General features: G+C 65.5%; 54 protein-coding genes, 1 pseudogene and 2 riboswitches (1 of these 57 cut by a window edge). Of the genes and pseudogenes, 32 read left to right on the forward strand and 23 right to left on the reverse strand.

Annotation, left to right across the window (positions count from 1 at the left end):
- The 5 genes from CR157_RS23145 to CR157_RS21210 form a co-directional block, all read right to left on the reverse strand.
- A partial coding sequence (locus tag CR157_RS23145; protein WP_258364265.1) for an NAD-binding protein occupies window positions 1–162 on the reverse strand: 162 nt, incomplete at its 3' end.
- A gap of 60 nt (window positions 163–222) precedes the next feature.
- The gene (locus CR157_RS21195; RefSeq protein WP_219999985.1) at window positions 223–936 is read right to left on the reverse strand and encodes a response regulator transcription factor; all 714 of its coding nucleotides are present in this window, start codon (window positions 934–936) and stop codon (window positions 223–225) included.
- Window positions 926–2953, reverse strand: coding sequence for an ATP-binding protein (locus CR157_RS23150; RefSeq protein WP_110285509.1), 2028 nt, complete (start codon window positions 2951–2953; stop codon window positions 926–928). The genes CR157_RS21195 and CR157_RS23150 overlap by 11 nt, the downstream gene beginning before the upstream one ends.
- A 37-nt stretch (window positions 2954–2990) precedes the next feature.
- Complete coding sequence (gene trkI / locus CR157_RS21205; RefSeq protein WP_110285510.1) at window positions 2991–4472, reverse strand: Trk system potassium transporter TrkI; 1482 nt, start codon at window positions 4470–4472, stop codon at window positions 2991–2993.
- 213 nt (window positions 4473–4685) lie between these two features.
- The gene (locus CR157_RS21210) at window positions 4686–5015 is read right to left on the reverse strand and encodes a hypothetical protein (protein WP_110285511.1); all 330 of its coding nucleotides are present in this window, start codon (window positions 5013–5015) and stop codon (window positions 4686–4688) included.
- 284 nt (window positions 5016–5299) lie between these two features.
- On the opposite strand from CR157_RS21210, the gene CR157_RS21215 reads away from it, so the two are divergent.
- Window positions 5300–5701: a hypothetical protein gene (locus CR157_RS21215; protein ID WP_181422138.1), complete on the forward strand. Its 402-nt coding sequence runs from the start codon at window positions 5300–5302 to the stop codon at window positions 5699–5701.
- Window positions 5702–5713: 12 nt separating this feature from the next.
- Here the strand turns inward: CR157_RS21215 and CR157_RS21220 are convergent, their stop codons facing one another.
- Window positions 5714–7339 carry a putative bifunctional diguanylate cyclase/phosphodiesterase gene (locus tag CR157_RS21220; RefSeq protein WP_181422139.1) on the reverse strand — a complete coding sequence of 542 codons (1626 nt, stop codon included), beginning with the start codon at window positions 7337–7339 and terminating at the stop codon, window positions 5714–5716.
- Window positions 7340–7624: 285 nt separating this feature from the next.
- Between CR157_RS21220 and CR157_RS23155 the strand changes: the two genes are divergently transcribed.
- The 8 genes from CR157_RS23155 to CR157_RS21260 all read left to right on the forward strand — a co-directional run bounded on the left by CR157_RS23155 (window position 7625) and on the right by CR157_RS21260 (window position 14404).
- Window positions 7625–7753: a hypothetical protein gene (locus CR157_RS23155; RefSeq protein ID WP_258364255.1), complete on the forward strand. Its 129-nt coding sequence runs from the start codon at window positions 7625–7627 to the stop codon at window positions 7751–7753.
- A 25-nt stretch (window positions 7754–7778) separates the two neighbouring features.
- Entirely contained in the window at window positions 7779–8537 is a 759-nt protein-coding gene (locus CR157_RS21230) for a Mut7-C RNAse domain-containing protein (protein WP_110285513.1), read from the forward strand.
- 219 nt (window positions 8538–8756) lie between these two features.
- Window positions 8757–9707, forward strand: a complete 951-nt coding sequence (gene thpD, locus CR157_RS21235) for an ectoine hydroxylase (protein ID WP_110285514.1) — start codon at window positions 8757–8759, stop codon at window positions 9705–9707.
- A complete protein-coding gene (locus tag CR157_RS21240; RefSeq protein ID WP_110285515.1) occupies window positions 9707–9937 on the forward strand; it encodes a hypothetical protein in 231 nt (76 codons plus the stop codon). Before thpD ends, CR157_RS21240 begins: the two co-directional genes overlap by 1 nt.
- A 49-nt stretch (window positions 9938–9986) precedes the next feature.
- Window positions 9987–10454: a (2Fe-2S)-binding protein gene (locus tag CR157_RS21245; protein ID WP_110285516.1), complete on the forward strand. Its 468-nt coding sequence runs from the start codon at window positions 9987–9989 to the stop codon at window positions 10452–10454.
- Window positions 10451–12775, forward strand: a complete 2325-nt coding sequence (locus tag CR157_RS21250; RefSeq protein WP_110285517.1) for a molybdopterin cofactor-binding domain-containing protein — start codon at window positions 10451–10453, stop codon at window positions 12773–12775. The genes CR157_RS21245 and CR157_RS21250 overlap by 4 nt, the downstream gene beginning before the upstream one ends.
- 2 nt (window positions 12776–12777) lie before the next feature.
- Entirely contained in the window at window positions 12778–13758 is a 981-nt protein-coding gene (locus CR157_RS21255; RefSeq protein WP_110285518.1) for an XdhC family protein, read from the forward strand.
- A gap of 22 nt (window positions 13759–13780) precedes the next feature.
- On the forward strand, window positions 13781–14404 hold the full coding sequence (locus CR157_RS21260) for a nucleotidyltransferase family protein (protein WP_258364256.1): 624 nt from the start codon (window positions 13781–13783) through the stop codon (window positions 14402–14404).
- A gap of 20 nt (window positions 14405–14424) precedes the next feature.
- Here the strand turns inward: CR157_RS21260 and CR157_RS21265 are convergent, their stop codons facing one another.
- The 5 genes from CR157_RS21265 to CR157_RS21285 form a co-directional block, all read right to left on the reverse strand.
- Window positions 14425–15198 (reverse strand): enoyl-CoA hydratase-related protein, encoded by a 774-nt coding sequence (locus CR157_RS21265; protein WP_110285520.1) that lies wholly within the window; start codon window positions 15196–15198, stop codon window positions 14425–14427.
- Between the two features lie 321 nt (window positions 15199–15519).
- Complete coding sequence (locus tag CR157_RS21270) at window positions 15520–16368, reverse strand: 3-hydroxybutyryl-CoA dehydrogenase (protein WP_110285521.1); 849 nt, start codon at window positions 16366–16368, stop codon at window positions 15520–15522.
- A gap of 127 nt (window positions 16369–16495) precedes the next feature.
- Entirely contained in the window at window positions 16496–18310 is a 1815-nt protein-coding gene (locus CR157_RS21275; protein ID WP_110285522.1) for an acyl-CoA dehydrogenase, read from the reverse strand.
- Window positions 18311–18701: 391 nt separating this feature from the next.
- Window positions 18702–20105: an MFS transporter gene (locus CR157_RS21280; protein ID WP_110285523.1), complete on the reverse strand. Its 1404-nt coding sequence runs from the start codon at window positions 20103–20105 to the stop codon at window positions 18702–18704.
- Between the two features lie 220 nt (window positions 20106–20325).
- Window positions 20326–20964, reverse strand: coding sequence for a class I SAM-dependent methyltransferase (locus CR157_RS21285; protein WP_110285524.1), 639 nt, complete (start codon window positions 20962–20964; stop codon window positions 20326–20328).
- 40 nt (window positions 20965–21004) lie between these two features.
- Between CR157_RS21285 and CR157_RS21290 the strand changes: the two genes are divergently transcribed.
- The 3 genes from CR157_RS21290 (at window position 21005) to CR157_RS21300 (ending at window position 22796) form a co-directional block, all read left to right on the forward strand.
- Complete coding sequence (locus CR157_RS21290) at window positions 21005–21397, forward strand: VOC family protein (RefSeq protein ID WP_110285525.1); 393 nt, start codon at window positions 21005–21007, stop codon at window positions 21395–21397.
- 74 nt (window positions 21398–21471) lie between these two features.
- Complete coding sequence (locus CR157_RS21295; protein ID WP_110285526.1) at window positions 21472–21864, forward strand: DUF4870 family protein; 393 nt, start codon at window positions 21472–21474, stop codon at window positions 21862–21864.
- A 2-nt stretch (window positions 21865–21866) separates the two neighbouring features.
- Window positions 21867–22796, forward strand: coding sequence for a lysophospholipid acyltransferase family protein (locus CR157_RS21300; protein ID WP_110285527.1), 930 nt, complete (start codon window positions 21867–21869; stop codon window positions 22794–22796).
- Between the two features lie 111 nt (window positions 22797–22907).
- Here CR157_RS21300 and CR157_RS21305 read toward each other — a convergent pair whose 3' ends face one another.
- Window positions 22908–23843, reverse strand: coding sequence for a LysR substrate-binding domain-containing protein (locus CR157_RS21305; RefSeq protein WP_258364257.1), 936 nt, complete (start codon window positions 23841–23843; stop codon window positions 22908–22910).
- A gap of 236 nt (window positions 23844–24079) precedes the next feature.
- Between CR157_RS21305 and CR157_RS21310 the strand changes: the two genes are divergently transcribed.
- The 8 genes from CR157_RS21310 to CR157_RS21345 all read left to right on the forward strand — a co-directional run bounded on the left by CR157_RS21310 (window position 24080) and on the right by CR157_RS21345 (window position 33487).
- A complete protein-coding gene (locus CR157_RS21310; RefSeq protein WP_258364258.1) occupies window positions 24080–25108 on the forward strand; it encodes a GlxA family transcriptional regulator in 1029 nt (342 codons plus the stop codon).
- A 205-nt stretch (window positions 25109–25313) separates the two neighbouring features.
- Window positions 25314–26204, forward strand: a complete 891-nt coding sequence (dapA, locus tag CR157_RS21315; RefSeq protein WP_110285529.1) for a 4-hydroxy-tetrahydrodipicolinate synthase — start codon at window positions 25314–25316, stop codon at window positions 26202–26204.
- Window positions 26205–26228: 24 nt separating this feature from the next.
- A complete protein-coding gene (locus CR157_RS21320; RefSeq protein WP_110285530.1) occupies window positions 26229–27557 on the forward strand; it encodes an NAD(P)/FAD-dependent oxidoreductase in 1329 nt (442 codons plus the stop codon).
- Window positions 27558–27582: 25 nt separating this feature from the next.
- The gene (locus CR157_RS21325) at window positions 27583–29088 is read left to right on the forward strand and encodes an aldehyde dehydrogenase (protein WP_110285531.1); all 1506 of its coding nucleotides are present in this window, start codon (window positions 27583–27585) and stop codon (window positions 29086–29088) included.
- Window positions 29089–29356: 268 nt separating this feature from the next.
- Entirely contained in the window at window positions 29357–30385 is a 1029-nt protein-coding gene (dctP, locus tag CR157_RS21330) for a TRAP transporter substrate-binding protein DctP (RefSeq protein WP_258364259.1), read from the forward strand.
- 228 nt (window positions 30386–30613) lie between these two features.
- A complete protein-coding gene (locus CR157_RS21335; protein ID WP_181422140.1) occupies window positions 30614–31117 on the forward strand; it encodes a TRAP transporter small permease in 504 nt (167 codons plus the stop codon).
- A 45-nt stretch (window positions 31118–31162) separates the two neighbouring features.
- Entirely contained in the window at window positions 31163–32461 is a 1299-nt protein-coding gene (locus tag CR157_RS21340; protein WP_110285533.1) for a TRAP transporter large permease, read from the forward strand.
- Between the two features lie 30 nt (window positions 32462–32491).
- On the forward strand, window positions 32492–33487 hold the full coding sequence (locus CR157_RS21345; protein WP_110285534.1) for an Ldh family oxidoreductase: 996 nt from the start codon (window positions 32492–32494) through the stop codon (window positions 33485–33487).
- 41 nt (window positions 33488–33528) lie between these two features.
- Here the strand turns inward: CR157_RS21345 and CR157_RS21350 are convergent, their stop codons facing one another.
- Window positions 33529–34602 (reverse strand): proline racemase family protein, encoded by a 1074-nt coding sequence (locus tag CR157_RS21350; protein WP_258364260.1) that lies wholly within the window; start codon window positions 34600–34602, stop codon window positions 33529–33531.
- Entirely contained in the window at window positions 34602–36653 is a 2052-nt protein-coding gene (locus tag CR157_RS21355) for an NADH:flavin oxidoreductase (RefSeq protein ID WP_110285535.1), read from the reverse strand. The genes CR157_RS21350 and CR157_RS21355 overlap by 1 nt, the downstream gene beginning before the upstream one ends.
- A 164-nt stretch (window positions 36654–36817) precedes the next feature.
- Here CR157_RS21355 and CR157_RS21360 point away from each other — a divergent pair, with 164 nt between their 5' ends.
- From CR157_RS21360 to CR157_RS21370, 3 genes are read left to right on the forward strand one after another with little or no spacing between them, the layout of a single operon-like run.
- Entirely contained in the window at window positions 36818–37612 is a 795-nt protein-coding gene (locus CR157_RS21360) for a pyrroline-5-carboxylate reductase family protein (RefSeq protein ID WP_181422141.1), read from the forward strand.
- A gap of 33 nt (window positions 37613–37645) precedes the next feature.
- Window positions 37646–38395, forward strand: coding sequence for an electron transfer flavoprotein subunit beta/FixA family protein (locus CR157_RS21365; RefSeq protein ID WP_110285537.1), 750 nt, complete (start codon window positions 37646–37648; stop codon window positions 38393–38395).
- 14 nt (window positions 38396–38409) lie between these two features.
- Complete coding sequence (locus CR157_RS21370) at window positions 38410–39354, forward strand: electron transfer flavoprotein subunit alpha/FixB family protein (RefSeq protein ID WP_110285538.1); 945 nt, start codon at window positions 38410–38412, stop codon at window positions 39352–39354.
- Window positions 39355–39372: 18 nt separating this feature from the next.
- On the opposite strand, the gene CR157_RS21375 is transcribed toward CR157_RS21370, so the two are convergent.
- On the reverse strand, window positions 39373–40014 hold the full coding sequence (locus tag CR157_RS21375; protein ID WP_110285539.1) for a TetR/AcrR family transcriptional regulator: 642 nt from the start codon (window positions 40012–40014) through the stop codon (window positions 39373–39375).
- 388 nt (window positions 40015–40402) lie between these two features.
- Here CR157_RS21375 and CR157_RS21380 point away from each other — a divergent pair, with 388 nt between their 5' ends.
- Window positions 40403–41230 (forward strand): creatininase family protein, encoded by an 828-nt coding sequence (locus tag CR157_RS21380; protein WP_110285540.1) that lies wholly within the window; start codon window positions 40403–40405, stop codon window positions 41228–41230.
- 17 nt (window positions 41231–41247) lie between these two features.
- Here the strand turns inward: CR157_RS21380 and CR157_RS21385 are convergent, their stop codons facing one another.
- Both CR157_RS21385 and CR157_RS23160 read right to left on the reverse strand, forming a co-directional pair.
- Window positions 41248–42342 carry a glycosyltransferase family 4 protein gene (locus CR157_RS21385; RefSeq protein WP_110285563.1) on the reverse strand — a complete coding sequence of 365 codons (1095 nt, stop codon included), beginning with the start codon at window positions 42340–42342 and terminating at the stop codon, window positions 41248–41250.
- A gap of 14 nt (window positions 42343–42356) precedes the next feature.
- Window positions 42357–42542, reverse strand: coding sequence for a 6-carboxytetrahydropterin synthase (locus CR157_RS23160; protein WP_258364261.1), 186 nt, complete (start codon window positions 42540–42542; stop codon window positions 42357–42359).
- Window positions 42543–43086: 544 nt separating this feature from the next.
- Between CR157_RS23160 and CR157_RS21395 the strand changes: the two genes are divergently transcribed.
- The 4 genes from CR157_RS21395 to thiC all read left to right on the forward strand — a co-directional run bounded on the left by CR157_RS21395 (window position 43087) and on the right by thiC (window position 47779).
- A complete protein-coding gene (locus CR157_RS21395) occupies window positions 43087–44208 on the forward strand; it encodes a porin (protein WP_181422142.1) in 1122 nt (373 codons plus the stop codon).
- Window positions 44209–44218: 10 nt separating this feature from the next.
- Window positions 44219–44545: a hypothetical protein gene (locus CR157_RS21400; protein ID WP_146218746.1), complete on the forward strand. Its 327-nt coding sequence runs from the start codon at window positions 44219–44221 to the stop codon at window positions 44543–44545.
- A 137-nt stretch (window positions 44546–44682) separates the two neighbouring features.
- A riboswitch (TPP riboswitch) is annotated at window positions 44683–44810 on the forward strand.
- Window positions 44811–44887: 77 nt separating this feature from the next.
- On the forward strand, window positions 44888–45556 hold the full coding sequence (tenA, locus tag CR157_RS21405; protein WP_110285543.1) for a thiaminase II: 669 nt from the start codon (window positions 44888–44890) through the stop codon (window positions 45554–45556).
- Window positions 45557–45651: 95 nt separating this feature from the next.
- Window positions 45652–45801: riboswitch (TPP riboswitch) on the forward strand.
- Window positions 45802–45889: 88 nt separating this feature from the next.
- Window positions 45890–47779 (forward strand): phosphomethylpyrimidine synthase ThiC, encoded by a 1890-nt coding sequence (gene thiC, locus CR157_RS21410; RefSeq protein ID WP_110285544.1) that lies wholly within the window; start codon window positions 45890–45892, stop codon window positions 47777–47779.
- Between the two features lie 88 nt (window positions 47780–47867).
- Here thiC and CR157_RS21415 read toward each other — a convergent pair whose 3' ends face one another.
- Window positions 47868–48368 carry a porin family protein gene (locus CR157_RS21415; RefSeq protein ID WP_110285545.1) on the reverse strand — a complete coding sequence of 167 codons (501 nt, stop codon included), beginning with the start codon at window positions 48366–48368 and terminating at the stop codon, window positions 47868–47870.
- A gap of 187 nt (window positions 48369–48555) precedes the next feature.
- Between CR157_RS21415 and CR157_RS21420 the strand changes: the two are divergent.
- The 4 genes and pseudogenes from CR157_RS21420 to pta all read left to right on the forward strand — a co-directional run.
- Window positions 48556–48701, forward strand: a pseudogene (locus tag CR157_RS21420) (phosphate acyltransferase); the annotation flags it as partial.
- 77 nt (window positions 48702–48778) lie between these two features.
- Window positions 48779–49381 carry a class I SAM-dependent methyltransferase gene (locus CR157_RS21425; protein ID WP_110285546.1) on the forward strand — a complete coding sequence of 201 codons (603 nt, stop codon included), beginning with the start codon at window positions 48779–48781 and terminating at the stop codon, window positions 49379–49381.
- 200 nt (window positions 49382–49581) lie between these two features.
- Window positions 49582–50772, forward strand: coding sequence for an acetate/propionate family kinase (locus CR157_RS21430; protein WP_110285547.1), 1191 nt, complete (start codon window positions 49582–49584; stop codon window positions 50770–50772).
- Entirely contained in the window at window positions 50769–53003 is a 2235-nt protein-coding gene (pta, locus tag CR157_RS21435) for a phosphate acetyltransferase (RefSeq protein WP_110285548.1), read from the forward strand. The genes CR157_RS21430 and pta overlap by 4 nt, the downstream gene beginning before the upstream one ends.
- On the opposite strand, the gene CR157_RS21440 is transcribed toward pta, so the two are convergent.
- The 5 genes from CR157_RS21440 to CR157_RS21460 all read right to left on the reverse strand — a co-directional run.
- Window positions 52974–53798 carry a thiazole synthase gene (locus tag CR157_RS21440; protein ID WP_306766797.1) on the reverse strand — a complete coding sequence of 275 codons (825 nt, stop codon included), beginning with the start codon at window positions 53796–53798 and terminating at the stop codon, window positions 52974–52976. The two genes, pta and CR157_RS21440, sit on opposite strands and share 30 nt — an antisense overlap.
- Window positions 53798–53998, reverse strand: a complete 201-nt coding sequence (gene thiS, locus CR157_RS21445) for a sulfur carrier protein ThiS (protein ID WP_110285549.1) — start codon at window positions 53996–53998, stop codon at window positions 53798–53800. Before thiS ends, CR157_RS21440 begins: the two co-directional genes overlap by 1 nt.
- Window positions 53998–55050 carry a YeiH family protein gene (locus CR157_RS21450; protein ID WP_258364263.1) on the reverse strand — a complete coding sequence of 351 codons (1053 nt, stop codon included), beginning with the start codon at window positions 55048–55050 and terminating at the stop codon, window positions 53998–54000. The genes thiS and CR157_RS21450 overlap by 1 nt, the downstream gene beginning before the upstream one ends.
- A 129-nt stretch (window positions 55051–55179) precedes the next feature.
- On the reverse strand, window positions 55180–55668 hold the full coding sequence (locus CR157_RS21455; protein WP_110285550.1) for a universal stress protein: 489 nt from the start codon (window positions 55666–55668) through the stop codon (window positions 55180–55182).
- A 73-nt stretch (window positions 55669–55741) separates the two neighbouring features.
- Window positions 55742–56020: the 3' portion of a TRAP transporter large permease gene (locus tag CR157_RS21460; protein ID WP_110285566.1), read on the reverse strand. The gene runs 1062 nt beyond the window's last position; 279 of the gene's 1341 nt are visible here — the last part of the coding sequence; its start codon lies off the right edge, out of view; it ends in the stop codon at window positions 55742–55744.

Below are 56020 nucleotides of genomic sequence, written 5' to 3' on the forward strand. Positions count from 1 at the left end.
ATAGGAGCCCCGCCCCACCACGGTGCGGATGTCGAGCCGGGTATGCAGCTCGCGCAGCCGCTCGCCGTCGGTGTCCACCACCGTGATGTCGTTCTCCTCGCGGGCCAGGTGTTCGGCCAGGGTGCCGCCGACCTGGCCGGCGCCGAGAATGATGATCTTCATATCGCCGACTCCATGAAGGGTTCGTCTCGCGTCGAGTGTGAATGCCCGCCCGGCCGGTCGTCACCCGGGCGGGTCGGGCTCCGCCAGCAGGCGATAGCCGATCCCCGCCTCGGTCTGCAGCAGGTACGGCGCCTGGGGGTCGTCGCCGAGCTTGTGGCGCAGCTTGCTGACCACGATGCGCAGGTAGTGGGTGTCGTGGGCATGGGTCGGCCCCCACACCTCGCGCAGCAACTGGGTCTGGGTCACGACACGCCCGGCGTGCCTCACCAGGCGCTCCAGCACGGCATACTCCTTCGGTGTCAGGTGCACCGGCTCGTCGTCGAGGCTGACCCGCCGGGCGTCGAGATCGATGACCAGGCCGGCGCGGCGATAGCGCAATGCCGCCGGGTCATCACGGGCTCCCCCGTGGTGGCGCAGCAGCGAGCGCACCCGCGCCAGCAGCTCCTGGATGCCGAACGGCTTGGTGACATAGTCGTTGGCGCCGGTGTCCAGGGCTCGTACCTTCTCGGCCTCGTGCCCGCGCACCGAGACCACGATCACCGGGACCGAGCTGCGGGAGCGCAGCGAATCCAGCACCGCCTGGCCGTCCATGTCGGGGAGCCCCAGGTCCAGCAGCACCAGGTCGGGCGCCTCGTCCAGGCCACGCGACACCCCTTCGGCACCGGTCGCGGCCTCGAGCACCTCGAACCCCTGGGAGACCAGGCTGATACGCAGGAAGCGGCGAATCTGCGGCTCGTCGTCGACGATCAGCACCCGTCGGCGCTCAGTCATCATCGGGGTCCCCCTCTTCGTCTGCCGGCAGGGGCAGGTGCATCACGATACTGGTGCCGATGCCGCCGGGGCCGGGTTTCGCATCGATGCCGCCCCCATGGGCGCCGAGCATGCCACGGCAGATGGCCAGGCCGAGGCCGGTGCCGTAGCGGCTGCGATCGCCCTCGCCGCCGGTGAAGAACATGTCGAATACCGCCTCGCGGAGCTCGGGGGCGATGCCCGGGCCCTGGTCCGTCACCCTGATCTCGAGTTGCCGCTCCGCGGCGTCGAGTCGGGCGTGGATGCCGACCCTGCCGCCCGGTGGCGAGAAGCGCACGGCATTGTCGATCACGTTGACCAGGGCCTGTTCGATCAAGGCGGGGTGCACGTGCAGCAGCGGCAGCTCCTCGGGCCAGTCACGCTCGACCTCCACGCCCTCCAGGGAGGGCTCCAGCCGCCGCAAGGCGGCCGCCACCAGGTCATCCAGCGAGATCCAGTCGCGCTCGATCTTGAGGCTGCCGTGCCCCAGGCGCGTCATGTCCAGCAGGTTCTGGATGTAGCGGTTGAGTCGCTCGCTCTCGCTCAGGATGCCTTCGAGCAGCTCGCGCCGGTCCTGCAGGCTCAGCTGCGGCTCGAGTTCACGCAGCGAGCTGGCCGAGCCGATGATCGACGCCAACGGCGTGCGCAGATCGTGGGAGACCGAGGACAGCAGGGCCGAACGCAGCCGCTCGTTCTCCTCGGAGAGGCGCGCCGCGCCCAGCTCGCCGACCAGGCGGGTACGCTCCAGGGCCATGGTCAGTTGGCTGGACAGCGCCTCGATCAGCGCCTCCTGGTCGGGCCCCGGAGGCGTCTCGCGTACCGCCAGCTTCAGGCCCACGATGCCCAGCACTCGCCCCTGCTCCACCAGGGGCAACAGCCGCCATTGCTGTTCGGGCAGGTTCTCGGTGCCGATGCCACTGGGCTGGCGATGCTGCCAGCTCCAGCCCGCCGCCGTCAGCGCCCCCGCGTCCAGGGTCATGCCGGGCGGGGCCGCGTGGCGGATCGTCAGGTCGGCGCCCTCCTCATCCCGGTCGAGCAGCACCACCGGAACGCCCAGCCAGCGCTCCAGCGACGTGACACCGATATCGCCCACCTGGTCCCGGTCGGTGGCAGCCGACAAGGCGCGGGCATAGGTCAGCAGCCGGTGGGTCTGCTCCCGGCTGGAGCGCAGCGCCAGCAACCGGCGTCGCCCGCTGCCGGCGAGTTGGCCGACCACCACCGCCACCAGCAGGAAGAAGACCACGGTGAGCAGCTGCCCGTGCTCGACGATGGCCAGGGAGAAGCGCGGCTGGGTGAAGAAGAAGTTGAAGGCCAGGAAGCCGAGCGCGGCACTGAGCATCGCCGCCCGCGTGCCGGCCAGGGTGGCACTGACCAGCACCGCGGCGAGGAACACCAGCGACAGGTTGGCCAGCTCCAGCCAGGAGTCCAGCACCCCGGCCACGGTCACGGCGCCCAAGGTGCTGAGCAGCGCCATCGCCGGCTCACGCAAGCGCAGGGGCTGCCAGGTACGTCGAGGCTGGAACCGCGGGCGCCGCCGGGCCTCCGCCGCCACCACCAGGTCGAAGGTCCCGCCCTGGCGCAACAACTGCTCGGCGAGGGTACGGCGCCAGACACGCCAGCCAGAGGGGCGGGAACAGCCCACCAGCAGGGTGGCAATGCGATGCTCGCGGGCATAGTCGAGTAGCTCCGCGGCCCTGTCCTGCCCCTGGAGCACACGGGTCTCGCCGCCCAGCCGGTGCGCCATGGCGAAGCCCTTTTCCAGCCCCAGGCGACGCTCGGGGTCGTCGCGGCCGTTGTCCACGTGTATCGCCCTCCAGCGCACGCCGTCGCGCTCGGCCAGGCGATGGGCGGTGCGCACCAGGGCGGCATCCTCGCTGCCGCCGCTGAGTGCCACCAGCAAGCGCACGCCTTTCGCCGACGTCCGTCGAACTTGCTCGACAGCGCCCGGCGCTGCTGCCGACGGCAGGTCACTGGCGGGGGGTGGCTCGGGAGCTTCGTTCATCGATCCGGTCGTCCTCGAGGTCGGGGCATTCGTCAGCCTACTTGCGCCAGAACATCGGCGTCAGCAATACCAGCACGGTGAGGATCTCGAGCCGCCCCAGCAGCATGCCCACGCACAGCAGCCATTTGGCGGCATCCGGCAGCGACGCGAAGTTGCCGGCGGGGCCGATGATATCGCCCAGCCCCGGACCGACGTTGGCCACGGCCGTGGCGGCCCCGGAGAGGGCCGTGGTGAAGTCCAGCCCCATCATGGCCAGGCCCAGCGCCAGCCCGGCGATGGTGAGGAAGAAGAAGAACGAGAAGGCCACCACGCCGCGGGTGACGTCGTCGGTCAGTGGCTGATTGTTGTAGCGCGAGGCGAAGATCCCATGGGCATGGATCAGGAAGCGCAGCTGGTTGCGCAGCAGGATCACCGCCACCTGGAAGCGGAAGATCTTCATGCCGCCGCTGGTGGAGCCACTGCAGCCGCCGACGAAGGTCAGGTAGAAGAAGGCCACGAAGGCCAGTGCCCCCCAGGCGCTGTAGTCGTCCGACGCATAGCCGGTGGTGGTGACGACGGAAATGACGTTGAAGGCGACATGGGTCAGCGCCTCGAAGGGCGGCGTCCCCAGCCACATCCGCCAGCCGGTCAGCAAGAGGATCACCACCGCGAGCAGTAGCAGCAGCCCCTGCACCTGTTGATCGTGCCATAGCGCCAGGTGGGAGCCACGCAGGAACCGGATATAGAGCACGAAGGGCAAGGCCCCGGCGAGCATGAAGAGGCTGCCCATCCAGAGCAGGTGGGGACTGTCGGCGTAGGCGCCGAAGGAGGCATCGGAGTTGGCGAAACCGCCGGTGGCCAGCGAGGTCATGCCGTGCACCACGGCATCCAGCGGCGCCATGCCGCCGAGCCAGTAGGCGAGCATGGCCGTGAAGGTGAAACCGCAGTAGATGCCGAGGGTCGCCTTGGCGATGCCGCCGGTGCGCGGCATCACCTTGTCCGACCAGTCCGAGGACTCGGTATGGAACAGGCGCATGCCGCCCACCTTGAGGAATGGCAGGATGGCGATGCCCATGACGATGATGCCGATGCCACCGAGCCACTGCATGATGCCGCGCCACAGCTTGAGGCCATCGGACAGAAACTCGATGCCCACCAGAATCGTCGAACCGGTGGTGGTGATCGCCGATACCGACTCGAACACCGCATTGGTTACGGAGAGCCGGGATGCCGCCAGCACCAACGGCAGGCTGGCAAACCCGCTGATGGTGACCCAGCTCAGGGTGGTGAGCACGAACATCTGCCACGGCTTGAGTTCGACACTCACGTTCATCGTGGCCAGCCAGGTCAGCGCCACCGCGGCCAGCACGATGGCAATCGACAGGCCGAACGCCATGGCGTCGGGCTCCCCCTCGATCACCAGCACCGCCCAGGGCAGCACCATGAACAGGGCCAGCACCAGCCAGAGTACCGACAACACCTTCAATACCGGGGCCCAGTCCTGGACACGGGCCCCCACACGCAGGAACAGCGAATTCATCGCGGGCACGATCGCCCCCTGTCTTCGTGATCACGCCAAGGGCGGACACCCCTGCCCCGCCACCGCAGGCCGGACAGGGCACCAAGGAAGCTATCGAACCACGCCTGACTCTAAAAAATCCGTAAAACTTCGGCCGTGATGAGCGCCAGGCAGCTCGCCTTAACCACCACAGCCGAACGCCCCATGGCCCCGGGGCACCCCGGTAATGCGCTCCTACAGCCGCCGGGTCTCGATGACATAGCCGATGATGGGGTAGCCTGCCTGCCTGGCGGCCTTCTCGGCTTCCAGCTGTGCTTCGAGCTTGGAGATACTGGACGAGACATGCTCGAAGACGGTGTCCATCTCGAGCTGCTTCTTGCGCACCGCCAGCTTGATGACGTGCCCGGTCCGGTGGGATCCGGCCGGCTGCCTGACCCGGCCAGGCTCCCGGGCCGGCTTGGCCACCGGTGCCAGGGGCTTCGACTCTCTCCCCTTCCCGGGTTTCAGGAAAGCGTCGATCTCGCGACGCATGTTCTGCTCGAACTCGCTCAACTCCGTGGTCATCGTCTCTCCATCAGCCAACATCATGGTGCCAAAGATACCAGAACCGCGGCTCGAACAGCCACAGGACCCGACGACTCGCTGACAAGCCCGCCACCATTGGCGACCGGCACCACGACGCTCACAACCGACGAAGGCATCGGCATACCGGCAAACGTCGATGGCGACGGCTGGCTGGTCATCGGCAGCGCCGCATGGCGGGGCGGGGTTTGACAGGGTCTTCCCGGCTTGCCTACTATCGAGAGTGATTCTCGTTAACAAATCCATCCTGTCGAGCCCACGTCGCCATGAACGCAGAACGCTCCAAGGTGTATTACACCGCCGTCTTTCTGCACGTCTCCTTCCAGGCGATCAAGCGCTCCATGGCCGGCAGGGAGAGCGACAGCCTGCCCTGCTGGCTCGACACCAATCTGCTCATGATGCTGTCACGGGAGCTGCGCGCCTGCCGCGACCAGGGTGGCTACCTTGGCGATGCCCGGCAGGCGCTGGACGCCGCCTACTACCATTGCGGCCTGCTGCTCGCCCAGTGCCCGGGCGGGCTGAACAGCAAGCTCTGCCACCAGCACCTGGACGCCATCCTTCTGCCGCTGCAGCAGGCCATCGAGGTACTGGCCGCTCCCTGCGCCATGTCATCGACCGGCTTCTGGCAGGCCACGGCACGGCGCCTGCGCCGCGGCTGGCGCCGCTGACCGCCCTCCCTGTCAGGAGGGGTCGAGGCTCAGCCGTTGCCGAGCAGCGTACCCCTGGCACCACTCACGGTATTCCGATGCGGGAAGGGCCGGCGAAAAATAGAACCCCTGCGCCTGGTCACAGCCCAGCTCACGCAGACACTCATGCTGTCCGGCGGTTTCCACCCCTTCGGCGGTCACCACCAGCTCCAGGGCGTGGCCCACGTTGATCATGCAAGCCATCAGGTCGCGCGCCCGCTTGTCCTCTTCCAGACCAACGACGAAGGCGCGATCGATCTTGAGGCCCGTGATCGGCAGGTGGCGCAGGTATTCGAAAGACGCGAAGCCGGTGCCGAAATCGTCGATACTCACGCCCACGCCAAAATCACGCATTCGTTGAATGGCCTGGCGCGCCGCCTCCAGGTCACCGATCAAGGCGCTTTCGGTGATCTCCACTTCCAGGGTGTGTGCCCGCGAGCCGAGCCGTTCGACGAGCTTTCGGATGACCTGCAGCAGTTCCTCGTCGTACAGGTTATGCACCGAGAGGTTGATGCTCACCTCGCCCTGCCCCGTTTCATGTTCCGCGAATCGGCAAGCCTGCTCGACAACGAAGCGAGTGACCGGCGAGATCAGGGTCGTGCTCTCGACCTTGGGCATGAACATCCCCGGCGGGATCAGGCCGCCGTCGCTGCCACGCCAGCGAATCAACCCCTCGCAGCCGCACACCCGACCATCGGCGAGGCGAATCTTGGGTTGATAGTGCAGTTCGAACTCGCCCTCTGCCAGGCCTTTCCTCACCCGGGCGATCAACTGTATGGCGTGGACCGTGCGCCGCTGGAAGGCGGGAGAATAACGGCTGTGGGAAAGCCGCCTTTCAATGGCGGCGAACATGGCGATTCTCGCCTCATGAATCAAGGTCTCGGGTGAGCCTTCTTCTTCTGATGCAACGCTACTGCCCATCACCAACTGCACGCGAATGGGCACCTGCTGTATCTGCAGGCTCTCCTCCCCGATCTCCGTCAGGCGCCCCGCTATGCGTGTCAGGTCATCCGGCACGATATCGCTGACAATGAGTGCCAGCTCGGCGTTGCTGAATCGGTAGGCCGTCGCTCCCCCACGAATCGCATGTCGCAGGCGCTCCCCCATGGCGAGAATCAGTTCATCGGACGCATCCATCCCCATGGCTTCCATGACGTCCGTGATATCGGTGATCCTGACCAGCATCAGCCCCACCGACTTCCCCTCCTTCCGATGACGCAGGCTCTCGAGGAGATCCTCCTCCAGGGCGACCATATTGGGAAACCCCGACCGGGGATCGACGCGGGCCACGGCGATACGCTCTTCGGTCGCCTGGCGTCGCGACTGGAACAACCAGCCGGCCACCCCGCCCAGGAGCAGAAACATCACGGCACGCATCAGCCAATTGGCCGACGACTGGGCAGTGCCGGCATCCACATGCAGCGGCATGAACGCCATCAGCATGCCGGCGACCAGGGCCACGATCAGCCCCCCGGGCAGCAGATACCAGGCGGCGCCGAGCAGCACCGGAATCATCATCAGGTAAGGATAGGCGTAGGCAGTTCCACCGGTGAAATAGACCACCAGGCTCCCCAGCATCAACAACACCCCCAAGACGCCGACGTTCCTCACATGCTTCACCGAACTAGGTGTCGTATCGAGGTATCGACGTCTCATCTTCAAGATGTTGCGGACAACGGATTCCATGGCGAGCCGACCTCTTTATTCCTGGTATTTATAACAATCTCCTGCACCCCTATGATCCGCCATTCGTGGATACACTCGCCCACGCATGTAAGCGTATGTCACTGAGCCAGCAGCGCCAGCCGCGGTATCAACGCGGGCCCGGCATCTCAGGGTAACCGGTTTTGGCCCGATCCTGCTCTCCTCGCTGTGGGGCGTGTCCTTCATCTTCATGCGGGGGCGGTGCCCGAGTTCGAGCCCGTGCCGCTGATCCTGGTGCGCATGGGCATGGGGGCGGCACTGCCGATCCCCCTGCCCGGCACGGCCATCGCCACCCGGATGGTTCGGCCGGGCCGGCGGGAAGTGTCGTAAACTAGCAGTCAGCCGGGGGCACGCCATGGCCGACGCCACTTTCCGTTTCCATGCCGAGTTGAACGACTTCCTGCCGCGGGAGAGGCGCGGCAGGACCTTCGGCCATGCGTTCGAGCGCCGGGCCGCCATCAAGGACGTGATCGAGTCCCTGGGGGTGCCGCACACCGAGGTCGACGTCATCCTGATCGATGGGGCTTCAGTGGGCTTCGAGGCCATCCTGCGCGACGGCGATCGGGTCGAGGTCTACCCCTGGTCGCTGGCCGCGCCGGTCGAGTCGCCCCGGCACCTGCGGCCGCGGCCACCGGCCGAGCCTCGTTTCGTACTGGATGCCCATCTGGGCAGGCTGGCCCGCTACCTGCGCCTGCTCGGTTTCGACTGCCGCTACCGCAACGACGTCACCGACGGCGAACTGGCCGCCTGCGCCGACGAGGAGCAGCGCATCCTGCTCACCCGCGACCGCCCGCTGCTCAAGCGCAAGCGCATCTCCCTGGCCCACTTCGTGCGTGCCGACGATCCCTGGCGGCAGGTCGAGGAGGTCTGCAACACCTTCGACCTTCATGGGGCCTTCGCCCCCTTCACCCGCTGCACGCGCTGCAACGGCCGGCTGGAACCGGTCGACAAGGCAGAGGTCCTCGAACGCCTCGAGCCCCTGACGAGGCGCTATGTCGAGCGTTTCCTGCAGTGCGATAGCTGCGGCCAGGTCTACTGGCACGGCAGCCATGTCGCGCGCATGCAGGCACTGGTGGAACGGCTGCGACAAGGACGCTCGTCACCAACGGCCTGATCGGCCCGGTTCGGGCCAACGAACTTGAACTCACGCGCCCCCACCCCGAAATCATCCACACGGGCGGGGGCGTCCTTGATCGAGCCACCGGTCGAGTCCTTCGCCGTGACGGAGGTACGGGTCTCGTCCCGACCACGAGCGAACCATCGGTGAATCAGTAAAAACTTGCTTACTGGATATTCAAGGGGGGCATTGCAGACACCATGAGGAGGTTTTCCCATGATCACTCGCCTGGACCCCTATCCGACTCGCGTGAAGGAGTACCGCGAGCCATTCAGAAGGCTGGACCCGATCGTGCATGCTCGCAACCAGCGGCGCTGGGAGGGGCCTCTGGATGAAGTGGCGCTCTCGCGTTACGAGAGAGACGGCTTTCTATGGTTCGAGGGTTTCTTCTCCAAGGATCGTATCGACCCCTTCTTCGCGGAACTCAGGGAGATGGCCAACGACGAGGAGCTGATGCGCTCCGAGCAGGTCATCCAGGACCCCAACAGCGGTGCCATCCGCTCCGTGTTCGGCATGCACGAAATCTCGGAGCTCTTCGACCGACTGACCCGGGACCCGCGCATCCTGGGGATGGTGCGGCAGTTGCTGGGCAGCGAGGTCTACATTCACCAGTCACGCATCAATGACAAGTACGGCTTCCAGGGTAGCGGCTTCGACTGGCATTCGGACTTCGAGACCTGGCACTCGGAAGACGGCATGCCACGGATGCGGGCCGTGAGCGCCTCGCTGATGCTGACCGACAACAACGAATTCAATGGTCCGCTGATGCTGATCCCCGGCTCTCACCGCCTGTTCGTCCCCTGCGTGGGGGAAACGCCGGAAATGAACTGGACGGAGTCCCTCAAGGCGCAACGGCTGGGGGTGCCGGATCAGGACGCCTTGGCCATGCTTGCCGAGAACGGTGGTATTCAGGCGCCCAAGGGACCGGCCGGGTCGCTGCTGTTGTTCGAGTGCAATACGCTGCACGCCTCGAACGAGAACATGTCACCCTGGCCGCGCTCCAACCTGTTCTTCGTCTACAACAGCGTGGACAACATCCTGGTCGAGCCCTATGCCGCGCCCGCCCCGCGGCCCGAGTTCCTCGGCACGCGCCGCAATATCGAGCCGCTGACGATGCATGACGACTTCCCGGAACTCGCCGGGCAGGGGGTCAGCCCGCTGCGCTGATGGCGAATTGCTCGCCGGCGAGCAGCGCTGCCTCCCCCATCGCCGTGGCCGAGACCTGCGACTTCATGCTCGATACCGGGCCGGTGCAGCACGCTGCGCTGAAAGATGGCGGCCCCCATGTCCTGTCTGGACTGCTCAACCTCACCGGGCCGGCCGTCGGGGGCTTCAACCCGGTGTTCAAGCACCGCGTGATCGATAGGGCCTCGCTGAAGGACGCTCCCGGGGCTTAGCGTCTACTCTTGGATAGGTGCGCCGTGACAACAAGACAGGAGAGGGAGCATGGTTACCCTGACGATCAACGGTGAGGATCACGAGCTGGATGTGCCGGAGCAGATGCCGCTGCTCTGGGCCCTGCGCGACGTCGTCGGGCTTACCGGTACCAAGTTCGGCTGCGGCATGGCGCAGTGCGGCGCCTGCACGGTTCACCTGGATGGCGAGGCGGTGCGCTCCTGCGTCACCCCCGTCGCCCAGGCCCAGGGGCGGGCGATCACCACTCTCGAGGCCATCGGCGACGACGAGGTCGGAAGCCGCGTCCAGCAGGCCTGGCTGGATCTCGGCGTGGCGCAGTGCGGTTACTGCCAGGGCGGGCAGATCATGAGCGCCACGGCGCTGCTCAAGCAGACGCCGGACCCGGACGACGAGCGGATCCTGGACGCCATGGCCGGCAATCTGTGCCGCTGCGGCACCTACAACCGCATTCGTCAGGCCATTCATCGGGCCGCCGCCCACGGGGAGGAGCAGGCATGAGCACCTATCGTGACACGCTGCTACTGGCCAATGTCAGCCGTCGCCACTTCCTCAAGGGGCTCGCCGCGAGCGGCGCCCTGGTGCTCGCCGCCCGCTGGGATCTTTCCCTGGCCCAGGACGAGGAAGAAGCCAGCTACGGGGCGGACGGCATGCCCCACGGCTGGGTCGACGACCCCAACGTCTTCATCCGCATCGACGAGGACGGCACGGTCACCGTCGTCAATCACCGTGCCGAAATGGGTCAGGGCATTCGCACCAGCCTGGTGATGGTAGTCGCCGACGAGCTCGGCGCCGACTGGGATCGGGTCCGGGTCGAGCAGGCGATCGGCCACGAAGAGCGCTACGGCAATCAGGATACCGACGGCTCGCGCAGCATGCGCCACTGGTTCGATCCCATGCGGCGCGCCGCCGCGGCGGCGCGGACCATGCTGGAACAGGCCGCCGCCGAGCAGTGGGAGGTCCCGGTCGAGGAGTGCCGTGCCGGGGTGCATGTGGTGATCCATGCGCCCAGCGGTCGTGAGCTCGGCCTCGGCGCGCTGGCCGCGGCGGCCAGTCAGCTGCCGGTGCCCGAGCGTGACACCCTCCGGCTCAAGTCGCGGGACGAGTGGCGCTACATCGGTCGCGAGAATGTAAAGACCGATCGCCCCCTGGCCATCGACGGGGAGGATATCGTCACCGGCCGCGCGGTCTATGGCGCCGACGTGATGCTCGACGACATGCTCTACGCGGTGATCGCCAGGCCACCGGTCTACGGCGCCACCCTGGCCAGCGTCGACGACAGCGCGGCCCTGGAGGTCCCCGGGGTGGTCCGGGTGGTGGAGATCGACGGCGCCGTGCAGCCGGCCGGCTTCGCGCCGCTGGGCGGCGTGGCGGTGGTCGCCGAGAACACCTGGGCGGCCATCCAGGGGCGCGATGCCCTGGAGATCGAGTGGGACACCGAGAGCGCCGGCGACAACGCCGGCTACGACTCGACGGCCTATCGCGAGGCACTGGAGGAAGCCGCCCGGTCGCCCGGCCGGGTGATCCGCGAGCAGGGCGATATCGAGGCGGCCCTGGCCGACGCCGAAACCCGTCTCGAGGCCACCTACTACATGCCGCACCTGGCCCATGCGACGATGGAGCCACCCGCCGCCCTCGCCCGCCTGGCGGACGGCAAGGCGGAGATCTGGGCACCGGTGCAGTCCCCCCAGGCCGCCCGGGATGGTGTGGCCGGGCGCCTGGGCCTCGAGCCCGAGGATGTCACCGTCAACGTGACCCTGCTGGGCGGCGGCTTCGGCCGCAAGTCCAAGCCTGACTTCGTGCTCGAGGCCGCCAGCCTGGCCGGCGAGTTCGAGGGGCGTCCCGTGCGGGTCCAGTGGACGCGCGAGGACGATATCCAGCATGACTATTTCCACGCGGTGTCGGTGGACCGCCTGGAGGCGGGCCTGGATGGGGACGGCAAGGCGCTCGCCTGGCGCCACCGCACCCTCTCGCCGAGCATCGGCTCGCTGTTCGGACCCGACCCCAAGCACAAGGTGGATTTCGAGCTCGGCATGGGCTTCACCGCGACGCCCTTCGATATTCCCGCCATGAGCCTGGAGAACCCCGAGGCCGCGGCACACGTGCGCATCGGCTGGTACCGCGCCGTCTACAACCTGCCGCACGCCTTCGCCATCCAGAGCTTCGTCGCCGAAATGGCCGAGGCGGCGGGCCGCGACCACCGCGACTACCTACTGGAACTGCTGGGTCCCGCGCGGCAGATCGATCCTCGGGAGATCAACGAGGGCTGGAACTACGGCGAGGACCCCGAACGCTACCCCGTCGATATCGGCCGCCTGCGCGCCGTGGTCGAGAAGGCCACCGAGGAGGCCGGCTGGGGACGCGACCTGCCCGAGGGACGTGGCCTGGGGCTGGCGGTGCACCACAGCTTCGTCTCCTACACCGCGGTGGTGTTCGACGTGGAAGTCGACGGTGACGGCGGGCTCACCATCCACAGCGCCGATATCGCCTTCGATTGCGGCCCCCAGGTGAATCCCGAGCGCATCCGCGCCCAGATGGAGGGGGCTTGCGTCATGGGCATCGGCAACGCCCTGCACAGCGAGATCACGGTCAGCGAGGGACGCATCGAGCAGGACAACTTCCATCAGTACCTGATTCCGCGTATGCCCCAGGCGCCCCGCGTGACACGCGTGCATCTGATCAACGACAGCTCCGAGGCACCCATGGGCGGCGTCGGCGAGCCCGGCGTACCCCCGGTGACGCCAGCACTGTGCAACGCGATCTTCGCCGCCACCGGCAAGCGCATCCGCCGCCTGCCGATCGGCGACCAGTTGGTGAGCTGACCATGCAGCACCTGGACTTGCAGGTCATCGAACGGGCGCTGGCCTGGGCGCGCGAGGGCGAGACGGTGTGGCTGTGCACGGTGCTCGCGACCTTCGGCTCCTCGCCCCGCGAGCCCGGCTCCTGGCTGGTGGCACGAGGGGACGGCCGGCATGTCGGCTCGCTATCGGGGGGCTGCGTCGAGGAGGACTTCCTCGCGCGGCTTTGCGACGGCGAGTTCGACCGCCCGGTAACCGTGCTGCGCTACGGGGATCCCGACGCGCCCCAGGGGGCGAGGGTCGCGCTGCCCTGCGGCGGTGTCCTGGAGGTGCTCATCGAGCGATTGCCGCCGGACTCCCCCACCTTGGTGCACCTCGAGGTTGTGCACGCCACCCTGCTCGGGCGACGCCGGCTGATGCGCTGCGTCGACCTGGCGAGCGGCGTGCACCATTTCCTCGACGACCCGGGACCGGGGCCGCGGGTGGTCCGCGACGGCGAGCGGGGCACGGTGCAGATGCGCATTGCGCCTGCGGCCCGACTGATCGTCGCCGGGATCTCGCCGGTCAGCCAGTACTGCGTGCAGTTCGCCCAGGCGCTGGGCTTCGAGGTGATCGTCTGCGACCCCCGCGAGGAGGTCCACCGCGACTTCGCGGTGCCCGGCGTGGAGGTCCAGGCGGTGCTGCCCTCGCAGTTCATTGCCTCGGGTGCCTGCCACGCGGCCACCGCCGTGGTGGCCCTCACCCACGACCCGCGCATCGACGACCTGGCGATGATCGAGGCGGTGCGCACCCCGGCCTTCTATATCGGGGTGATGGGCTCGCGGCGCACCTCCGAGGCGCGTGCCGAGCGGTTGCGCCGCTCCGGTGGCCTGAGTGAGGCCAATATCGCCCGCCTGCATATGCCGATCGGCCTGGACCTGGGCAGCAAGACGCCCGCCGAGATCGCACTCGCGGTGATGGCCGATATCGTCCGCATGCAGCGTGGCAGGTCGCGCGATGCCCTCTGAGACGCCCCTCTCGGTGCCCATCGTGGCAGTCGTACTGGCCGCCGGCTATTCGCGCCGCTTCGGCGCCGCCGACAAGCGCATTGCCCGCCTGCCGGATGGCCGACGGCTGCTGGCCGACACGGTGACCCGGGCGCAGGAGGCCTTTCCCCTGCTGCGCGTGGTGCTGCGCGAGGAGGACGACCCGGCCGCCCTGGGCCTGCCCCGGGAGACGCCCCTCCTCCGCGCCCCCCGGGCCGAGCGCGGGCTGGGAGCAAGCCTGGCCGATGCCATCGCCGCCATCGCCGGCGACGACGCCCTGGCCGATACCGGGGCCGCCGCCATCCTGCTGGGGGATATGCCGGATATTGCCGTGACGCCCCTTGCGACCTTGAGCAGCCAGGCCGACCGCTCGCGTATCCTGCGGCCTAGTTACGCCGGCCACCCCGGCCACCCGGTATTCTTCGGCCGCGACTTCTGGCCCGAACTCGCGGCCCTGAACGGCGACGATGGCGCTCGAGACGTCATCCGCCGGCATCGCGACCGCTATCGGGAGATCGCCGTCGAGGATCCCGGCGTCTGCCGCGATATCGATACCCCCGCGGAACTCGCACGAGGCGCCACCCTCCTGATACGCAACGGCCGGGGCACCAAGGCCCCGGCCAGCTAGCACGCCACTGCCGTCGATGCTCAGAAGTTGGGCTTGCGCTTCTCGACGAAGGCGCTCATGCCCTCGCTCTGCTCCTCGCCAGCGAAACAGAAGGCGAACAGGCTGGTCTCCAGCGCGAGCGCGCTGTCGAGGTCCTGGTCCATGCCGTCGTGCACCGCCTGCTTGGCGCTGCGCACCGCCGCCGGGCCATTGCCGCCGAGCTGCTTGGTGAGTTCCTCGGCATAGGCCTCGAGCTCGGCCTGGGGCATCACCCGGTTGACCAGGCCGATGCGCAAGGCCTCCTGGGCATCGATCTTGCGGCCGGTGGTGACCAGGTCGAGCGCCATGGCGGGGCCGACGCGGCGCGGCAGCCGCTGGGTGCCGCCGAAGCCGGGGATGACGCCGAGCAGCACCTCGGGCTGGCCGAAGATGGCATTGTCGCTGGCCACGGCCCAGTCGCAGGCTAGTGCCAGTTCGCAGCCGCCGCCAAGGCAGAAGCCGTTGACCAGGGCGACGACCGGCACCGGCAGGGTCTCCAGGCGCTTGAGGGTACGCAGCGCCTGGCTGGCGAAGGCACGGGCCTGCTCCGGGGTCTTGTCGCGCATCTCGGCGATATCGGCACCGGCGACGAAGGACTTCTCGCCGTCACCGGTGATCAGCACGGCGCGCAGGTCATCGCGCTTCTCCAGGTCGCTCAGTACCGCTTCTAGCTCATCGATCACGGCGCTGTTGAGGGCATTCAGCGCCTTGGGGCGGGTGATAGTCAGGCGGACGACGCCGGCGTTGTCGACGACCTCGATCAGTTTGTCGCTCATGGTGGCTCCTGGTCTTGCTAACAGCGTTCTTGTCGAAAGGGATACCGACCCACCCTAGCGAACGCTAGGTTGGGCGGCAATCCCCTCTTTTGTCGGTAAGGGCAATCTTAGCTACGTACGCAAGGGGCGCCGGGGACAGGTCGTAGAGGAGGTCCTACGCCAGGGGTGAGGAGGATTCCTCCGAACGGGCTGGCCATGGATGGCCAGCACCGGCCCTGCAAGCGAAGCGGGACGCGAGAGCGCAGCAGGGCGTCGGTAGCGTACAGGGAAGTATTCACAGCGCCTCCTCGTAGACCTGTCGCCGGAAAAGCCCCGAGCCATTCATCCGTAAACGTGGAAGCCACGGCCGGTCTTCCGGCCCAGGTAGCCGGCGGCAACCATGCGCTTGAGCAGCGGGCAGGGGCGATACTTGGGATCGCCGAAGCCTTCCTGCAGCACCTCCATGATCGCCAGGCAGACGTCCAGGCCGATCAGGTCGGCGAGCGCCAGCGGGCCCATGGGGTGGGCGGCGCCCAGTTTCATCGACTGGTCGATGTCCGCCGGGGTCGCGGCCCCCTCCTGGAGCAGGAAGGCGGCCTCGTTGATCATCGGCACCAGCAGGCGGTTGACGGCAAACCCGGGGGAGTCGGCGATGGCCACGGCGGTCTTGCCCAGGTCACGGGCCAGGCTCTCGATGCGTGCCACGGTGGCGTCACTGGTCTGCTCGGCGCGGATCACCTCGACCAGCCCCAGCACCGGCACCGGGTTGAAGAAGTGCATGCCCACCACCCGTTCGGGGCGCTCGCACACTGCGGCGAGCCGGGTCAGCGACAGCGACGAGGTGTTGGAGGCGAGTATCGCATCGTGGGTCAGGTGGCTGAGGTCGCGGAACAGCTTCTCCTTCAGCGCCGGCTGCTCGGGGGCGGCCTCGATGATCACCTCGCAGTCGCGCAGGGCGTCCAGCGCGGTGCTGGTCGACAGGCGCGCCAGGGCGGCGTCCTTGTCGGCCTCGGCGAGCTTCTCCTTGGCGACCAGCTTGCCGAGGCCCTTGTCGATGGCGCCGCGGGCGCGCGTCAGCTGCTCGTCGGCGACGTCGTAGAGCTGGACGTCGAAGCCACTGGACACCAGCACCTGGGCGATGCCCTGCCCCATGGTGCCGGCGCCGACCACGCCGATCGATTGTTGGCTCATTTGCACTCTCCTGTTGCGTATCGTTCGGCCCCGCCTCGCGGGACAGTATTCGTCAGCCGGTCAAGCATATCGCCCTCCTGCGTGGCCTTCGATCACCGCATGGCGAAGGCGCGAACAGCGGCCGGACTCAGTGGACGGCGGCATCGAAGGCGGCGAGGCTGGCCATGCCGGCCTCGATCACCGCGCGGTTGGCGCGGCCTACCGGCAGCCAGTGGCGAAGGGCGAAGTCGGCGCTCTGCAGCTTGGCGGTGTAGAAGGGATCATCGCTGCCGGCGTCGAGGGCGGCGCGGGCCTTGAGTGCGGTGCGGCCCATCTGCCAGGCGCACAGCACATGGCCGGCGAGGGCCAGGAAGGGGGTGGCGTAGGCCTGGACGGCATCGGGGCCGAACTCGGGATCGGCGCCCTGCTCCAGCACCAGGACCAGGGCGGCGCGCAGGTCGGCGGCGCCGGCGGCCAGGCTCTCGCCGAGGCTGGCTAGCTCGGGGCTGGCCGCCAGCGCCTGGGCGGTGGCCTCCACGTCGTCGATCAGGCTCATGAGCGCAGCGCCGCCGTCGCGCTGCAGCTTGCGCCCGGCCAGGTCGAGGGCCTGGATGCCGTTGGTGCCCTCGTAGATGGGCGCGATACGGGCATCGCGCAGCAGCTGGGCGGCGCCGGCCTCCTCGATATAGCCCATGCCGCCGTGCACCTGGATACCCAGGGAGGCGATCTCCACGGCCTGGTCGGTGGAGAACGCCTTGACCACCGGGATCAGCACCTCGACCCGCGCCTGGGCGGCCCGGCGCTCGGCGTCGCCGGCAGCGTGACGGGCCACGTCGAGCTGGGCGGCGCAGTAGAGCGCCAGCGCCCGCAGGGCGTCGGTGCGGGCGCGCATCGAGAGCAGCATGCGGCGCACGTCCAGGTGGTCGCTGATCGTGCAGTCGCCGGCGCCGCGGGCCTTCGGGCTGCGGCCCTGCACACGATCCAGGGCGTAGGCGAAGGCGTGCTGACAGGCGCGCTCGGCCACCCCGATGCCCTGCACGCCGACCTTGTGGCGCGCCTCGTTCATCATGGTGAACATGTGGTTGAGCCCGCGCCCCTCCTCGCCCACCAGGTAGCCGATGGCGCCGTCGTGCTCGCCGAAGCTCAAGGTGCAGGTGGGCGAGCCGTGGATGCCGAGCTTGTGCTCGATGGAGGCGCAGACCACGTCGTTGCGCTCACCGAGTGAGCCATCGGCGCCCACCAGGGACTCAGGCTCCAAGTACTTCGGCACCAGGAACAGCGAGATGCCCCTGTTGCCCTCGGGGGCGTCCGGGGTGCGCGCCAGCACCAGGTGAATGATGTTCTCGGCGGCGGCGTGCTCGCCCCAGGTGATAAAGATCTTTTGCCCGAAGAGTCGATACCGTCCCGGCTCTGCACTGCAGGGCACGGCGCGGGTGCGTACCCGGGAGAGATCGGAGCCGGCCTGGGGTTCGGTGAGGTTCATGGTGCCGGTCCAGCTGCCCTCGACCAACCGCGGCAGGTAAAGGGCCTTCTGCTCGTCGCTGCCGTGATGGGCCAGCGCCTCGATGGCGCCGGCGGTGAGCATGGGGCACAGGCCCAGCGCCATGTTGGCGCCGTGGAGCATCTCCTGCACGGCGCTGGCCACCACCTCGGGCAGGCCCTGGCCGCCCAGCGCCTCGCTGACGCCGATGCCGTTCCAGCCGCCCTCGACGTAGGCCCGGTAGGCCTCGATAAAGCCATCAGGAAGCTGTACGCGGCCCTCCTTCAGTTGGCAGCCCTGGGCGTCGCCGCTGGCGTTGAGCGGTGCCCACACATCGTTCGCCAGCCTGGCGGCCTCTTCCAGCACCGCCTCGACCAGGTCGGGGCTGGCCTCCTCGAAGCCGGGAAGCGAGAGCGAGCCGTGTTCGAGCAGCTCCTCCAGCACGAAGCGGAAGTCGCGGACGGGGGCGGCGAAAGGGAACATGAAGGCACCTCAGGGAAAAATGATAACGGAGATAGTATATTCACTACTTTTCGTTAACCATTATCCCTAGGTCCTAGAAGCATCCAAGCTGCGGGCTCAAACCCGGGCGCCTACCCACGAATGTCTCGTCAATGGCGGCACCTTCGCCACAAAAGGCGCCGAGGCATGCCCCTATGGGGTCAGACCCCAGCCAAGTCGCGAAGCCCGTCATGGTGCGTCTTGCGAGCGGATTCGACGCCGCCGGGGTCTGACCCCATAGGGACCGGCAGCGCTGGCAGCCTGCTACCCAGCCATGCCCAACACATTGATAATGCTGAAATGTTTCTGGGGAGGCCTCAGGGTATGACCCCATAGGGTCTCCCTGCGCTGGCAACCAGCCACCAGAGAGCCCTCAGCCCCGGGATTCCTGCAGCTCGGCGTTGGATGACGCCTCCTCCTCGGGCTCGTCATCATCGTAGTAGACGACATGCGTCTCGTCGGCGGCTGGCGGGCCCACCAGCGGCTCGGCCACCTCCACCTCGGGCACGGCGTCGGAGAGATCCTCCATGTGCTCGTGCTCGATGGCGCCCTGCACCAGTTCCTCGGTGACGGCGAGCTCGGCGCCCACCGACGACATCGGTGTGGTGGGCGAGAACGGCGCCACCGGCACCGGCGCCGGGCGCACGCTGCGCCGCCAGGCGAAGAAACCCACCAGGAAGAGCCCCAGGGCACCGAAGGCCCAGAACAGCCCGGCATCGCCCAGCGTCGCCATGACCGGCGAGATCATCGGCGGGCTGACGGTGGAGCCGATGGCGTTGATCAGCAGCAGGCCCTGGCTCATGCGCACCAGGGCACCGGCCGGGGCACGGTCGGCGGCGTGGCTCACCGACACCGGGTAGAGGGCGAAGACGCCGCCGCCGAGCAGGAACAGCAGGCCGGCGAGCACCCAGGGGTTGAGCGGCAGCCACAGCATGCCGGCGGAGATCAGGGTACAGAAGGCCCCGATCAGGATCAGCACCAGTTGGCGGTCGTGGCGGTCGGACCAGCGGCCGATGGGGTACTGCAGCAGCATGGCACCGAGCACCACCACCGCCATCATCTGGCCGATCTGGCTCACCGTCAGGCCAACGCGCTGCAGGTAGAGCGGCAGCAGGGAGTAGACCGCGGCCACGGCGAGCCCCGAGCCGAAGCTGCCCATCACGCCGGTGGGCGTCAGGGTGATCAACCGCATCGGCGAGAGCGGCTCGGCGTGCTCGATCAGCGGCGAGACCCGCGGGATCATCGCCATCGGCAGCACCGACAGCGAGGCGAGCAGGCCGATCACCATGAAGGGGGCCGTCACGCCCATGGCATCGGTCACCCCCAGCAGCAGTTGACCGATCGCCCCGGCGGCATAGAGCGAGATCATGTAGAGCGCCAGCAGGCGTCCGCGGACCTTCTGGTCGCCGGCGGTGAGCAGCCAGCTCTCGATCACCAGGTAGACCCCCACGGTGGCCCAGCCGCCGATCAGGCGCAGCACGAACCAGGCCCAGGGCTCGAAGAACAGCCCCTGCAGCAGCACCGTGACCGCCACCAGCGAGGCGAAGCTGCCGTAGGCGCGGATATGGCCGATGCGCAGCAGCAGCCGGTCGTTGAACATGGCGCCCAGCGCCAGGCCGATGAAATAGGCCGACGACACCCAGCCGATCACCACCGGCGACTCGCCGGCGGCGTCCAGGCGCAGGGTGATCAGGGTCGCCAGGAAACCGTTGCCGATCCCGAGGATGAAGAGCCCCAGCAGGGGCGCCAGGGCCATGACCAGCAGTTGCCGCGACATGAACGGGCCTCACAGCAGCAGGTGAAACGAGAGAGAAGCGTGGCAGAAAATGCCGGACGGCACCTTGTCGGAGGTCAGGGGTCGGCGGCCCCCGAGGATGCCGACGCAGCACCGGAGCGCGCGAATCATACGCCTGCCCATCGCCAAGTCAATCGCTTTGTGGGTGACACCCGCCAGCCCCGGAATCTTGCCCGGCGAACGACCGGGAATTCAGTGTAATTTATCGCTTCTGCAGCAGTGCCACGTCGGCGGCGGGAAACTCGACGCTCATGCCCAGGTGGCCGGCCAGCCACGCGAAGCTCGCCTCGCTGAAGAACACCACATGGGTGGGGTCGAGGATGTAGTGCCAGCCGGCGAACGCCTCCCGCGAGGCGACCCGCTTGGTCATCAGCCCCAGCCAGCCGCCCGCGGGGAGCATGGCGGCCAGCCGCTCGAGTTCGCGGCCGGGCTCGAAGAGGTGCTCGACCACCTCGGTGGCGGTGATGAAATCGTAGCGTCGCTCGAGCACTGCCCTGTCGGGGGCATAGAAGGGGTCATAGATCGCCATGGGGTGACCGGCCTCCTCGAACATCACCGACAGGGTCGGCCCGGGGCCGGCACCGAAGTCGAGCCCTCGGGCCCCGGGAGGCAGGCACTCGCGCAGCGGATCGAACAGCCGCGACAGGAAGCGGCGATAGCCGGGGTCGTCGGGGGAGTTCCGATGCTGGTCGTAGACCGCCCGCTCGGCCGCCGGGGCCAGGCGGCTTGCCGGCGGCACGAAGACCAGCTCGCACCGGGCACACTGGCGGTAGTCGCGCCGGGCATCGCGGTGGTAGTGGCGCGTATCGCGAGATGCGCATAGCGGGCAAGTCTGCATCATCGTATCCTCTGTGCCAGTACAATCTTCCAAGGAGATGTGAATGCTGTCAGGTCTGGACCACCTGGTCATCACCGTGACCGACATTTCCCGCGCCGTGGACTTCTACTCCCGGGTGCTGGGACTCGACGTGCGCTACCGCGACCGCGACCGTGTCGACCTGGTGCTCGGCGACCTGGCGTTGCGCCTGCACTGGACCGACACCGACGTGAGTCCCAAGGCGGCCACTCCCACCCCCGGCAGCCTCGACCTCTGCCTGCGCAGCCTGCTGCCGCTGGACGAGGTGAAGCGTCACCTGGAAGCGCTCGACGTGGAGATCGAGCTCGGCCCGGTGCCCCGCCAGGGCGCCACCGGCGAGATCGAATCCCTCTACCTGCGCGACCCCGACGGCAACCTGCTGGAGATCAGTCGCCCCCGGAAGTCCTCGTCCGACTGACGGCACCGGCCGGTGGCATTGTCGCCGGCGGCCGGTATCATGGGCGCCTGACATGTCCGCATCACGGAAGCGCCATGAACGATAACCCGCACCACGACGATCCCCTCCGCGACCGGGTCGTCGCCGAACAGGGTGGCTCGCCCGACACCACCATGCCCATCGTGGTCTACGCCCTGCATCTGGCCGGCATCGTGACCGGCGGCCTGACCGCGCTGGTCGGGGTGGTGATCGCCTATGTCTACCGCGGCAGGGGGCCAAGCTGGCTCGACGAGCACTACCGCTACCAGATCCGCACCTTCTGGCTGGCGGTGCTGTACTTCACCGTGTCCGCCGTGCTGACCCTGGTGCTGATCGGCTTCGTCACCTGGCTCGCCGCCGTGGTCTGGCTGGTCATCCGCTGCGTCAAGGGCATCAAGGGGCTACAGGAACAGCGCGCCCCGGACAACGTGGATACCTGGCTGGTCTGACCATGACCGTACCGGAGTCCCGTTCCAGCAACGCCCAGTCCCGCGCCATCGCCACCCTGTGGCGCACGCTGGCCGGCCGACGCCTGTCGACGCTGTGGCGGCTGTCCCGCCTGGGCGGCCCGCTGGTGCACCGCTGCAGCCGGCGCGAGCGCGAGGTCACCGAGATCAATCTCGCCCAGGTCTACCCGGGTCACGACGAGGCGACCCGGCGCCACCTCGCCCGGGAGAGCCTGGTGCACTCCACCGCCACCATGCTCGAGCTGGGTTTCGCCTGGATGGCCGAGCCCGCGCGGGTCGAGGCCTCGATCCTCGAGGTCCACGGCCGCGAACTCCTCGACGGTGCCCGCGCCGAGGGGCGTGGAGTGATCGTGCTGGCGCCGCACTTCGGCAACTGGGAGGTGCTCAACTTCTGGCTCTCGGGCCACTTCCCCTTCACCGCCATGTACGAGCCACCCAAGATCGCCGAGCTCGACGCCGTGACCCGCCGGGGGCGCGAGCGCATGGGGGCGCGCCTGGTGCCGACCAACCCCCGCGGCGTGGCGGCCCTGCTCAAGGCGCTCAAGCGCTGCGAGGCCATCGGCATCCTGCCCGACCAGGAGCCCTCCTGGGGCAGCGGCGTCTTCGCCCCCTTCTTCGACCGACCGGCCTATACCGCCACCCTGCTGCCCAAGCTGGTCGCCCGTACCGAGGCGCGGGTGGTCACCGGCGTGGCCAGGCGCCTGCCCGGCCGCGGCTTCGCGCTGCACTTCCTGGCCGCCGACGAGCGCGTCTACGCCACCGACGAGACCATCTCCGCCACCGGCGTCAACGCCTGCGTTGAGGCCGCCATCGCCCTCGACCCGGCCCAGTACCAGTGGGAGTACAAGCGCTACCGCAAGGTGATCCAGCAGCAGCAGGGGCACCCGGAGCACCAGTCGTTCCGGCTCTATTGACCCCCTGGCCAGCGATCTACCGAGTGGCTCGGTCAGGGCATGCCAAGCAGCCAGGATGACATGAGGGTCCGGCGCCTGGCGCAATCACCTGCCGGACAGAACCTAAAGGCCTCAGGTGGCTGTCGGCACGCCGTTTTGGTCCATGAACCATTCCCGGAAGCGGCCCAGTGCCTCGTCCTCCTCCTTGTCCTCGCGGTAGGCCAGGTAATGGCGCGTGTCCTCCAGTACGACCTCCAGCTCGACCGGCCTGACCAGTCGGCCCTGGTCGACCAGCGGTCCGATAAGGTGATCCCAGCCCAGGGCCACGCCCTGGTCATTGAGTACCATCTGCACCAACATGTTGTAGTCGTTGGCATTGAAGTAATGAAGGCTGTCCCGGGAACGGCTCTCGATGTCGATATCATGGATGGCCAGCCAGACCCCCCAGTCCACATGCTCGGCGACCTGGGAGCGACCGTAGGGGCTCAGGTTCAGCAGGACCCCGTCTCGCAGTCCCTCGAGGGTCCGGATCTCGGGGTATGCCTCGAGATAGTCCGGCGTGCACACCGGATAGATCACATCATGGAACAGCGGCAGGCTGACGTAGCCGTCCCGCACCCGCGACATCTTGGTGATGAAGATATCGGGATAGACCCCCGGCTCCATGGAGAGGAAGTTCTGGGTGGTGACCAGATTGAGGTCGATATCGGGGTTGGCGCTGAAGAAGCTCGGCAGGCGTTGCGCCATCCACAGCGCCGAGAAGGCCGGGGAACAGCACAGCGTCAGGGGGCGCCTGGCGCTGGTGCCGTGGTCCTTGCGGATGCGATCCGCCGCCTGGGCGATGTTGATGAAGGAGAGCTGAGCCGCATCGAAGAAGATGGAGCCGGCGGTGGTCAGCTCGACCGAACGCCCGACACGCTTGAACAGGTCCGTGCCTAGGTAGCTCTCGAGTTCACGGATCTGCCGGCTGATCGCCGCCTGGGTGACGCACAGTGCCTCGGCGGCTCGGGTGAAATTCTGATACTTGGCCGCCGCCACGAAGGATCTCACCGCGCGCAGCGATGGCATCTTGAGCAGCCTCTGATCGGGATCGGTGTGTGTTGTCATAATAAAAAGTTATCAACATCCTGAAAAAAAAGTCGATGCCGGCGATAATCGGCCGGAACCTAGACTACGGTCATGGAAAAGACGCCGCACCCGCATCTTTCAGGTTATCCAAAAGCGACGCCGGACAACAGCCGCAATTCGCCCTCAACCCTTGATGCATGCTTGGCATGCAAGGTTGCCGGGCCCCCTGGAGTGACATGATGCACACCTCCTTCAAGAGCTTGTTGAAACGCAAGAACATGGCACACCTCAACGCAGAGGAGGATTCCAGGTCCTGTCCTCCGCTGCGACGAGTGGCGTTCGTGCTCCTGGATAACTTCTCCTTGATGGCCTTCGCCGGAGCGGTGGATGCCCTGGTAACCGCCAACCTGATGACTCGGGAGCCGCTGGTCGAGGTACTGGTGGTCGGTGCAACGAGCGATCTGGTCGTCAGCGATCTGGGCACCGCCATCTCGACGGATTGCCAGCTACCGGCGCTTCAGGAGCAACGGCTGGACCTGCTAATCATGTGCGGTGGTTTCCGTGTGCGCTTGCAGAGCTCGCCATCGATCCGCTCAACGCTACGCTGCTTCGATGCCACAGGCACGACCCTGGGAGGGCTGTGGAACGGTTCCTTCTTTCTTGCCGAGGCGAGAGTGCTGGACGGCCATGACTGTGCAATACATCCCGACTCCCGGGCCATGCTGCTCGAGTCATTTCCCGGCGTACGCCTGTCCCGGCACTCCTATGTGCTGGACAGGAAACGGATCAGCTGCGCCGGTGCCAATAGCTCGCTTTCCATGATGCTGGACTGGCTGAGACGTGATCATGACCCGAGCTTTGTCGATGCAATCGAGGAAATACTCAATTGTGACAAGGCTCAAGAGGTCATGGATGTTTCCGTCCTGAGCCTCGATCGTGATCCTACCCTGCCGCAAGCCCTGAAACTGGCACTGGAGCTGATGCATAACAATATCGACGAACCTCTTTCGGTGGACGAAATAGCCCGCTGGGTCAACATCTCCCGTCGTCAACTCGAACGGCTCTTCAGTCGTTATGTCGATGCCTCCCCGTCCCGCTACTACCTTGAGCTCCGCGTGACTTATGCTCGGCAATTACTGCAGCAGACCAACAAGTCCATTGCCGATATTGCGGTAGCCAGTGGCTTTACCAGCCTTACCCACTTCCGTCATTGCTTCCGCCAGTTCTTTCACGTCGCCCCGGCGAAGTTCCGCAGGCAGCGCTAGCCCTGACGTCTTGAGCCTGACTTATCGTAGGGAGCAAGCATTCCACATCGACCTGTCGGCACCGCACGCCGCTGTTCTACGAAGGTATGACCATAACATCTGGTCATGATTTGCCGGGATTAAATGTTGCTTTTCCGTGGCGAAGCTGCCCGCTTACCATCGTTTTACCGACCCATCCTCCAGCAAACAATCACAAGGTGACTTCATGAACTTCGATGGTATCTGGACACCCGTCATAACCCCTTTCGCTCAGGACGGCTCCATTCAGCTCGACACGCTGAGGAAGGTGGTCGACACGCTGATCGACCAGGGGGTACATGGCTTGATCATCGGCGGCACGACCGGCGAATACTATGCCCTCAGCAAGGAAGAGCGCAAGCAGGTCTTCGACTCTGTGGCAGGCCATGCCAAGGGCCGTATCCCGATCATGGCGGGCATCAATGCCACCACGACCGAGGACAGCCTGGAGCTTGGCCAGCATGCCAAGGCGGCCGGCTTCGACGCCATCCTGGTAGCGGCGCCCTACTACTGCCAGCCGGCCCAGGACGAGCTGCTGACCCATATCCGGTGTGTCGATGATGCCCTCGACATGCCGATCATGCTCTACAACTTCCCCGACCGCACTGGTGTGCCAATGACGCTCGAGTTGATCGAGGCGTTGCGTGATCACCCGAATGTCCAGGCGATCAAGGAGAGCACCGGCTCGATCGAGCGGATGCATGCCCTGGCCAACGATCACGCCGACCAGCTTCAGCTGAGCTGCGGCATGGACGACCAGGTGCTGGAGTTCTTCGTCTGGGGGGCGCGCAGCTGGGTGGCGGGGGCTTCCAACTTCCTGGCGCCGGAGCATGTGGCGCTGTACCAGGCCTGCGTCGTCGAGCAGGACTTCGTCGCCGGCCGCGAACTGGCCGCCCGCCTGCTGCCGATGCTCAACCTGCTGGAGCAGGGTGGCAAGTTCTGCCAGTACATCAAGTACGGCTGCGAACTGGCCGGCCTGCCGGTCGGACCGGCGCATCGTCCGCTGCTGCCGCTGAACGAGACGGAAAAAGCCCGCTTCCAGCGTACCTATGACGCCCTGCTTCAACACCGCGGCTGACATCCCGCGCTGGAGATTCGCCCCATGCAGTTGACATGCCATTTCTTGCCCCAGAACGACGGGCGCTGTGGCTGGTACGAGACACTGCCCCCACCGCCCGCGTCGGCACCGCTTCAAGGTGAAGTGAAGGCCGACTGGGTGGTGTTGGGGGCGGGACTGGCCGGCCTGGCCGCCGCTCGGCGCCTGGCCGAACTGCAGCCGAATGCCGCCATCGCCCTGGTGGATGCACGGCGTGTCGGCTTCGGGGCCGCCGGGCGTAACTCCGGGTTCATGATCGACCTGCCACACGACCTGAACTCACACGATTACACCGGCGACCGGAGCCGCGATCTTGAACAGATCCGCCTCAATCGTGGGGCGATCGACTACATGCGCGAGATCGTGCAGCGCCATGGTATCGACTGTGACTGGCGGGAGCAGGGCAAGCTGCACGGGGCGGTGGAGGCGCATGGGCTGCGCGCCCTGGAGGCCTTCGCCAAGGGGCTGTCGGCCCTTGGCGAGCCCTACCGCGAACTCGACGCCCGGCAGATGAAGGCCATCACCGGCTCCGACTTCTATCACGGCGGCCTGCACACTCCCGGGTGTGTACAGGTCCAGCCGGCCTCGCTGGTACGTGGCCTCGGGGCCACTCTGCCGAAGAACGTCCGCCTCTACGAGGACAGCCCGGTCCGCGAGATCAACGTCGGCCAGCCCCATACGCTGGTGACCGACCAGGGGCGTCTCGAGGCGCCGCGGCTGGTGCTCGCCAACAACGCCTATGCCGCCCAGTTCGGCCAGTTGGGGCTCAAGGGCCGGATTCTGCCCGTCTATACCTACGGCAGTCTGACCCGTCAGTTGAGCCCCAAGGAGCTTGCGGCACTGGGCGGCGAAGAAAGTTGGGGGCTGATCCCGGCGAACCCGATGGGCACGACGGTGCGGCGCCTGGGAGACGGGCGCATCGCCATCCGTAACTCCTTCACCTACAACCCGCATGTCAGCACCAGTGCAAGCCGGCTGGCGCGTGTGCAGGCCGCCCATCGGCGCTCCTTCGAGCGGCGTTTCCCCATGCTGCCGGACGTGGAGCTCGAATACACCTGGGGAGGCGCGCTGTGCGTATCCCGCAATGGGGGCACGCCCTTCGGTGAGCTGGCCCCCGGTGTGTTCAGCGCCGTCTGCCAGAACGGGCTGGGCCTGACCCGCGGCACGATCTCCGGGAAGTTGATCGCCGAGCATGCACTCGGCGTGGAGAGCGAACTGCTCGACATCATGCTGAAGCAACCCAAACCCGCCGCCAATCCACCCGAACCGTTCCTCGGCCTGGGCGTGCGTTCGACGCTTGCCTGGAAAGAGTGGCATGCCGGCAAGGAACTCTGAACCATCCGACACGAGGAGAACAACAATGTCCGATAATCTGACTCCGGACGCCATTGCGCGTCAGATCGAGCAACTCGAGTATCGCAACCTGGCCTTCATCGACGGTCGCTTCGTTCCCGCGAATTCAGGTGAAACGTTCGATACCCTGAACCCGGCCACCGGGGAGCTCCTGACCCGGGTAGCCGCCTGTGACGGCACCGATGTGGACCTCGCCGTCCAGGCCGCCCGCCGGGCCTTCGAGGCCGGGGTCTGGTCGGGGCTCGCGCCCGCCGAGCGCAAGGCCATCATGCAGCGCTTCGCCGACCTGATCGAGGAACACTGCTTCGAGCTGGCCGTGCTGGAGGCCCTGGAGGCGGGCAAGCCGATCGGTGAGTGCTTCAACGTCGACATCCCCGATACCGCCAACACCATCCGCTGGCACGCCGAAGCCGCCGACAAGCTCTACGATGCCGTGTCGCCGACCGCCAAGGACGTGGTGGCGACAATCAGCCGTGAGCCGATCGGGGTGGTGGGCGCCGTGCTGCCGTGGAACTTCCCCGCCATGATGGCCGGCTGGAAGCTGGGACCGGCGCTGATCACCGGCAACAGCGTGGTGCTCAAGCCCGCCGAGCTGACGTCGCTCAGCACGCTGCGGCTCGCCGAGCTGGCCCATGAGGCCGGCATCCCGGCCGGCGTGTTGAACGTGGTGCCGGGGCTCGGTCATGTGGCCGGCAAGGCCATCGGCCTGCATCCCGACATCGACCTGGCCGCCTTCACCGGTTCCACCGAGGTGGGTCGTCGCTTCCTCGAGTACTCGGCGGCGAGCAACCTCAAGCGCGTGGTACTGGAGTGCGGCGGCAAGAATCCGCAGGTCGTGATGCCCGACGTCGGCGACCTCAAGACCGTGGCGAGCAATGTCCTGGCCGCGGCCTTCTGGAACATGGGCGAGAACTGCTCGGCGGGTTCGCGGCTGATCGTGCATCGGTCGGTGAAGGATGCGTTGGTCGACGAGATGCAGCGCCAGCTCGAGGAGGAGTGGGTCACTGGCGACCCCCTGGACCCCAATGTGCAGCTCGGCGCCCTGATCGAGCAGGGCCACATGGACAAGGTGCTGGCGCATATCGAGCGGGCCAAGGCCGATGGGCTGGCGCTGGTGACCGGCGGGAAGCGCATCCTGCAAGAGGTGGGGGGCTATTTCGTTGCCCCGACCATCTTCAACGACGTGCCCAAGGATGCCGCGGTGGCACGGGAGGAGATCTTCGGCCCGGTGCTGGCGGTGATCCCGTTCGACACCGAGGAGGAAGCCATCGCCATTGCCAACGACACCTGCTATGGCCTGGCGGCCTCGCTGTGGAGCGATGATCTCAATACCGTGCATCGTATGGCGGCCGCCATCCGGGCCGGCACCGTCTCCGTCAACTGCTTCTCGGAAGGCGATATCACCACCCCCTTCGGCGGTTACAAGCAGTCCGGCTTCGGTGGCCGCGACAAGTCCATCTATGCCCATGATCAGTACTGCGAATTGAAGACGACTTGGATTCAGCTTTCCTGATCCAGCGTCCAGCTCGTAACACAGATGGCATTCTTCCCCCGCCATTCGCGGTCACGCGGATGGCGGCTTGCTCGCCGATAGCGAACATCAGCATGTGGCGATAAATCTTTACCTCCATCGACCGGGGCAACGATAACCTCAGGTTTTGTTTTGCACTGAAGAAAAGTCGTTTCCATTACCTCCGCCACAGTAATAGCTTTAATACATGCCTGGCCATGGCCAGGCAAGAGATGAACCCAACGACAATAGCCCACGTGGAGAAGGTATCATGACATTAAAAAACTCAACAAAAGTTAGCTCAAGCATAGCCGCAGTATCGGTTATCGCCGCTCTTGGTTTCTCAGCTTCCACCTGGGCAAGCGATGAGGAATTAAAGCTTACGATCGCAACGGAGTCTGGTGACCGAGAATCGCCCCATGGTCTGGCAGTAAAGAGAATCTCTGATATAGTCGAAGAACAATCCGATGGCAGAATTACCATCAATGTCTTCTATCAGGATGAGATCGGTGGGCCTCAGGAGCTTTTCGACCAGTTGGTCAGAGGAAACATCGACCTCTTCCTAGGCTGGCCTCAAACCTCCTACGATGAGCGCCTTGGCGTACTACAGCTGCCCTATCTGACCTTGGGTTGGGATGAAGCACTAGATGCCTATGGCAAAGATGGTTGGGTCTCGGAGGTCATCGGGCCCATCCTATCGGATATTGGCCTGGAATACCTGGGGCCCTTTCCGGAAGGCTTTGGCGGCATAGCTACAGCGGATACCTATGCTACTAACCATGAAGATGCACGGGGGATCAAGCTCCGGTCACAACCCATCTTCCCGCTGCCCCAAACGATACAGGCCATGGGGTTCCAGGCCGTTCCCATCGACTGGTCCGAGGTCTACACGTCCATCCAGACCGGGGTCGTCGATGGCGATTCGAGTAATGTGATCTACTGGGACTATACCTATTTCAACGACCTGCTTGACTATTTCGTCCACTCCAAGCACAACTTCTCCTTCTATACTTTTCTGATGAACCAGGATTCCTGGAACGCTCTCGACGAAGAGGATCGCGGGATCATCGCGGATGCCGTGGAAGTCGTGTCCAATGAGCAGTTCGAGAATGCCAAGGCCGAGGATGAAAAGTGGATCCAGACGGCCCAGGAAGAAGGTATGGAATATATCGTGCCGTCCGATGAAGAGATGGCTGCCTGGATCGAACGAGTCCGCGAGACAGTATGGGTCGAGGCGGAGGAGTCCCTGGGGGAGGATGTCATGAGCGCCGTCCGCGAGCATGCATCGGAACCACAGTAACGGCTTGCCGGATGACATGGAGTGGCCCTCTCGATAGGGCCACTCTAGATTCGATTCCTTTTAGGGTAACATTACGCTTTGCCTGAAAACTGCCTGCGCTCGCCCATACGGCGTTAAAAATCGGCTCAAAGTACTCATTTACACCGCGCAAACTCCGTCTTTTTGCCGATTTTTGCCTTATCTGGCCATCGCTCGCCGACTTTTCAGACAATGCTTAGGGAAGTCATTATGGATTACTTCGCCCGTATCGATAATGTGGTCGCATCTATTCTAAAGGCTGCTGTTACAGTGCTTGGCCTTTTCATTTCTTTTGCCATGGTGGGTGGCATAATCTTCAGGGCACTGCTTGGAGTTCAGGTATTTGGCCTTGAGGAACTGGTGTTGATGGCCGCCATGTGGCTGTACATGCTCGGAGCGGCCCTGGCCTCGCGGGAGAGGTCCCATCTCAGTGCCGATTTCTTTCAGGCCTTTACCGACAACGAGGTCCTGCACGACGTAATGAGGCTGATTGCCACAACCCTGTCGGTAGTGATGGCGGTTTTTTTCGTCACCTGGAGCTACAGCCTTTTTTCCTGGGGAGTCGAAAAGGGACAAGTCACACCGGTGTTCAGTATTCCGCAATACATTTCACAGGGAAGCCTTCTCGTTGCGAGCATTCTGCTGTTGCTCTACGCGCTCCGGGACCTCATTCATGATGTCAGAAAGCTATCCAGAAAAGCTGTACCCCAATAAGACGTCTCTCCTCAAGAGACTTCCTGACAATAATAGGAGAAACACATGGGTGCCTTATTAGCGATAGGCGCAGTCATAATATTGATGGTCATAGGCGTGCCAGTCGTGTTTTCTTTCGCCGCCATGACCCTCGTACTCTCGTTCGCTTATGATGTCGACATATCGTCGCTGATGACGACGGGATTCTGGTCCATCAATTCCATTATCCTGCTCGCCCTCCCCTTATTTATCATGACAGGGTATTTGATGCAGTCAGGGGGGATTGCGGCCAGGCTCATTCGCTTTGTCGAGGCCATCGTCGGCTCGTCGCGCAGTGGGATGGGGACCTCGATGGTGATGGGCTGTGGCGTCTTCGGAGCCATTTCGGGGACGGCCTCGGCCGCGGTGGCCGCGATTGGCACCATCATGATCGGCCCGATGGAAAGACACGGCTACAGCCGCCCGTATTCCACCGCTCTGGTCGGGATCTCTTCGCTGCTCGGCCTGTTGATTCCACCCAGTATCACCATGATCCTGTACGCCGTGGTAACCCGGCAATCCGTCGCAGCCGTATTCCTGGCTACCATCGGGCCGGGTATTTTGCTGATGCTCTTCCTGTGCGTGGTCAACGCCATCAAGATGCGCAAGAATCCCGACTACAGCCCAGAAGTGATCGCACTGAGTGACCGGTTCCGGAATATCGGCAGTACCGGCTGGAAGGCCTTCCCCGCCTTGATGCTCCCTGTCATCATCCTGGGCGGCATCTACGGGGGCATCTTCACCCCCACCGAGGCGGCCGCCATTGCCGTCGTCTATGCCATTCCCGTCGGCTTGTTCGTTTATCGCGACCTCGACCTGAAGGCCCTGGCACGGTGTTTCATCCAAGCCGCCACGACCACTGGCGTCATCATGATCATTCTGCTCTTTTCCTTCGTGGCCAGTCGTATCTTCACCTTCGAGCGAGTGCCACAGCAGCTGACCGAGCTGTTGCTCGAGTTGTTCCAGAACAAGCTACTGATTCTCCTCATGGTCAATATCTTCTTGATCTTGATGGGGATGATCATGGATGACGTGAGTGTCGTGGCCATCCTCAGCCCGCTGCTGCTGCCGGTCATGGAGAGCATCGGCATCCATCCGGTGCATTTTGCCGCCATCGTGGGCACCAGCGTCGTCATCGGCTGCAATAGCCCACCCATGGCGCCCATCCTGTTCATGAGCTGCCGGATCGGCCAGGTCGGGATGTCGCAGGTCATTCGGCCCGCCTTCAGCTTCATGCTGCTTGCCGCGCTGCCCGTGATGCTGATCACGACCTACTGGCCGGCGCTGTCACTCTTCCTGCCAAGGCTGCTCGGATACGTGAATTAATCAACATCAGAACATGAGAGGTATCTTTCCTTGAGTCAGCAGACACTTTTCGCCCACGATGCAGAGACATTGGCTGAACAGGCCTGTCTCGCCGCGGGCGCCAACCATGCTACCGCACGCTCCCTGGCAAGGGCGACGGTTTCGGCGGCGCTTTTCGGACACCCCGGTGTCGGGTTCCCGCATCTTCTGGATTATCTTTCCAGTTTCCGTGAGGGACGCATCAACAGAGAAGCAGAGCCGAAAATCACTTCGCCCTTGCCCGCCATCATCCACTCGGATGCGGATGGAGGCATTGCGCAACTCGGCTTCGACTTGGCAATGCCGACGCTTGTCGAAAACACACAGAAACTGGGCGTTACGATCTTCACCCAAGGCAACAGCTATACCACCGGTGAACTGGGCTACTATGTTCGCCGTCTCGCCCTGGAAGGCGTGATCGCCTTTGCCGTGTCCAACAGTCCGGCCGTGGTGGCGGGCTCGCCCAGTGGCAAGATCGTTTTCGGCACCAATCCGATGGCGTTTGCCGCGCCCCTGGCCGATATCAACGCGCCGCTGGTCATTGACCAGGCATCCAGTGCGACGGCCTTCGTCAACCTGGTAAAGGCGGCGGAAGAAGGGCGTAAGATTCCCGAAGGTTGGGCCATCGACGAGCAGGGTAACGCGACCACCGATGCAGCGGCCGGCCTGCGCGGCGCACTTTTGGCATTCGGCGGTATGAAAGGCGCGAATGTGGCGCTGATGGTCGAGTGCCTCGCGGCCGGATTGTCCGGTGCATCATGGTCGCTCGACATGCCGGATTTCCAGGGCGGAGATCAGGTGATCGACGCCGGGATGACGATCATTGCGATTCAACCCACCGTTATTGACGACCGTTTTTCCACCCGCCTGACCCAGCATCTTGACCGAATTGCCGAACGTGGTGGTGCCTATGTGCCCAACCGCCGCCCGGTACGAAGCGATCGTTCGGAAGAGGAACGCATTACCATCGACACGGTAGTGATTGAGAAAATCCGCCGCTCCTTGTGAGCGGCGGATGGGGTGCATACTAGCCAGGGCCGCGCTTGCCTTCAGGCCCAGATGTCCTGCACACAGAATCCTTCCGTGAAGGGATCGTCATTGTCCAACACGTAGGTATTGATCCCATAGATCCAGCTCGTTCCCGAAATGGTAGGAATTACCGCTTGCCGTTCGCCAATTGTCGTTTCCTCGACCAGTCTTCCCGTAAACACATTGCCCAGGATCCCCTGGTGGCGAAAATCCTTATTCAACGGCAACTCCCCCTTGGCATGCAGGACCGCCATTTTTGCGCATGTTCCCGTCCCGCATGGACACCGGTCGATGGCACCTGTCCACGTGCTAGGCTTGTCCCAATCAAAGTCACCAGACGCCACTGTCACGACATTCTTCCAATCTGCATCTGGGCTACTTGCCGGCCCGGAAAGCTGTGATATCGTGATCCCGACCCCTGGATAATCGGGGTGCTCAACGGGCAACTGCTCGATAGCAGCCTGCCTGATCATGGCCGAGATCCGCGTTATCTCTGCGCCATGCTTGGGTGTGAGTTCTATCCAGGGAAACTGTCGGACATCCGCAATAACATAGAACATTCCACCCCATCCAACGTCTACTTTTACCTTGCCAAGGTGGGGAACGTCTATTTCTCTATCAAGGTAGGCTGCAAATGCAGGTATATTTTTGAAGGTGACGCTCTTTACCTTGCCATCCTTGCATTCGGCCCTGATGTTAATGAGTCCGGCCGGCGCCTCAAGAACAAGTTCCGTAACGGGCTCTTGCATCGGCAGCATTCCCATTTCAAGCAGCACCGTTGCCACGGAAATGGTATTGCCGCCAGACATGACCGGATACTCGACCTGCTCCATGATGACATAGCCGGCATCGGCATCGGGATGACATGGCGGAACAATGACATTACAGCAGAGAGGCGGGTAACCGCGAGGCTCACGCAGCATTAACTTACGCAGCTGGTCGTCATTTTCCCTCAGCCACACCATTTTCTCATGCACCGTCTTGCCGGGTATGTTGGGAACACCGCCAGTGACAACGCGCATCGGTTCGCCTGCATGCGTATCGATGGCATGTATGGTTCTCTTGAATGACATTTCTTCCCCCTTTGAATCCATCACAAATCCTTGACCAGCCGCAGGGCATCGTAGATCGCCGCATGGGTGTTCCGCGACGCGACGGCATCACCGATCCGGAACAGCTGGAATCCATCACCCGAATTGCGAATGACGGCCTGGGGCTTGCCAACGATCAGGTCCTCGTAGTTCACCTCGCCGCCATTGCGGGAATGCGGCTTCAGCTCGAAATAGATGTCGGCCATCGGCGTGATGCCGTAGTTGACCACCACCTGGTCGATGCGCCGCTCATGATCCAGGTCCAGCTGACCTTGAGGCACATAGTCGCTGGTGATCTTGGCGAGCAGCTCATCGTCATCCCGCTGCACGGACTTCAGCCGATAGGTGGGCGTGAAGGTGACGTTGGGCCGCTGCAGGGAACGCATGTAGGGTACGAGATTCATGGCCATGATTTCCGACGAGAAGGTACGGTCCGGCGTCATGATCTCGAGCTGTGCCCCGGTGGCGGCAATGATCTCCGCGGCCTGCATGGCGGCATGGTCGCCGGCATCATCGAACAACAGCACCTGTTTCCCTGGCGCCACGTGCCCGGAGAGGATATCCCAGGCGTTGACCACCAGGTCGTGCCCGACCGCAGGCTGGTCTTCTGCGGGGTAGCCGCCGGTTGCCACGATGACCACGTCCGGTTTCTCGGCGAGCACGTCCTCGACCTCGGCCCAGGCGTTGTAGCGGATCTCGACGCCGAGGGCCTCGCAGCGCGCCAGGCGCCAATCGATGATGCCCATCATCTCGCGACGCCGCTCACTCTGCGCCGTGAGGCGCACCTGCCCGCCGGCATCGCTGGCGGCTTCCAGCACCACCACTTCATGGCCCCGCTCGCCGGCGACGCGGGCGGCCTCCAGCCCCGCGGGCCCGGCGCCGATGATCACTACGCGACGCTGCTGCGCTGCCTCGGGGATGGTGTGGGGCATGGTGGTTTCCCGCCCGGTGGCGGCGTTGTGGATGCAGTAGGCGGCGCCACCCTGGTAGATGCGATCGAGACAGTAGTTGGCACCGACGCAGGGACGGATCTCTTCCTCACGCCCTTCCATGATCTTGCGCACGATGTGCGGGTCGGCCATGTGGGCGCGGGTCATGCCGATCATGTCGACCTTGCCCGAGGCGATGGCATGGCGGGCGGTGGCGACATCCTGGATCTTGGCGCCATGGAAGGTGGGGAAGTCCACCTCGCGACGGATCTCTCCGGCGAAGTCCAGGTGCGGGGCGCTGGGCATCCCCTGGATGGGGATCACGTCGGTGAGCCCCGGGTCGGTGTCGATATGCCCCCGGACCACGTTGAGGAAGTCGACCAGGCCGCTGTCCTTCAGACGCCGTGAGATCGCCATCCCGTCGCTGGCCGTCAGCCCGCCCGGCAGCATCTCGTCGCCGGTATAGCGCACGCCGACGATAAACGCCTCGCCGACTCGCTGCCGAATGGCACGCAGCACGTCGAAGGTGAAACGCAGCCGGTTGTCGAGATCGCCCCCGTAAGGTGCCTCGAGGGTGTTGGTCAGCGGTGACCAGAACTGGTCCATCAGGTGGCCATAGGCCATCAGCTCGATGCCGTCGAGGCCGGCCGCGTGCATGCGTTCGGCGGCGTCGGCGTAGTCACGGATCAGGCGCTCGATATCCCAGTCCTCGACCTGCTTGGGAAAGGCGCGGTGGGAGGCTTCGCGACGGTGCGAGGGCGACACCGCCGGCAGCCAGTCGCCCTTGTCCCAGCGAGTACGCCGGCCCAGGTGGGTCAGCTGGATCATCACCGCGGTGCCGTGCTCATGACAGGCATCGGTCAGCTCACGCATCCAGGGCACCACCTCATCCCTGTAGGCCAGGATGTTGTTGAACACCGGCGGGCTGTCCTTGGCCACCGCCGCCGAACCGGCGGTCATGGTCAGGCCAAGGCCGGCCTTGGCCCGCTCGACGTGGTAGGCACGGTAGAGCGCCTTGGGCATCCCGTCCTCGGGGTAGGCGGGCTCGTGGGCCGTCGTCATGAGCCTGTTCTTCAAGGACAGGTGCTTGAGCTGAAAGGGCTGCAGCAGCGGGTCGTTAGCCATGGTCATGCCTCCATCTTGTTGTGTACTTGACAAAGCTAGCGGCATATGTACACTCTTGTCAACTAGATGTACATAGGTGTACATAAAGAAATAAACCGGATGTGCCAGGCCGTCATGAAGCGGTGAGATCCGTTACCGGCGGGATGGCAAGAGAGGTGGGACGCATGTCGCAAGGCGCAGTGATCGGCATCATTGGGGGTCATGGGTGGATGGGGCGCTCGCTGGGCGTTGCCCTGCTGGAGCGGAACGTCGTGCCCGCCGGGCAACTGGTGGTCTCATCGCGTTCCGGGCGCGGCACCGCTTACCGCGACTGGCCCGCGGTGCGTTGCGTCAAGAACAACCGTGAGCTGGCTGCCCTGGCGGATGTCATCGTGCTGTCCATTCGCCCGGAGGATCTCGCCAGCGCCGATATCGAGGCACACGACAAACTGGTCATTTCCCTGCTGGCGATGGCCTCCTCGCAGGAGATCTCCAGCCAGGTGGGAAGTCGCCGGGTGGTGCGGGCCATGCCGAATGCCGCGGCGGAGATCCGTCGGGCTTACTTTCCGTGGCATGCCTCACCGCAGGTCACCGATGCCGACAAGCGGCTCGTCCAGGCGCTGCTGGCGAGCTGTGGCACGGCACGGGAGCTTCCCACGGAGCGCGACCTCGATTACCTGACGGCCCTGAGCGGGGCCGGGCCGGCCTACCCCGCCCTGCTGGCCCAATCGATGCTGGAGCACGCCAGGCAGATGGGGATCGCCGACGATATCGCCCTCGAGGCCGTCATGCAGACCCTGGTGGGCGGCAGCCTGCTGCTGGAAAGGCTGGGAACCGACCCCGGCGACATGGTGGAGCGGCTGATTGCCTATGACGGCACCACCGCCAAGGGGCTGCGAACGATGTTGGATGAGGGCATCGGCCAGGCGATTCATCGTGGCCTCGATGCGGCCCACCGGGCGGCCGGTGGATCGCGGTAAAATAAGTCAATCAAGAATTCGGGAGGGCATGAAATGAAAATCCTCGTCGCGGTTAAACGCGTCATCGACTACAACGTCAAGATCCGGGTCAAGCCGGATCATTCCGACGTCGACCTCACCAACGTCAAGATGGCCCTGAACCCCTTCTGCGAGATCGCCGTGGAAGAGGCGGTGCGCCTCAAGGAGCGCGGCGTGGCCAGCGAGGTCGTCGCCGTCACCGTCGGCCCCAAGGCCGCCCAGGAGCAGCTGCGCACCGCCCTGGCGCTGGGTGCCGATCGCGCCGTGCACGTCCAAACCGACGAGCGTGTCGAGTCGCTGGCGGTGGCCAAGCTGCTGGCCAAGGTGGTCGAGGAGGAGCAGCCGGGCCTCACGATCCTCGGCAAGCAGGCCATCGACAGCGACAACAACCAGGTCGGCCAGATGCTCGCCGCCCTGACCGGCCTGCCCCAGGGCACCTTCGCCTCCGAAGTGGTCATCGAGAACGACAAGGCCCAGGTGACCCGCGAGATCGATGGCGGCCTGCAGACCGTCGAACTGACCCTGCCGGCCATCGTCACCACCGACCTGCGCCTCAACGAGCCGCGCTACGCCAAGCTGCCCGACATCATGAAGGCCAAGAAGAAGCCGCTGGCCGTCACGACCCCGGCCGATCTCGGGGTGGAGATCCAGAGTAGAGTGACGCTGCTTAAGGTCGAGTCGCCGGCCGAGCGCCAGGGCGGCATCAAGGTGGGCTCGGTGGACGAGCTGGTCGACAAACTGAAGAACGAAGCCAAAGTGCTTTGAAAGGAGCTGATTGCATGAGCATCCTGGTCCTGGCCGAATATCACGACGGACAATTGAGCGCGGCGACGGCACAGGTCGTGGCCGCCGCCCAGCAGATCTCACAGGCCGACGGTGGTGAGATCCATGTGCTGGTGGCGGGCGAGGCCGTCAGCGCCGAGGCCGCGGCCCGGCTCGACGGCGTGCGCAAGGTGCGCGTCGCCGACCACGCCGTCTATGCTCACCAGTTGGCCGAGCCGCTGAGCGCCCTGCTGGTCGACCTGGCCGGCGAGTACACCCACGTGCTGGCCGCCGCCTCCACCACCGGCAAGAACGTGCTGCCGCGTCTCGCCGCGCTCAAGGATGTCAGCCAGATCTCCGAGATCATCGGCGTCGAGTCCGACGACACCTTCAAGCGCCCGATCTACGCCGGCAACGCCATCGCCACCGTGCAGAGCGCCGACCCGCTCAAGGTGATCACCGTGCGCGCCACCGCCTTCGATGCGGTTGCCGAGGGGAATAGTGCTCCCATCGAAGCCGTCGATACCGTGGTGGAGAACGCCCAGTCCACCTTCGTCAAGGAAGCACTGGCGGCCAGCGACCGCCCCGAGCTCTCCGCGGCGCGGGTGGTGATCTCCGGCGGCCGCGGCATGGGCAGCGGCGAGAACTTCACGCTGCTTGACGGCATCGCCGACAAGCTCGGCGCGGCGATCGGCGCATCAAGAGCCGCGGTGGACGCCGGCTTCGTGCCCAACGACATGCAGGTCGGCCAGACCGGCAAGATCGTCGCCCCGGAGCTGTATATCGCCGTGGGCATCTCGGGGGCCATCCAGCACCTGGCGGGGATGAAAGACTCCAAGGTGATCGTGGCGATCAACAAGGACGAGGAGGCGCCGATCTTCCAGGTCGCGGACTATGGACTCGTCGCCGACCTGTTCGAGGCCCTGCCGGAGCTGGAAAGCAAGCTGTCAGGACCTTCTTGAGAGCAGCATTGGGCGCCGCTAACCGCCCTTCTCCGGCGAATAACCATGCCGCGCGTGAAAGCGCTGCAGCTCTCGGGGACGCGGCGGCTGCCCAGTGAAGATCTCGACATAGGCGGGAATGCGCCGCATGCGTACCTCGAGCGCTTCCTGGGTCTTCATCGAGATATAGCCGATCTGGGTGAGATAGATGGTGCGGCCGCGGACGTTGGCTGCCAGCGGTTCATAGCCGTAACGCTCGAACATGCGCGTCAGCGCCTCGATACGCGCCTCGTCCGCAGTATCGATCTCCCTTGCCACCCCCTCTGACTGCAACGCCCAGCTGCGCATCGCAAATTCCAGCTGGGAGTCGAAAAGCCCAGGATCCAGCCAGCAGTCGAAGACATTGAGGATCGCTTCGACAATGGTCTCGGCATAGGCCTCGGTCTGCCGCACCAGGCCCTGGGTGTTCTTTTCCCGCCAGCGCTCGATCAGAGCATCCAGCAGCGCCTCGCGATCCTTGAAGAACCAATAGAAACTGGTCCGCGAGAGGTTGAGCCGCTTGGCCAGCGGCAGGATCCGTACGCTATCCACGCCCGACTCGAGCAGCAACTCGAAGGCCGCATCGAGCCAGGCGTCGCGGGAACCTTTCCATTTGGTGTTGTGGTTATCGGCGGGTTGCATCGAGACGGTCTCTGTGGGGCGAGAATGCAGGGGAAGTGCAGGAGAAAACCCAAGCGTACATTAGTGTCTAGTTTATGTACACAAAGTCATGCTGCCATCATTCCATGGTGAGCAGGACGAGAGACACTCCATCATGACCCACGATCCGCTGCCACCTCCGGCCAGGATCACGGGCGTGAACACGAGCGAACCTCCTCTTGACGGGCGGCGCCCGGCGTGCAGGAACGTCACTCCGCGACGACACTGTGTTCGAAAGGCCGGAGACCATTTCATGCCCATGCCGTCACGCCCCCTGCGACACCTTTATCCTGCTCGGCATGCCCGGGCTGGCCTCCGGCGACCTCTACGCGCGACTGACCGATGACCGACACGGCATCAAGGAGACCTCATGAGCGACGCCCCCTCTCCCGATCAGACACGATGGGCCCGCTGGCTGGACCTCACCAGTCGCGAGATGGAGTACCTGCAGAGCAGTGCCGTGGCGGTGATGGTGCTCGGCGCCATCGAGCAGCACGGTGCCCATCTGCCGCTCTCCACCGACCTGGACATCGGCCAGGGGCTGCTCGAAGAGGCGCTTACCCACCTTCCCGCGCGGTTCCCGCTGGTGATCCTGCCGCCCATGGCGGTGGGCGCCAGTGACGAGCACCTGAGCTTTCCCGGCACCCTGAGCCTCTCGCCGGAGCTGGCCATCGCCACCCTCGAGGCCCATGGCGACGCCGTGGCCCGCGCCGGCCTGCACCGGATGGTGCTGATCAACAGCCATGGCGGCAACCAGGCGGTGATGGACCTCGCCGGACGCCGGCTGCGCCGCCACCACGGCATGATGGTGGTCAAGGTCAACTACACCCGCATGCCCCCGCCCGGCACCCTTCCCGCCGGCGGCCTGCCGGCCGAGGAGCGGCGCCACGGGCTGCACGGCGGCGCCGTGGAGACCGCCATGATGCGCCACCTGGCCCCGCACAAGGTGCGCCTCGACCAGCTGGACCATCCCCATTCCTGCGGGGAAGCGATGGAGGAGCAGGGACTGCTGCTGGCCCCGGAGGGCGAGGCCGCCTTCGCCTGGCTGGCCGAGGACCTGCACCCCGAGGGAGTGGTGGGCAATGCCCGGCTGGGCACCGCCGAGCTGGGCGGTCGACTGGTGGCCCATTACGGCAAGCGCATCGCTCGCATCCTGCGCGAGACCCAGGCGATGGACACCGGTCGCACCCGCGGCTGAGCGACCTCAGGGCCGGTTCATGCCCCTCGGTCTCTGGGCGCCACCGAAGCGGATGCCGGGAGATCCAGGGCGACCGCGAAACGTTCGCCGGCCTGCTGCCAGTCCGCCAGCCCCTCACGGGCCCGACGGGCGCCGCGACGTAGCCGACGGCGCAGCTCGGCGTCGTCGAACCAGCGCGCCAGGGCCCCGCGCAGCGCCAGCGCGTCGCCGGGTGGCACGGTGATGCCCGCCGCCGGCGGCAGGGTGTCGGCGAGCGCCCCGCCGGTGGTGGTGATCACCGGCAGCCCCCGGGCCAGGGCCTCGGTGACCACCATGCCGTAGCCCTCGTAATGCGAGGGCAGCACGAACAGGTCCGCGTGATGGTAGGCCTCGGCCAGGCCGGCGGCGTCCCGTTCGCCCGGCCAGAGCAGGCGCTCGGCCAGGCCGTGGCGGCGGGTCGCGGCGACCAGGCGGGCGGCATGCGCCGGGTCCCGGTCGTGGCTGCCGACCGCCTCGCACACCCAGTCGCGGTCGGCGAGCCCGGCCAACGCCTCGACCAGCAGTTCATGGCCCTTGCGCGGCGTCAGGCTGGCCACGCAGAGCAGGCGATGGGGGCGTTCGGTGTCCTCGAGATCCAGCGCGCTGGTGGCCAGGGCCGCCCGCTCGACCCCCGGCTCGACCACCCGGATGCGCGCCTCGGGCACGCGCCAACGCGACAGGCCCCGGGCGGTATAGGGGCTGGTGACGATCACCCGGCGGATCGCGGCCAGGGCGCGGGCCTCGCTCGCGAACAGGCGTCGTTGACTCTCCTCGTCGAGCCCGGTCTCGTCGGCCAGGGGATGGTGAACGAGGGCGGTGATCGCCAGGCGATCGGCATGCCGCTCGACCACCTCGGGCAGCCCGCCCATGGCCAGGCCGTCGATCACCACCCGGGCCCCCTCGGGCAACGCCGCCAGGGTCGTGTCCAGGCTCCGCCGGGCCGTGGTGTCGGGGTCCGGGAAACGGCCGTCGAGCCCCGTAACCGCGACCCGCCATCCGCGGCGGCGCAGCTCCGCGACCATGCGCGCATCATAGACATAACCCCCGGTGAGCTGGCCGGGGTCGCCGGCGACGATCAGGGTGAGGTCGGGCATCGTGGTCTCCTCCATCAGGGCTTGTCCTCGCAACCGGTCGAGGCGAGATGGGACTCGTACAGGGTCACGCTCATGGCGTCGAGCTGGAAGCCGACGTCGATCACATAGCTGGCGCCGTGGATACGCCGGACGGGTCCGAAGATCTCGCTATGCAAGCCGTGGGCGATCATGAAGTGGTCGCGGACATTGAGTCGGTACATGCAATGCCCTGGCCGGACATCGGGTCAGTCGTAGGCATCGTGATTCACAAATATACAAGATCATTCTATCTTTTTCCGATGCGAGACCTTGGCAGCCCGCTTTCAGCAGACGATCCAAGTGCCAACATTGCAGTATCGAACTACTTGACTTTCTCCAAGCCGTCTACCAAGGTACATCAAGAGTATTTCATACCCATTCTGTCATGGATAATCGCGGCATTCACAAGGACAAGCAAGGGGGGGCTGACGGACGAAAAGTCGCATTATGACGTGTATATGACTTCGATATCTTCCATTTGGCCAAGCTTGGCAGAGTGTTTCTTTTCGACGCTCAGGAGAAGTGAGCCTGGCATCAGGCGCACCTAGCTTCAGGCGCATAATAAGCACAAAGGACTCGGAGAGCTCTATTCGGCACTCGACACGGAACATAGGCGCAGACATCCATAGCCCAGCACCTTTCCAGTGGAGAGTGGAGAAGCAGCAGGCCGGCGCTCATCCCCCAACAACCGACGCTCTTGTAACAACAATCATGGAGAGTTTACTCATGACAAAGCAATTCGTCACCCTGCAGCACCTTGGTGCGTTGTCCGCCGTCGCACTACTCGGGGTCTCGGGTACCGCATCGGCCATCGAAGCCGAGATCTCCGGCCACGTGAACCGGGCGATCATGGCTTACGAAGACGGCGAGGACTCGCAGACCGCGTTCGTCGACAACGAGACCAGCAACAGCCGCATGCGCTTCCGGGGCTCCGGCGAGATAATGCAGGGGGTGAACGCCGGCGTCTATGGCGAATGGGAGATCGTCTCCACCAATTCCAGCGAGGTCACCATCGACACGACAAGCAGTAGCAATAGTGAATTCCAGGTCAACAAACGCCACCTGGACGCCTTCGTCGAGGGGGGCTTCGGCAAGGTCAGCCTGGGGCAGGGCGATGGCGCGGCCAACGGCATCGCCGAGATCGACCTCTCCGGCACCTCGCTGATCAACTATGCCGGCGCAACGGACATCGGCGGTAGCATCGCCTTCCAGGAGGGCGGCCAGCCGTTTACCGCGAATGGCGCGGTAGGGCAAGCCAGAATCCGGGATACCTACAGCCAGTTTGACTTCGAAAGCCGCTTCGACCGGGTGCGCTACGACACGCCGAGCGTCGGCCCCTTCGACTTCGCCATCGCCACCGGGACCAAGAGTGATGACGACGACACCACCGACGCGGCAGTGCGCTACGGGGCCACCTATGCCAACGGTGCGCAGATCGCCGCAGGGCTTGGCTATTCCGCGCGTTCCAGGGGTGGCGACACGGGAACGGTGGAGACCTTCGGTGGTTCGGCTTCGCTGCTGCTTGCCAACGGCCTGAACGTCACCCTCCTCTACACTCAGCGGGAGGATGATGCCGACCTGGATGCCGATACCCTCTGGGGCAAGGTCGGCTACAAGGTGGGCCACCACGCCGTCGCCGTCGACGTGGGCCAGACCAACGATCTGCTGGGCGGCGGCGCCTTCGACTCCGAGAGCACGGTGTACGGTATCGGCTATACCTATACGCCGGTCAACTGGGCAGAATTCTATGCCGGCGTGAAGCAGCACCAGCTGGACGTGTCACTGGCCAGCGTGAGCGACCCTGATGACATCAACATCGCCACCGTCGGCACCCGACTGAAGTTCTGAGGAGGCGACCTTGAAGTACGCGCAACCGCTTCTCCCAATGATTCTCACCGTGGGCCTGCTGACTGGCTGCGCCGGTCAGCCCACGGAGTTCCGTTCCGACCGGGAGACGCCAGAGGGGCCAGGCATGCTCTCCGGCGAAGAGGGAGGGTGGGTACTGTTCGGCGAGAAGCGCCGACAGCGGAGCGAAGAGTCTTCATCCGGCGGGCCACTGCCGGATGAAGGCGAGTTCCGCGAATACCAGGAGTGGAAGGAACGGGCCCGGGAGTCCGGCGAGTACGAGGAGTTCCAGGACTGGCTGCGCTGGCGTGAATATCGCCGCTGGCAGGAGGCGCAGTAGCACCTCAGCCGCCCCTTTCAGGGCATAACGGCAATCACTCAACATCAGAACGATATAATGGTAATCATTTCCAAGAAACCTTTGGATATCACGACCTAAAGGCTGGCAAGTCGCCGCCAGCCTGCTAGACTGGCCTCCAACGCTTGACGGGGTGCCGGTGAATCCGGCTGAGATGGCGCAGACTGACCGCAAGGTCATCACAGCGCTGGTCCCGTGGAACCTGATCCGGTTGGTACCGGCGTAGGGAATCAGGCGGTGGGATCGGCCACGCAGCACCTTCTTCGGCCCTCCCCCTCCTTCTCCTCGCCAGTGCTCCGGATCGACGCTTCGACCGGAGGCAAGATGGGCTACCGCTTCGACGACCTGACCGCCGCCTGCCAGCACGACTGGCGCGCCTACATCGAGCACGACTTCGTGCGCGAGCTCGGCGCCGGCTCACTCGCGCATGACGCCTTTCGCCACTACCTGCAGCAGGACTACCTGTTCCTGATCCACTTCGCCCGGGCCTATGCCCTGGCCGCCTACAAGAGCCGCACCCTCACCGACCTGCGCCAGGCCCATGAGGGGCTCAAGGCGATTCTCGACGTGGAACTCGATCTGCATGTGAGCTACTGCCGCGACTGGGGCATCGACGAGGACGACCTGGCCCGGCTGCCGGAGGCTCGGGCAACGCTGGCCTATACCCGTTATGTGCTGGACACCGGCAACCGCGGCGACCTGCTCGACCTGCACGTGGCGCTGGCCCCCTGCCTGATCGGCTACGGCGAGATCGCGGGCTGGCTGGGTGCCCAGTCTTTCACGGTACGCGGCGAGGCCAACCCCTATGACGCCTGGATCGCCATGTACGAGGGCGAGGAGTTCCAGGGCGCCATGCGCGCCGAGCTCGACTGGTTGAATGCACGCCTGGCCGACGTCACCCCGGCACGCTTCCAGGAGCTGTCGGAGGTGTTCCGCGACGCCACCCGCCTGGAGATCGATTTCTGGCAGATGGGGCTGGATCGGGCTCTCTGACCTCCAGAGGCCCCTGGCCCCAACGCCACCCTCCCGCTGGCCCTGGTCAGGCCAGCGGGTGACGTCAGACTGGTGATCACGTGATCGCCCGACCACCACGCTTGACGGGGTGCCGTTGACGACGGCTGAGATCATGCCTCCCGCCACAAGGCGACAGCATGGATCCCGTTGAACCTGAACTGGCTAATTCCCTGTTTTCAAGGACAGGAGAGGGTACCAGCGTAGGGATCAAGCGACATGCAGCGAGGCCACGCCAGCCACTGCCCCTGTCCTCCCCAGCTGTCCTCCCTGACAACAACCCCAGACGTGACCATCCCCAAGGGAGAACAACCGATGAGCAAGACCCAGCACTTCCTCGCCGAGACCGCCAAGGTCGACGACGCCGCCGTCCAGCCGCTGCCCGGTTCGCGCAAGGTCTATGTGGAGGGCTCCCGCCCCGATATTCGCGTGCCCTTCCGCGAGATCGCGCTGTCGCCGACGAAGACCTCCGGTGCCGACGAGGAGAACCCGCCGCTGCTGGTTTACGACACCTCGGGCCCCTACACCGACCCCACGGCCGAGATCGACCTGCGCCGTGGCCTGCCCGAGCTGCGTCGTGCCTGGATCGAGGAGCGCGACGACACCGAGTTCCTCGATGGGCCGACCAGCGAATACGGGCAGCGCCGTGCCAACGACCCCATGCTCGCCCAGTTGCGCTTCGACCTGACACGCACGCCGAGGCGCGCCAAGGCCGGCCGCAACGTCACCCAGCTGCATTACGCCCGCCAGGGCATCATCACCCCGGAGATGGAATTCATCGCCCTGCGCGAGAACCAGCGCCGCCAGGCCCTGGGCACCGAGGAAGTCGAGCGCATCCTCGGCCACCAGCACCCGGGCCAGGGCTTCGGCGCCCGCCTGCCCGAGGAGATCACCCCCGAGTTCGTGCGCCGGGAAGTGGCCGAAGGCCGGGCGATCATCCCCAACAACATCAACCATCCCGAGTCCGAGCCGATGATCATCGGCCGCAACTTCCTGGTGAAGATCAACGGCAACCTGGGCAACTCGGCGGTGACCTCCTCCATCGAGGAGGAGGTGGACAAGATGACCTGGGGCATCCGCTGGGGCGCGGATACCATCATGGACCTCTCCACCGGCCAGAACATCCACGAGACCCGCGAGTGGATCATCCGCAACGCCCCGGTGCCGATCGGTACCGTGCCGATCTACCAGGCGCTGGAGAAGGTCAATGGGGTGGCCGAGGACCTGACCTGGGAGGTGTTCCGCGACACCCTGATCGAGCAGGCCGAACAGGGCGTGGACTACTTCACCATCCACGCCGGCGTGCTGCTGCGCTACGTGCCGCTGACCGCCAAGCGCGTGACCGGCATCGTCTCGCGGGGCGGCTCGATCATGGCCAAGTGGTGCCTGTTCCACCACCAGGAGAGCTTCCTCTACACTCACTTCGAGGAGATCTGCGAGATCTGCAAGCAGTATGACGTGGCCTTCTCGCTGGGTGACGGCCTGCGCCCCGGCTCGGTGGCCGACGCCAACGACGAGGCCCAGATGGCCGAGCTCAAGACCCTGGGCGAGCTGACCCACATCGCCTGGAAGCACGACGTGCAGGTGATGATCGAGGGCCCCGGCCACGTGCCCATGCACCTGGTCAAGGAGAACATGGACAAGCAGCTCGAGTACTGCGACGAGGCGCCCTTCTACACCCTCGGCCCGCTGGTCACCGACATCGCGCCAGGCTACGACCACATCACCTCCGGCATCGGCGCGGCGATGATCGGCTGGTACGGCTGCGCCATGCTCTGCTACGTGACCCCCAAGGAGCACCTGGGCCTGCCCAACAAGGACGACGTCAAGACCGGCATCATCACCTACAAGATCGCCGCCCATGCCGCGGACCTGGCCAAGGGGCATCCGGCCGCCCAGCGCCGCGACAATGCCCTGTCCAAGGCGCGCTTCGAGTTCCGCTGGGAGGACCAGTTCAACCTGGGCCTCGACCCGGATACCGCGCGCGAGTACCACGACGAGACCCTGCCCAAGGACTCGGCCAAGGTGGCCCACTTCTGCTCCATGTGCGGACCCAAGTTCTGCTCGATGAAGATCAGCCAGGAGGTGCGCGACTACGCCAGCGAGCATGGCCTCGACGGCGATCAGGAAGCGGTGATGAAGGGCATGGAGGAGCAGGCGGAGAAGTTTCGCCGCGAAGGTGGCGAGCTCTACCGGGAGGTATAAGGCTCGACGCGGGCCTTGAAACGGAATGCCCCGCCGCTACCAGGTAGCGGCGGGGCATTCTTCATACGCCGGCCCGGGCCCGCGCGGGTCAGAACCGATAGGTCAGGCCGATGCTCGCCGCGTCGAAGTTGTGGTTCGACTTGTCGAGGTAGCGCATGTAGTCGGCGCCGATCGCCAGGTTGGGGGCGACATCGAACTCGCCGCCGGCACCGTAGGAGAAGTCGCCCTCGCGATCTACATCGAAGTCCACCTCGGTGTAACCCAGCAGGCCGTAGAGGCGCAACGTATCGCCGAGGGGCAGGATCCCCTTGGCGTAGGCACCGACCAGGTAGTCCAGTTCGATGCCACCGTCGGAGCCGCCGGTACCCAGGTGGCCTTCCGCGGCGAAGTAGTCGTTGAACTGGGCACCGCCGCGCAGGCGCACGCCGACGCTGTCGCGATCAGGCCCACGATCACGATCGAGTTCCCAGAACATGGCATCGCCGCCGATGTAGGGCTGCATGCTCATGGGCTGCTGGGCCAGGGCGGTCGAGGCGCAGGCCCCCGCGACCAGCAGGGCCGAAACTGAGGAAATGGCAAGCGTCTTCATGGAGCACCTCCATAATTAGGAAACAGCGTTTCCTTTCGCAAGCACAATTCTGGTACAGTCAGGGCTCGAACGCAAGTCCCGGCTTACCTCTGCCGCGACTGGCCCAGCAACATGCCAGGTATCCCCGCTTTCTGACGCAACGCAGCATGCGTCCGCCGTTACGGCTTCCACGGCACTAACCATGCATCGTCAGAAGGCCCCGGATTCGCCAGTGGCGGCCGCACCACGGTGTTCGTCTTCCCCGACCTCAACACCGGCAACACCACCTACAAGGCAGCGCAGCGCAGCGCCCGGGTGGTCAGCGTCGCCCCCATGCTGCAGGGCCTGACGGAACGCGCTCTATCCCCCTCGCCTCTGTCGGCCTAGAGTGGAAGCATACATTGTTCTCTAAAGCAGCAGGAGGCACGCCCATGACCGCGCAAGACCGACCCACGGCCTTGGCAGGAAACGGGAGACGCGCCCAGCTATCGCTCTTCGCGCGCAACTTCTTCAAGCACCCCCGTATGCTGGGCTCGATCATCCCCAGTTCCCCCTTTCTGGTGCGGCGATTGGTCGAGCGGATCGACTGGCAGAACACCCGGGTCGTCGTCGAATACGGGCCCGGAGTCGGAACCATCACCCGGGAGCTCCTGCGCCACATGCCACCGGAGTTGACCCTGCTGGCGCTGGAAACCAATCAGGAGTTCGTCGACTTCCTCCAGCAGTCGCTGCCAGACCCCCGGCTCCGAGTGGTGCGGGGCTCCGCCGAGACGATCCAGGCCGAGCTGACTCGCCTGGGGCTGCCCGCCGCCGATTACGTGGTGGCCGGCATCCCCTTCAGCACCATGCCGGCCACGAGCCGCGAGGCCATCCTCATGAACAGCCTCGACGCGCTCTCGCCCCAGGGCTCCATGCTGATCTACCAGTTCTCCGCCAAGGTATTACCCGACCTGCACCGCGTCTTCTCCGACGTAGAGTGCGATTTCGAGCCCCTCAACATTCTCCCGGCGAAGCTCTACTACTGCCGCCCCTGAGGCGCCTGCCCGACCACCGCACCGACTGGAGAGATGGACCGCCCTCACCCCCTGATGCAACGCAGCATGCTAGCAGCCTGTCGGGCTTAACGCTGATCTACTGCGAAACCCGGGCTTTCTCGCGACGACCGGTCAAATCCGACAGGCTGCTAGACTGATGTTTTACTGTCTTGCCTGACCTGCCTTTCCAAGGACTGCCGATGAACGACCCGGTGCTGGTCATCAACTGTGGCTCTTCCTCGATCAAGTATGCCCTGATACCCGATACGCCAGACCTGCCGCGCCAGGCCGGGCTGGTCGAACGCCTGGGCAGCAGCGATGCCCGCCTGAAGGGGCACGACAGCCGCGGCGAACCGTTCGAGCGTGCCCTGGCCGGCGACGATCATGTCCGGGCCCTGGAAGCGATCCTCAACGGCCTCGAGGGACGCCTGCCCGGCGCCGTGGGGCACCGCATCGTGCACGGCGGCGAACGCTTCACCCGGGCCACGCGCATCGACGACGAGGTGGTGGCGGCCATCGAGGCGACCGCCGACCTGGCACCGCTGCACAATCCGTACAACCTCCAGGGGGTGGTGGCCACCCGCCAGCTGTTCCCCGAGCTGCCCCAGGTCGCGGTGTTCGACACCGCCTTCCACCAGACCCTGCCGCCGCGGGCCTACCGCTACGCCCTGCCGGAGGCGCTCTACCGTGACCATGGCATCCGCCGTTACGGCTTCCACGGCACCAGCCACGCCTACGTCAGTGCCCGCGCCGATGCCCTGAGCAGTCTCGAGGGCGGCGGCTGGCTGACGGCGCACCTGGGCAACGGCTGCTCCACCGCCGCCGTCCGGGAGGGACGCAGCCTCGATACCAGCATGGGCCTGACCCCGCTGGAGGGCCTGGTGATGGGCACCCGCAGCGGCGACGTGGACCCGGGCCTGCATTCGCACCTGGCCCGCCGGCTCGGCTGGCCCCTTGCGCGCATCGACGAGGTGCTCAACCGCGGCAGCGGCCTGCTGGGGCTCTCCGGGTTGACCAACGACATGCGCGAACTGGAAGCTGCCGCCGAGGAGGGCCATGCCGGCGCCCAGCTGGCCATCGAGGTATTCTGCTATCGCGTCGCCAAGTCACTGGCGGCGCTCTCCTGCGCCCTGCCCCGCCTCGACGGCATCGTCTTCACCGGCGGCATCGGCGAGAACTCGCCGCTGGTGCGGGAAAAGGTGGTCGGCCATCTGCCCCACTTCGGCCTCGGCCTCGACCGTGCCGCCAATACCGCGACGGTGCGCGGCCGCGAGGGGCGCATCGACGGCCGCCACCCCGCCGCCCCGCGGCTGTGGGTGATTCCCACCGACGAGGAGGGCCGCATCGCCGAGGAGACGCGCCAGCTGCTGATGAAAGGGCCCGCCCGATGACATCCCCCGAGATCCCCGACGCACCACAGACCCTGCTGCTGGTGCCCACCAGCGAGGGCGCCGGCCTCACTTCCGCCTGCCTGGGGCTGATCCGGGCGCTGGACGCCATCGGCCTCAAGGCCGGCTTCCTCAAGCCGCTGCGCCAGGACGAGCTCAATGGCCCGGGGCCGGACCGCTCCACGGCGCTGGTCGCCAGCACCCTGGGGCTGTCCCCGCCGGCGCCGATTCCCCAGGGCGAGATGGAGCAACTGCTGCGCGACGACCGTCTGGACGTGCTGATGGAGCAGGTGGTGGAGCTGCAGGACCAGGCGATCGCGGCCCATCGCGACAGCCCGCCGGACCTGCTGGTGGTGGAAGGTCTCGTGCCCACCCGCCACGGCACCTACGCCACCCAACTCAATGCCCAGCTGGCCCATGCCCTCAACGCCCGGATCATCCTGGTGGGCACCGGCGACATGGCCGACTCCCGGGCCCTGGCCGAGCAGCTCGACATGCATGCCCGCGCCTTCGGCGGGGTGAGCTCCAACCGCACCCTGGGGTGCATCCTGATGCGCCTGCACAACCTGCCGAGTGCCGGCGAGAACGAGGCCGCCCTGGCCCCGGGCACCGCCCCCCCGATGCTCGACGAGGCCCAGCTCGCCGAGTTGCGTCGCCATTCCCCGGCGCTGGCCACCGAGTGCTTCCACCTGATCGGCGCGGTGCCCTATACCCCTTCCCTCAGTGCCCCGAGGGTGCTCGACGTGGCTCGTGCCCTGAACGCCCGCTTCCTCAGCGAGGGCGAAGCGGCGACCCGCCGGGTGCTCTCGACCAGCCTGTGCGCGCGTAGTGCAGCCAACGCCCTGCATGTCTTCCGCCCCGGCAGCCTGATCGTCACCTCCGGTGATCGCGATGACATCGTGCTCGCCACGGCGCTGGCCACCATGAACGGGGTGCCCATGGCCGGCGTGCTGCTGACCAACGGCTACCTGCCCGGCGAGAACATGATCGAGATGTGTCGCCCGGCGCTGAAGACCGGCCTGCCGGTGCTGACGGTGGATACCGACAGCTTCACCACGGCGAAGAACCTCGGCCAGATGGGCAACGACATCCCGGTGGACGACGCGGAGCGGGCCGAACGGGTCGCCGCCTTCGTCGCCGCCCACCTCGACCTGCAGTGGCTCAAGGATCACCTCAGCCACGGCTATACCCATCGGCTCTCGCCCTCGGCCTTCCGCCACCAACTGGTCAAGCAGGCCCAGCGGGCCAACCGGCGTATCGTGCTGCCCGAAGGCGACGAGCCACGCACGCTGGAGGCGGCCGCCATCTGCCAGCGTCGCGGCATCGCCCGCTGCGTGCTGCTGGGCAGGCGCGAGGAGATCCAGGAAGTGGCCCACCATCGCGGCATCGTGCTGCCGGAAGGGCTCGAGATCATCGACCCGGACAGCATCCGCGACCGTTACGTGGCGCCCATGGTGGAACGACGCACCGGCAAGGTGAACGAGTTGACCGCCGAGGCCCAGCTCCACGACAACGTGGTGCTCGGCACCATGATGCTGCTGCTCGACGAGGTCGATGGCCTGGTCTCCGGAGCGGTGCACACCACCGCCAACACCCTGCGGCCCGCCTTCCAGCTGATCCGGACCGCCCCCGGCTATCACCGGGTGTCGTCGATCTTCTTCATGCTGCTGCCCGAGCAGGTGGTGGTCTACGGCGACTGCGCGGTGAACCCCGACCCGGACGCCGAGGCCCTGGCCGAGATCGCCCTGCAGAGTGCGCGCTCCGCCCAGGCCTTCGGCATCGAGCCGCGGGTGGCGATGATCAGCTACTCGACCGGCGAGTCCGGCAGCGGTGTCGACGTGGAGAAGGTGCGCCAGGCCACCCGCCTGGCCCGGGAGCAAGCGCCGGAGCTGCTGATCGACGGCCCACTGCAGTACGACGCCGCCGCCATCGAGAGCGTCGGCCGCCAGAAGGCGCCGGACTCGCCGGTGGCCGGCCGCGCCACGGTGTTCGTCTTCCCCGACCTCAACACCGGCAACACCACCTACAAGGCGGTGCAGCGCAGCGCCCGGGTGATCAGCGTCGGCCCCATGCTGCAGGGCCTCGCCAAGCCGGTGAACGACCTCTCCCGCGGCGCCCTGGTCGACGACATCGTCTACACCATCGCGCTGACCACCATCCAGGCGGCCCAGAACGAGAGCACGAATCAGGGCAAGCGGACGGTGTCAGGCACCGATACGACCCGCGGCGGGTGACGAGGGCTCGGCCTGGCCGCGGCGTGGCATACGCCCCGCCAGAAAGGCACTCCGCCCCGCCTCGACCGCCAGCTTCATCGCCCTGGCCATCTGGATCGGCTGCGCCGCATGGGCGATCGCCGAGTTCATCAGCACTGCGTCGCACCCCAGCTCCATCGCCATGGCGGCCTCGGAGGCCGTACCGATGCCGGCATCGACCAGTACCGGAACACCGGCCTGCTCGATGATCAGCCGGATGTGGTGCGGGTTCTGAATGCCACACCCTGAGCCGATCAGCGATCCCAGTGGCATGACGGCGCAACAACCCAGCTTCTCCAGCTCGAGCGCCACGATGGGGTCATCGCTGGTATACGCCATGACGTCGAAGCCGTCATGCACCAGCGCTTCGGCGGCCTTCAGGGTCTCGACCACGTCGGGATAGAGCGTCTTCGCGTCGCCCAACACCTCGAGCTTGACCAGGTTGTGGCCGTCCAGCAGTTCGCGAGCGAGCTTGCAGGTCCGTACGGCGTCGCGGGCGTCGTAGCAGCCCGCCGTGTTGGGCAGCAGCGTATAGCGATCCGGCGACACCGCATCGAGCAGATGCGGCTCGCCGGGGGCCTGGCCGAGGTTAGTGCGCCGTACGGCAAAGGTCACGACCTGCGTACCGCTCGCCTCCAGCGCCCGGGCCGTCTCGTCGAAGTCCCGGTACTTTCCCGTTCCCACCATCAGGCGGGACGTGAAGCGCCTGCCCGCCACCATCAGTGGCGTATCCTCAGCCGCTTGTTTCAGCATCCCGCCATTCTCGTTGATCCGCATCAGCCACCTCCGATGGCATGCACGATTTCAATACGGTCGCCCTCGGAAATCTGCACCTCGTCGTGGCGACTGCGCGGCACGATTTCCTCATTCAGCTCGACCGCCACGCGCTGCCTTTGCAGTTCATGGGCCACCAACAGCTGGTGGATCGTGGTCTCCGGGTTCAGCAAGCGATACTCGCCATTTATCCAGACGCGCATCAGATGCTCACTACGTCGAACAGGATGAACACCAGCACCAGCGCCAGCAGGAACAGGGTTTCGGCCACCATCAGGATGACCGGCTTCCACCCCACCACGGCCAGCTTCTGGAACGAGGTCTTGATCCCCAGTGCCGCGATGGCCGTGACCAGGCACCAGCGGGACAGGTCCGTCATGCCGTCGGCTACGCTCACCGGTATTGCGCCCAGGCTGTTGATGATCACCAGTACCACGAAGGCGACCAGGAAACCGGGCAGCCTGGGCACCTTGCTCCTGCCTTCGCGGCCCTCGCTATGGCGGAAGAGGAAGGTAAAACACATCACGACCGGCACCAGCATCGCCACCCGCATCAGCTTGACGAACGTCGAGATGTCGCCGGCTTCCTCCGAGATCATGTACCCCGCTCCGACGACCTGGGCCACGTCATGGATCGTGCCCCCCAGAAACACTCCGGCCTGCTGGTCCGTCAGGCTCAACACTCCGACGACCAGCGGATAAAGCACCATCGCCGCCGTGGACAGGGTCGTGACCCCCACGACCGTGAGAATGGTATTGCGTTCGCTGTTGGCCCCGCGCGGCATGACCGCCGATAGCGCCAGTGCTGCCGAAGCCCCGCAGATGGCGACCGCGCCTCCCGTCAGCAGCCCCATGTCACGATGCAGCCCCATCAGTCTGGCCAGCAGTACCCCCATCAGGATGGTCAGCACCACGCCGGCCACCACCGTGACAATCGGCCCGACCCCCAGGGAGGTGACCTGTTCGATGGTGATCCGCACACCGAGCAGGGCAACACCAAAGCGCAGGATGGTCCGGGCGGCAAACTCGATCCCCGCCACGCAGCGCCCCTCCTCCGACAGGAAATGCAACGACATGCCGAACAGCAGGGCATACAGCAGCGTGGGCCCTCCGTAGTGGTCGGCGATGAAAGTCGTGGCCAGGGCGATGGTGATGCAGATCAGCACACCCGGCATGACGTGCGGGAACCCCTCGGCTGCCGTTCGCGAAAAGGTGATCGGGCTACGCATGGCTCGCTTACCACGTTCAATGATCATGTTGTCATTTCCTTTCAATAATCCGGGCACGAACTTACCCGCAGTGCATGAAATGCACCGTGAGACGCTCGACCTGGTTCAAGAAAAACTGGCGATGGGCTCGGCCTTGATGACCCCTTCCGCCGAGGGTTACTCGGGTGGTGGCACGACCACGACCGGAACATGGCTTCTCTTCAGGACACCCCGCGTCACCTTTCCGGCATAGGAGGCGGTAAAGCCGTGCTTGTTGGAGGCCATCACGATCAGGTCGCAGCCCAGCTTCGAGGCCATGCCAACGATCACCTTGGCCGGATAGCCCTCGGCCACCTCCATGCTGGCAACCCGGGTGGAGACGGACTCATCCCCCACTCCATGGAGGCTCCAGAAGTTTGCCATCTTGTCTTCCAGCTGCTGCCTCGCTTCGTCCAGGCGCTTGCGGATGAGTCCCTGCAGGGTCTTCTTGTCGCGAATATTGACGCGTAGCGTGTTCATGACATCATCATCCAGTGACTTGACGGCGTGGAGGACATGCAGCTTCGCCCCGGTGGCAAATGAAAGCCTGAATGCCTGTTCCAGTACCACATGGCTGTCACTGCGAAGCCCGACACAGCAAAGAATGTTTTCAATTGACCTGTCCATATTTCCTCCGTCACCAAGGATGACAACTACACTTCGGCTGCCAGCTTACGGTGCCGGCATGCCGATGCCTAACCTAATAGCCCATCACTCCCGGTAGCCAGAGAGAAATCTGCGGAACATAGGCAACGATGAAGAGCGCAATAATGGATGCGGCGGCAAACGGCAAGGCACGATAGGAGATTTCCTCGATGGAGGCCCCGCCGATTCCCGAAGCAACAAACAGGTTCTCGCCGAGCGGCGGCGTCTGGAAGCCGATCGCCAGTGCACAGACGACCACTATCCCCACATGGACGGGGTCGGCCCCCAGCATGTACATGATGGGCAGCAAGACGGGCGTCAGGATCATGATGGC

Origin of the sequence: Halomonas sp. LBP4 (assembly GCF_003202205.1) — a bacterium.
In the GTDB taxonomy this organism is placed as follows: domain Bacteria; phylum Pseudomonadota; class Gammaproteobacteria; order Pseudomonadales; family Halomonadaceae; genus Halomonas; species Halomonas flagellata.

What these genes read in the sequence shown, in the direction of transcription:
- CR157_RS21195 (WP_219999985.1), bottom strand. Translation starts at nt 936, where the DNA reads ATGATGACTGAGCGCCGACGGGTGCTGATCGTCGACGACGAGCCGCAG.
- CR157_RS23150 (WP_110285509.1), bottom strand. Translation starts at nt 2,953, where the DNA reads ATGAACGAAGCTCCCGAGCCACCCCCCGCCAGTGACCTGCCGTCGGCA.
- trkI (WP_110285510.1), bottom strand. Translation starts at nt 4,472, where the DNA reads ATGAATTCGCTGTTCCTGCGTGTGGGGGCCCGTGTCCAGGACTGGGCC.
- CR157_RS21210 (WP_110285511.1), bottom strand. Translation starts at nt 5,015, where the DNA reads ATGACCACGGAGTTGAGCGAGTTCGAGCAGAACATGCGTCGCGAGATC.
- CR157_RS21215 (WP_181422138.1), top strand. Translation starts at nt 5,300, where the DNA reads ATGAACGCAGAACGCTCCAAGGTGTATTACACCGCCGTCTTTCTGCAC.
- CR157_RS21230 (WP_110285513.1), top strand. Translation starts at nt 7,779, where the DNA reads ATGGCCGACGCCACTTTCCGTTTCCATGCCGAGTTGAACGACTTCCTG.
- thpD (WP_110285514.1), top strand. Translation starts at nt 8,757, where the DNA reads ATGATCACTCGCCTGGACCCCTATCCGACTCGCGTGAAGGAGTACCGC.
- CR157_RS21240 (WP_110285515.1), top strand. Translation starts at nt 9,707, where the DNA reads ATGGCGAATTGCTCGCCGGCGAGCAGCGCTGCCTCCCCCATCGCCGTG.
- CR157_RS21245 (WP_110285516.1), top strand. Translation starts at nt 9,987, where the DNA reads ATGGTTACCCTGACGATCAACGGTGAGGATCACGAGCTGGATGTGCCG.
- CR157_RS21250 (WP_110285517.1), top strand. Translation starts at nt 10,451, where the DNA reads ATGAGCACCTATCGTGACACGCTGCTACTGGCCAATGTCAGCCGTCGC.
- CR157_RS21255 (WP_110285518.1), top strand. Translation starts at nt 12,778, where the DNA reads ATGCAGCACCTGGACTTGCAGGTCATCGAACGGGCGCTGGCCTGGGCG.
- CR157_RS21265 (WP_110285520.1), bottom strand. Translation starts at nt 15,198, where the DNA reads ATGAGCGACAAACTGATCGAGGTCGTCGACAACGCCGGCGTCGTCCGC.
- CR157_RS21270 (WP_110285521.1), bottom strand. Translation starts at nt 16,368, where the DNA reads ATGAGCCAACAATCGATCGGCGTGGTCGGCGCCGGCACCATGGGGCAG.
- CR157_RS21275 (WP_110285522.1), bottom strand. Translation starts at nt 18,310, where the DNA reads ATGTTCCCTTTCGCCGCCCCCGTCCGCGACTTCCGCTTCGTGCTGGAG.
- CR157_RS21280 (WP_110285523.1), bottom strand. Translation starts at nt 20,105, where the DNA reads ATGTCGCGGCAACTGCTGGTCATGGCCCTGGCGCCCCTGCTGGGGCTC.
- CR157_RS21285 (WP_110285524.1), bottom strand. Translation starts at nt 20,964, where the DNA reads ATGATGCAGACTTGCCCGCTATGCGCATCTCGCGATACGCGCCACTAC.
- CR157_RS21290 (WP_110285525.1), top strand. Translation starts at nt 21,005, where the DNA reads ATGCTGTCAGGTCTGGACCACCTGGTCATCACCGTGACCGACATTTCC.
- CR157_RS21295 (WP_110285526.1), top strand. Translation starts at nt 21,472, where the DNA reads ATGAACGATAACCCGCACCACGACGATCCCCTCCGCGACCGGGTCGTC.
- CR157_RS21300 (WP_110285527.1), top strand. Translation starts at nt 21,867, where the DNA reads ATGACCGTACCGGAGTCCCGTTCCAGCAACGCCCAGTCCCGCGCCATC.
- CR157_RS21305 (WP_258364257.1), bottom strand. Translation starts at nt 23,843, where the DNA reads ATGCCATCGCTGCGCGCGGTGAGATCCTTCGTGGCGGCGGCCAAGTAT.
- CR157_RS21310 (WP_258364258.1), top strand. Translation starts at nt 24,080, where the DNA reads ATGATGCACACCTCCTTCAAGAGCTTGTTGAAACGCAAGAACATGGCA.
- dapA (WP_110285529.1), top strand. Translation starts at nt 25,314, where the DNA reads ATGAACTTCGATGGTATCTGGACACCCGTCATAACCCCTTTCGCTCAG.
- CR157_RS21320 (WP_110285530.1), top strand. Translation starts at nt 26,229, where the DNA reads ATGCAGTTGACATGCCATTTCTTGCCCCAGAACGACGGGCGCTGTGGC.
- CR157_RS21325 (WP_110285531.1), top strand. Translation starts at nt 27,583, where the DNA reads ATGTCCGATAATCTGACTCCGGACGCCATTGCGCGTCAGATCGAGCAA.
- dctP (WP_258364259.1), top strand. Translation starts at nt 29,357, where the DNA reads ATGACATTAAAAAACTCAACAAAAGTTAGCTCAAGCATAGCCGCAGTA.
- CR157_RS21335 (WP_181422140.1), top strand. Translation starts at nt 30,614, where the DNA reads ATGGATTACTTCGCCCGTATCGATAATGTGGTCGCATCTATTCTAAAG.
- CR157_RS21340 (WP_110285533.1), top strand. Translation starts at nt 31,163, where the DNA reads ATGGGTGCCTTATTAGCGATAGGCGCAGTCATAATATTGATGGTCATA.
- CR157_RS21350 (WP_258364260.1), bottom strand. Translation starts at nt 34,602, where the DNA reads ATGGATTCAAAGGGGGAAGAAATGTCATTCAAGAGAACCATACATGCC.
- CR157_RS21355 (WP_110285535.1), bottom strand. Translation starts at nt 36,653, where the DNA reads ATGGCTAACGACCCGCTGCTGCAGCCCTTTCAGCTCAAGCACCTGTCC.
- CR157_RS21360 (WP_181422141.1), top strand. Translation starts at nt 36,818, where the DNA reads ATGTCGCAAGGCGCAGTGATCGGCATCATTGGGGGTCATGGGTGGATG.
- CR157_RS21365 (WP_110285537.1), top strand. Translation starts at nt 37,646, where the DNA reads ATGAAAATCCTCGTCGCGGTTAAACGCGTCATCGACTACAACGTCAAG.
- CR157_RS21370 (WP_110285538.1), top strand. Translation starts at nt 38,410, where the DNA reads ATGAGCATCCTGGTCCTGGCCGAATATCACGACGGACAATTGAGCGCG.
- CR157_RS21375 (WP_110285539.1), bottom strand. Translation starts at nt 40,014, where the DNA reads ATGCAACCCGCCGATAACCACAACACCAAATGGAAAGGTTCCCGCGAC.
- CR157_RS21380 (WP_110285540.1), top strand. Translation starts at nt 40,403, where the DNA reads ATGAGCGACGCCCCCTCTCCCGATCAGACACGATGGGCCCGCTGGCTG.
- CR157_RS21385 (WP_110285563.1), bottom strand. Translation starts at nt 42,342, where the DNA reads ATGCCCGACCTCACCCTGATCGTCGCCGGCGACCCCGGCCAGCTCACC.
- CR157_RS23160 (WP_258364261.1), bottom strand. Translation starts at nt 42,542, where the DNA reads ATGTACCGACTCAATGTCCGCGACCACTTCATGATCGCCCACGGCTTG.
- CR157_RS21395 (WP_181422142.1), top strand. Translation starts at nt 43,087, where the DNA reads ATGACAAAGCAATTCGTCACCCTGCAGCACCTTGGTGCGTTGTCCGCC.
- tenA (WP_110285543.1), top strand. Translation starts at nt 44,888, where the DNA reads ATGGGCTACCGCTTCGACGACCTGACCGCCGCCTGCCAGCACGACTGG.
- thiC (WP_110285544.1), top strand. Translation starts at nt 45,890, where the DNA reads ATGAGCAAGACCCAGCACTTCCTCGCCGAGACCGCCAAGGTCGACGAC.
- CR157_RS21415 (WP_110285545.1), bottom strand. Translation starts at nt 48,368, where the DNA reads ATGAAGACGCTTGCCATTTCCTCAGTTTCGGCCCTGCTGGTCGCGGGG.
- CR157_RS21425 (WP_110285546.1), top strand. Translation starts at nt 48,779, where the DNA reads ATGACCGCGCAAGACCGACCCACGGCCTTGGCAGGAAACGGGAGACGC.
- CR157_RS21430 (WP_110285547.1), top strand. Translation starts at nt 49,582, where the DNA reads ATGAACGACCCGGTGCTGGTCATCAACTGTGGCTCTTCCTCGATCAAG.
- pta (WP_110285548.1), top strand. Translation starts at nt 50,769, where the DNA reads ATGACATCCCCCGAGATCCCCGACGCACCACAGACCCTGCTGCTGGTG.
- CR157_RS21440 (WP_306766797.1), bottom strand. Translation starts at nt 53,798, where the DNA reads ATGCGGATCAACGAGAATGGCGGGATGCTGAAACAAGCGGCTGAGGAT.
- thiS (WP_110285549.1), bottom strand. Translation starts at nt 53,998, where the DNA reads ATGCGCGTCTGGATAAATGGCGAGTATCGCTTGCTGAACCCGGAGACC.
- CR157_RS21450 (WP_258364263.1), bottom strand. Translation starts at nt 55,050, where the DNA reads ATGATCATTGAACGTGGTAAGCGAGCCATGCGTAGCCCGATCACCTTT.
- CR157_RS21455 (WP_110285550.1), bottom strand. Translation starts at nt 55,668, where the DNA reads ATGGACAGGTCAATTGAAAACATTCTTTGCTGTGTCGGGCTTCGCAGT.